The following is a 44451-nucleotide window of genomic DNA, read 5'->3' as shown; positions in this document are numbered from 1 at the left end:
TATTGCTCACTCAACTCGTCGATTAGCGCGAATAATCTTTGGAGTCCAAAAGCAGGAGAGCACTGGCCTTTTTTAGGATTTCGATATCCCGATCCTTTTGCCGCAACTGCGCTTCGAGTTCTTGAATTCGCTGTTGGTCCGGCGTAATCGCCTTGGCACCGACCGGAGTCTGACCTTCGCGCTCTTTTCGGACTTGATCAATCCACCGACGCAGCGCAGTAGGGCCTACGTCTTGTTGCTTACAGACGTCCGGAACGGACATCCCGCCATCAAGCACCATCTCGGCAGTCTTGATTTTGAATTCATTTGAATAGGACTTTCGCACTATTTTCGCCTCCAGTTGGGCGCCATGATAGCGCCCGATGAAGGTGTCCAAGATCATTAGGCCAGCTCAGCCCTGCGCGCGATCGCGGGTAGGGCCCGCTCCTACAGCGTGCAGGACGTTTCGGCGGCTCAGTCGACGCGCTGGAACTTCAGGTCCCAGACGCCGTGGCCGAGGCGTTCGCCGCGACGCTCGAACTTGGTCACCGGGCGCTCTTCCGGGCGCGGCACGTAGGTGTTGTCCGGGGACAGGTTGCGGTAGCCGGGCGCGGCGTTCATCACTTCCAGCATGTGCTCGGCGTACTGTTCCCAGTCGGTGGCCATGTGCAGGATGCCGCCGACCTTCAGCTTGCTGCGCACCAGCTCCGCCCAGGCCGGCTGGACGATGCGGCGCTTGTGGTGGCGCGCCTTGTGCCAGGGGTCGGGGAAGAACAGCAGCACGCGGTCGAGGCTGGCGTCGGCCACGCAGTCGCGCAGCACTTCCAGGGCGTCGCAGCTGTAGACGCGGATGTTGCTCAGGTCCTGCGTCAGCATGCCGTTGAGCAGCGCGCCCACGCCCGGGCGGTGCACTTCGACGCCGATGAAGTCCTGGTCCGGCGCCGCGGCGGCCATCTCCAGGGTGGCGTGGCCCATGCCGAAGCCGATCTCGAAGGTGCGCGGGGCCTTGCGCCCGAACACCTGGTCGAAGTCGCGCAGGCCGTCGGCCAGCTCCAGGCCGAAGCGCGGCCAGCCCTGGTCGAGGCCGCGCTGCTGGCCTTCGGTCATGCGCCCGGCGCGCATCACGAAGCTCTTGATGGTGCGCATCGGCCGGTCGGTGGCCTGCTCGGCCTGGGGCTGCTGGGTATCGCTCATGTTCGGACCTTGGAAAAAACGGGGCAGTGAAAGTGACGACGGGCCGGCCCGCGCCTGGCGAGCCGGCCCGCTCGGGGCGCCGCGCCGGGATCAGCCGATCAGGCCGCTCATCGGCGAGGAGGCGCTGGCGTACAGTTTGCGCGGCATGCGCCCGGCCAGGTAGGCCAGGCGACCGGCGACGATGGCGTGCTTCATGGCCTCGGCCATCATCACCGGGTTCTGCGCGTGGGCGATGGCGGTGTTCATCAGCACCGCCTCGCAGCCCAGCTCCATGGCGATGGTGGCGTCGGAGGCGGTGCCCACGCCGGCGTCCACCAGCACGGGGACGCTGGCTTCCTCGAGGATGATGCGCAGGTTGTAGGGGTTGCAGATGCCCAGGCCGGAGCCGATCAGGCCGGCCAGCGGCATCACCGCGATGCAGCCGATCTCGGCCAGTTGGCGGGCGATGATGGGGTCGTCGCTGGTGTACACCATCACGTCGAAGCCGTCCTTGACCAGCACTTCGGCGGCCTTGAGGGTTTCCACGACGTTGGGGAACAGGGTCTTCTGGTCGGCCAGCACTTCCAGCTTCACCAGGTTGTGGCCGTCCAGCAGCTCGCGGGCCAGGCGGCAGGTGCGCACCGCTTCCACGGCGTCGTAGCAGCCGGCGGTGTTCGGCAGGATGGTGTAGCGGTCCGGCGGGATCACGTCGAGCAGGTTCGGCTCGCCGGGGTTCTGGCCGATGTTGGTGCGGCGCACCGCCACGGTGACGATCTGCGCGCCGGAGGCCTCGATGGCGCGGCGCGTCTCGTCGAGATCCTTGTACTTGCCGGTGCCCACCAGCAGGCGCGACTCATAGGTACGCCCGGCGAGGGTGAAAGGCTTGTCGACCGGCAGGGTGGAAGAGGCTTGGCTCATCGGATCTTTCCTCAGCAAAAGCGGGTGGGGCGGGGCCTGAATTCGGTGGACGGCGGCCTAGCCGCCGCCGATGGCCTGCACCACTTCCACCTGGTCACCCTCGCGGAGGGCGGTGGCGGCGTGCTGGCTGCGCGGCACTATGTCCAGGTTCAGTTCGACCGCGACGCGGCGCCCGCCCAGTTCCAGGCGCTCGAGCAGGTGGGCCACGCTCTGGCCGTCGGGCAGCTCGTAGGGTTCGCCGTTCAACTGGATATGCATGGGCAGCACCGTCGCGATTGGAGGGGTGGGCATTCTAGCCCGAGAGCCGGCGATGACCAAGGCGCAAGCGGGCCATCGGCCGGCGATTCTGACGTCCGGGTCAGCCCGTCAGCCTCCAGGCCGCCAGGCCCAGGCACAGCCAGCCGGCGAGGAAGCAGACGCCGCCGATGGGGGTGATGGCGCCGAGCACCGGGGTGGCGGTCAGGGTCAGCAGGTAGAGGCTGCCGGAGAAGATCAGGATGCCGGCGACGAAGAACCCGCCGGCGAAGCCCACCAGGCGCCCGCCCAGGTGCGCCGAGAGCAGCGCCACGCCGAACAGGGCCAGGGCGTGGAGCATCTGGTAGTGCACGCCGGTCTGGAAGATCGCCAGGTAGTCGGCGCTCAGCCGGCTCTTCAGGCCATGGGCGGCAAAGGCGCCGAGGGCCACGCCGGTGAAGCCGAAGAAGGCGGCGAACAGCAGGAAGGTACGCAGCATGGGAAAACTCCCTGGAAGGTCAAGCCCGTTATAATGACGCGCACTATCGCCCGGGAAAACCCATGCGCACATTGTTACGCCGCCTGTTCAAGTTCCTCCTCTGGTTCGCCCTGGGCAGCGTGGCCGTGGTCATCGTCCTGCGCTGGGTGCCGCCGCCGGGCAGCATGCTGATGGTCGAGCGCAAGGTGCAGTCCTGGTTCAATGGCCAGCCCATCGACCTGCAGCGCGACTGGCGCAGCTGGGACGAGATTTCCGGCAACCTCAAGGTGGCGGTCATCGCCGGCGAGGACCAGAAGTTCGCCGAGCACCACGGCTTCGACCTGCCGGCCATCGAGCAGGCCCTGGCCCACAACGGCCGCGGCAAGAGCATTCGCGGGGCCAGCACCATCAGCCAGCAGACCGCCAAGAACCTGTTCCTCTGGCCCGGCCGCAGCTGGCTGCGCAAGGGCCTGGAAGCCTGGTTCACGCTGCTGCTGGAGACCTTCTGGCCGAAGCAGCGCATCCTCGAGGTCTACCTGAACAGCGCCGAGTGGGACGACGGCGTGTTCGGCGCCCAGGCCGCCGCGCGCCACCACTTCGGCGTCGACGCCAGCCGCCTGTCGGCGCAGCAGGCCGCGCAGCTCGCCGCAGTGCTGCCCAACCCGCGCCAGTGGAGCGCCGCGCGCCCCAGCGGCTACGTCCGCCAGCGCGCCGCCTGGATCCGCCAGCAGATGTGGCAGCTCGGCGGCCCCGATTACCTGGAGCGCCTGCGCTGAGCCGCGCTCAGTGCGCCAGGCTCTCCCGTGGCACCACCTGCAGCCAGACCAGCTCGCCATTGCGGTGCAGCAGCGTCAGGCCGCGCTCGGGGTAGATCCAGGCCTCGCCGCGGTCGGTCTGCAGGCGCAGGCGCGGCGGGCCGAAGCTGGCCACCAGGCGGCCGACGCTCAGCGCCTGGCTGGGCGCCAGCAGCACCGAGGCCACCGCTTGCCGGCGCAGTTGCTCCAGCATGCCGTCGCTGAGCGGCTGGTCGGGCGCCCCCGGCGCTATGCCGGTAGCCTTCTGCAGGCTGCCGCGTTCCTCGTCGCTCAGCACCAGCTCGGCCTCCACCCGCCAGGGACCGTCGGGCGTACCCAGGGTGCCGCGGTAGCTCAGCTGGGCGCCCTGCCCGTCACGGGTCAGCCACAGCGCGCCGTCCTGCCAACTGTGCAACTGGCCGAGGTCGAGGGTGCCGTCGGCCAGGGGCCCGAACACCTCGCGCTGCCAGTCCTCCAGCCAGGCCGGCGGCGGCAGCGGCGTCGTGGAGCGCGCCACCCAGAGCCCGGCGGCGAAGGCCAGCAAGGCAAAGGCGAGGATCAGCAGGCCATGGGCCGGGCGTAGTCGGGGCATCGGGTCTCCGGGCATGCGCGGGCAGAAAAAAACCGCACCCCGAGGGGTGCGGTCTTCAGTCTAGCGGTGCAGCGGGCGCTTATGCCTCGATGCGCCCCTTGAGCTTGTTCATCGCGTTCTTTTCCAGCTGACGGATGCGCTCGGCGGACACGTTGTACTTGGCCGCCAGGTCGTGCAGCGTCGCCTTCTCCTCGGCCAGCCAGCGCTGGTGGAGGATGTCGCGGCTGCGCTCGTCCAGGCCTTCCAGCGCCTCGTGCAGGCTGGCGGTGGAGCTGTCGCTCCAGTCCGCTTCCTCCAACTGGCGCGCCGGGTCGTAGCGATGGTCTTCCAGGTAGTGCGCCGGGGACTGGTAGGCGCTTTCGTCGTCGGCGTCGGCCGCCGGGTCGAAGGCCATGTCCTGGCCGCTCAGGCGGCTTTCCATCTCGCGCACTTCCCGGGCTTCCACGCCCAGGCTCTCGGCCACGCGCTCGACTTCGTCGTTGCTCAGCCAGGCCAGACGCTTCTTCTGGCTGCGCAGGTTGAAGAACAGCTTGCGCTGCGCCTTGGTGGTGGCGACCTTGACGATCCGCCAGTTGCGCAGGATGAACTCGTGGATTTCCGCCTTGATCCAATGCACGGCGAAGGACACCAGACGCACACCCATTTCCGGGTTGAAGCGCTTCACGGCCTTCATCAGGCCGACGTTGCCCTCCTGGATCAGATCGGCCTGGGCCAGGCCGTACCCGGAATAACTCCGGGCGATGTGCACGACGAAGCGCAGGTGCGCCAGCACCATTTGCCGTGCCGCTTCCAGATCTTGCTCATAGAAGAGGCGTTCGGCCAGCTCGCGCTCCTGCTCCGGCGACAACAGCGGGATGCTGTTCACCGAGTGCACGTAGGCTTCCAGGTTTGCACCGGGAACCAGGGCATAGACAGGTTGCAGGGAAGTGGTCATGCGAATCCTCCGATTCACGAAACTCGCGCAGTGTAGCACTGGGCGATCTGACTGCAAGCGGGTGTAAAAGTTCCTTTACAGCCAAAAAGAAAACAGGGGAAATCAGTCGGTTGTCAGCGCGGCGCCAGCTCCCGCAGGTGCCGCGCCACGGCCAGCCAGGCGCCGATCCAGCCCAGCAGCACCGCGCCTATGGTCAGCGACAGGCCGTCGTTCAAGGGCACCCCGGCCAGGGCGAAATCGCTGCCGTAGAGGCCGGCGAGGTTGACCACCGAGGCGTTCAGCCAGTTCAGGCCGAACTCCAGCAGGGCCCAGGACAGGATGCCGGCGCCCAGGCCGTAGAGCGCGCCCATATAAAGGAAGGGCCGGCGCACGTAGCCGTCGGTCCCGCCGACCAGCTTGATCACTTCGATTTCGTTACGACGGTTTTCGATGTGCAGACGAATGGTATTGCCGATCACCAGCAGCAGGGTCAGCACCAGTACCACGGTCAGGCCGAAGACGAAGCGGTCGCCCAGCTTGAGGATCGCCGACAGGCGCTCGACCCACACCAGGTCGAGCTGCGCCTGTTGTACCCCGGGCAGCTCGGCCAGGCGTTGACGCAGGGCATCGAGCTGGTTGCGGTCGACCTGCTTGGGCGTCACCGAGATCACTGCCGGCAGCGGGTTCTCCGGCAGCTCCTTGAGCGCCTCGCCCAGGCCGGACTGTTCCTGCAGCTCTTTCAGCGCATCCTCGCGGCTGATCAGCTGCGCCTCGATCACGTCGGGCATGCGCTCGATCTGTTCGCGCAGGTCCTGGCCCTGGCTTTCGCTGGTCTTCAGGTCCAGGTACAGGGAAATCTGCGCCGCGCGCTGCCAGGAGCCGCCCAGGCGCTCGACGTTGCCCAGCAGCAGCGACAGGCCCATGGGCAGGCTCAGGGTGATGCCCATCACCAGGCAGGTGAAGAAGCTGCCGAAGGGGTGGCCGAACATCCGCTTGAGGCTGTCCACCAGGCTGGCGCGGTGGCTTTCGCCATAGGCACTGAACAGCTGGCCCCAGTCGGTGGATTCCTTCTCCACGCGCTCGCGGCTCTTCTTCGGCTGCGTGCCCTCTTCCGGAGCGTGTGGCAGTTGCTGATCGTTCATCAGGCCTCCTCCTCGCGGTCCGCGATGATCCGCCCGCGCTGCAGGGTGATCATGCGATGGCGCATGCGCGCGATCAGCGCCAGGTCGTGGCTGGCGATCAGCACGGTGGTGCCGAGGCGGTTGATGTCCTCGAACACGCCCATGATCTCCGAGGCCAGGCGCGGGTCGAGGTTGCCGGTGGGTTCGTCGGCGAGCAGCAGCGCCGGGCGGTGCACCACCGCGCGGGCGATGCCGACGCGCTGCTGCTGGCCGGTGGAGAGGTCGGACGGCAGGTCCTCGGCCTTCTCCTTGAGGCTCACGCGGTCGAGCGCCGCCTCCACCCGCTGGGCGATCTCCACCTTGGGCAGACCGAGGATCTGCAGCGGCAGGGCGACGTTGTCGAACACCGTGCGGTCGTTGAGCAACTGGTGGTTCTGGAACACCACGCCGATCTGCCGGCGCAGGAAGGGAATCTGCGCGGTGGTGATGCGCGCCAGGTCCTGGCCGCCGAGCAGCAGCTTGCCGGAAGTCGGCCGCTCCATCGCCAGGATCAGCCGCAGCAGGGTGCTCTTGCCGGCGCCGGAGTGGCCGGTGACGAAGAGGATCTCGCCGCGGTGGATGCGGAACGAGGCGTCATGCAGGCCGACGTGGCCGTTGGGATAGCGTTTGCCGACCTGCTCGAAGCGGATCATGCGGTCTCCCGGGTCTCGAACAATGCACGGACGAAAGCGTCGGCCTCGAAGGTGCGCAGATCGTCGATCCCTTCGCCGACGCCGATGTAGCGGATCGGCAGGCCGAACTGCTTGGCCAGGGCGAAGATCACCCCGCCCTTGGCGGTGCCGTCCAGTTTGGTCAGGGCCAGGCCGGTGAGTTCCACGGCGTTGTTGAACTGCTTGGCCTGGTTGATGGCGTTCTGCCCGGTGCCGGCGTCGAGCACCAGCAGCACCTCGTGGGGAGCCGTGTCGTCCAGCTTGCCGATGACCCGGCGCACCTTCTTCAGCTCTTCCATCAGGTTGTCCTTGGTGTGCAGGCGCCCGGCGGTGTCGGCGATCAGCACGTCGACGCCACGGGCCTTGGCGGCCTGCACGGCGTCGAAGATCACCGAGGCCGAGTCGGCGCCGGTGTGCTGGGCGATCACCGCGATGTTGTTGCGCTCGCCCCACACCTGCAACTGCTCCACGGCGGCGGCGCGGAAGGTGTCGCCGGCGGCCAGCATGACCTTCTTGCCGTCCATCTGCAGCTTCTTCGCCAGCTTGCCGATGGTGGTGGTCTTGCCCACGCCGTTCACCCCGACCACGAGGATCACGTAGGGCTGTTTTTCAGCGGTGATGGCCAGCGGCTGCTCGACCGGGCGCAGCAGCCCTGCCAGCTCTTCCTGCAGGGCCTTGTACAGCGCCTCGCTGTCGGCCAGCTCCTTGCGCGCCACGCGCTTGGTCAGGTTCTGCACGATGGCGGTGGTGGCCTCGACGCCGACGTCGGCGGTCAGCAGGCGCGTCTCGATCTCGTCGAGCAGGTCGTCGTCGATGGCCTTCTTGCCGAGGAACAGGCTGGCCATGCCCTCGCCGAGGCTGGCGCTGGTCTTCGACAGGCCCTGCTTGAGGCGGGCGAAGAAGCCGGGCTTGGCCGGTTCGGCCGGGGCGGGCTTCTCGACGGCGGCGGGCGCGAGGGCTGCGACCGGCGGCTGTTCCGCGACCGGAGCCGGAGCCGGAGCCGGAGCCGGAGCCGGAGCCGGAGCCGGAGCCGGAGCCGGAGCCGGAGCCGGAGCCGGGACAGGCTCGACCACGGGCGCGGCGGGGGCAACGGGCGCTACCGCCTCGACCGGGGGCTGCGGTTCGCCGGCGACCTGAGGCTCGGCCGGGCGGATCGGCTCCAGCGGCTCGGCGGGCAGGCTTTCGGCCGGCGGGGCTGGCGCCAGCGGTTCGGCGGGGGCCACGGGCAGCGGCGTGCGCAGCTCATCGACGGGCGCCGGCCGGGGCGCTTCGGCTGCCGGGGCCGGTGCGGCCGGCTCAGGCTGCGCCGCCGGGCTTTCCGCCGGCTGCGCGGGGGCCGCCTCGGCTTCGGAGGCTGGCGCTACGGTCTCTTCGGCCTGGGGTTTCTTGCGGAACCAGCTGAACAGGCCTTTCTTGTCCCCGCCCTGCGGGGCCTTCTTGTCGTCGTTGGAACCAAACATGAATGGCTTGCATCTCAAGGGAGCGGCACGGGACGTGGCCGCCCGGAAAACGGATGGGTATCCTAGCATCTCCTCGCCTGCCGGGGTTAGGCGGCTGCCCGACAGTCATCCCGCCACCCAACGGGCCATCAGCAAGGATCCGTTCGACCATGAAAAACCCTCCACGCCGCACGCTCGGCCTGCTCTGGGGCGTGCTCTGCCTGCCGCTGTTCGCCCTCGCCGCCGAACCCCAGCCGACCCACGAATACGTACTGGACAACGGGCTCAAGCTGGTAGTTCGCGAAGACCACCGCGCCCCCGTGGTGGTCTCCCAGCTCTGGTACAGGATCGGCTCCAGCTACGAGACGCCCGGCCTCACCGGCCTGTCCCACGCCCTGGAGCACATGATGTTCAAGGGCAGCAGCAAGATGGGCCCGGGCGAGGCCTCGCGCATCCTGCGCGACCTCGGCGCCGAGGAGAACGCCTTCACCACCGACGACTACACCGCCTACTACCAGGTGCTGGCCAAGGACCGCCTGCCGGTGGCCTTCGAGCTGGAGGCCGACCGCATGGCGCACCTGACGCTGCCGGCCGACCAGTTCAAGAGCGAGATCGAGGTGATCAAGGAAGAACGCCGCCTGCGCACCGAGGACAAGCCCTACGCCCTGGCCTACGAGCGCTTCAAGGCGGCGGCCTACCTGTCCAGCGGCTACCACTCGCCGACCATCGGCTGGATGGCCGACCTGCAGCGCATGACCATCGACGACCTGCGCGCCTGGTACAAGGCCTGGTACGCGCCGAACAACGCCACCCTGGTGGTGGTCGGCGACGTCCAGCCCGAGGAGGTCAGGGCCCTGGCCCAGCGCTGGTTCGGCGACATCCCGCGGCGCGAACTGCCGCCGGCGCGCAAGCCGCTGGAAGTGCCCGACCCGGGCGAGCGCCGGCTGACCCTCCAGGTGCGCACCCAGCTGCCCAGCCTGATCATGGGCTTCAACGTGCCCAGCCTGGGCAGCAGCGAGAACCCGCGCGAGGCGCACGCCCTGCGGCTGGTCTCCGCGCTGCTCGACGGCGGCTACAGCGCCCGCCTGTCCGCGCGCCTGGAGCGCGGCCAGGAACTGGTGGCCGGCGCCTCCGCCTCCTACGACGCCTTCGCCCGCGGCGACACCCTGTTCACCCTGAGCGCCACCCCCAACGTGCAGAAGGGCAAGACCCTGGAGCAGGTGGAGAAGGCCCTCTGGCAGCAGCTCGACGAGCTCAAGACCACCCCGCCCAGCCAGGAAGAACTGGAGCGCGTGCGCGCCCAGCTGATCGCCGGGCTGGTCTTCGAGCGCGACTCCATCGCCGCCCAGGCCAGCAGCATCGGCCAGCTGGAGAGCGTCGGCCTGTCCTGGCGCCTCGCCGACCAGGACCTGGAAGCCATCCGCCAGGTCACCGCCGAAGACATCCAGAAGGCCGCCCGCACCTATTTCGTCCGTTCGCGCCTGACCCTCGCCCAGGTGCTGCCGCAAGCCGATACCGACAAGGAGCCGACCCATGACTGAACGAAACGGCCTGCGCTACGGCCTGCTCGGCCTGGTCGTCCTGCTGCTGGTCGCCGGCCTGGCGTTCTGCGTCAGCCGCCCCGCCGGCGGCAGCAACCCCACCCCGCAGGCGCCGGCCACGGCAACACCCAGCGGCCTGCAGTCGCTGGCCGAGGCCGCCGGCAAGAAACCCGGCCACCGCCAGCTGGACATCCAGCGCTGGACCACCGCCGAAGGCGCCCGCGTGCTCTTCGTCGAGGCCCACGAGCTGCCGATGTTCGACCTGCGCCTGACCTTCGCCGCCGGCAGCAGCCAGGACGGCGACGCCCCCGGCCTGGCCATGCTGACCAACGCCATGCTCAACGAAGGCGTGCCGGGCAAGGACACCAGCGCCATCGCCGCCGGTTTCGAGGACCTGGGCGCCGACTTCATGAACGGCTCCTACCGCGACATGGCGGTGGCCGGCCTGCGCAGCCTGAGCGAGAAGGACAAGCGCGACGCCGCCGTGGCCCTGTTCGACCAGGTGGTGGGCCAGCCGACCTTCCCCGAGGAAGCCCTGGCGCGCATCAAGAACCAGGTGCTGGCCGGCTTCGAGTACCAGAAGCAGAACCCCGGCAAGCTGGCCGGACTGGAACTGTTCAAGCGCCTCTACGGCGACCACCCCTACGCCCATTCCAGCGACGGCAACGAGCAGTCGGTGCCGAAGATCGGCACCGCCCAGCTGCGCGCCTTCCACCAGAAGGGCTACGCCGCCGGCAACACGGTGATCGCGCTGGTCGGCGACCTCAGCCGCGCCGAGGCCGAGGCCATCGCCGCCAAGGTCTCCGCCTCGCTGCCCAAGGGCCCGGCGCTGCCGCCGGTGGCCATGGCGCAGGTGCCCAAGCCCGGCGCCAGCCACATCGAGTTCCCCTCCAAGCAGACCCACCTGCTGCTGGCCCAGCTCGGCATCACCCGCAACGACCCGGACTACCCGGCGCTCTACCTGGGCAACCAGATCCTCGGCGGCGGCGGCTTCGGCACCCGCCTGATGGACCAGGTGCGCGAGAAGCGCGGGCTGACCTATGGCGTGTCCTCCGGCTTCACCGGCATGCAGGCGCGCGGCCCCTTCACCATCGGCCTGCAGACCCGCGCCGAGCTGAGCGAGGGCACCCTCAGGCTGGTCCAGGACATAGTCCGCGACTACGTGAAGAACGGCCCGACGCAGAAGGAACTGGACGACGCCAAGCGCGAGCTGGCCGGCAGCTTCCCGCTGTCCACCGCGAGCAACGCCGACATCGTCGGCCAGCTCGGCGCCATCGGCTTCTACGGCCTGTCCTCGGACTACCTGGAGACCTTCCTGGCCCAGGTCCAGGCGCTGGACGTGGACAAGGTCAAGGCGGCCATGCAGCGCCACGTCGACCCGGACGCCTTCGTCGTCGTCACCGCCGGCCCGACCGTGCCGCAGAAACCGCTGCCGCCGCCCACCGACAAACCGGCCGAACAGCCCCTCGGCGTTCCGGAGCATTGATGAACAGACGACCCAAGGCCCCCGCCCAGGCCGCCCGCCAGCACGGCGGGCAGGGCCAGCTGCGCATCATCGGCGGGGAATGGCGCAGCCGCCGCTTCGCCTTCCCCGAGGGCCCGGGCCTGCGCCCGACCCCCGACCGGGTGCGCGAAACCCTGTTCAACTGGCTGGCCGCCTACGTGCCCGGCGCCCGCGTGCTCGACCCCTTCGCCGGCAGCGGCGCGCTCTTCCTCGAAGCCCTGTCCCGCGGCGCCAGCCGCGGCACCGCCCTGGACCTGAACCGCGAAGCCGTGGCCGCCCTGCGCGGCCACCTGGCCACGCTGAAATGCGAGAACGGCGAAGTGCAGTTGCAGGACGCCCTCGCCTACCTGGCCAAGCCGGCCCCCGAGACGGTGGACCTGGTATTCCTCGACCCGCCCTTCCACCAGGACCTGCTGCAGAACGCCTGCCGCCTGCTGGAGGAAAACGGCTGGCTGGCCCCCGACGCCTGGGTCTACACCGAGAGCGAAAGCGTCCCCTCCAGCCTCGGCCTGCCGGCCAACTGGCGGCTGCATAGGGAGAAGCAGGCGGGGAATGTGCATTACGCGCTGTGGCGGCGCAGCAGCCAATAAGCCAAACCACCTGGCGCAAGGAGCAGCCAATGGACGAACCGACGCAGAGCCCCATCGCCATTTATCAGGCGGATGACAGCGGCCAGACCACCGAAGTTCGTCTGGAAGGCGAAAGCGCCTGGCTGACTCAGAGGCAGATGGCAGAGCTGTTCGCCACGACGCCGGAAAACGTGCTGATGCACCTGAGGAACATCTACCGGGAAGGCGAGTTGCAGGAAGAGACAACTACTAAGGATTTCTTAGTAGTTCGCGAGGAAGGCCGGCGAAAGGTGCAGCGCCGGCTCAAGCATTACCACCTCGACGCCATCATCTCCGTCGGCTACCGCGTCAACTCCCGGCAAGGCACACGCTTCCGCATCTGGGCCAACCAGGTGCTCAAGGACTATCTGGTTCAGGGTTACGCACTCAACGAGCAACGCCTGAAAGCCCAGCAGGCACGGGTTCGCGAACTGGAACGGACGCTGTTCCACGACCAGGCCAGCCTGCCCGAGGCGCGGGGCCTGGTGAGCGTCATCGCCGGCTATGCGCGCACCTTGGTAGCCACTTCAAACACGACGACGAACCGAAGATCAACCACAATGCCCTGGCTGCCATCGCACTGCTCGTGGCGCAGAGCATGAACCTCATCCGCAACTGACCCGTGCCCACATGACGACCGCCTTCCAATCCGCCTGGTGGCTCCCCGGCCCGCATCTGCAGACGCTCTACGGCTCGCTGCTGCGCAAGGCGCCGGTGCTGCAGCGCGAGCGCGAGCGGCTGTGGCTGGAGGATGGCGACTTCCTCGACCTCGACTGGCATGGCCCGCACAACGCCCGCACGCCGCTGGTGCTGGCCGTCCACGGGCTGACCGGTTCTTCCGACTCGCACTACATCCGCGGCCTGCAGTTCGCCCTGCAGGCCCGCGGCTGGGCCAGCGTGGCGCTGAACTGGCGCGGTTGCTCGGGCGAGCCCAACCTGCTGCCGCGCGGCTACCACTCGGGCATCAGCGAGGACCTGGCGGCGGTCATCGAGCACCTGCGGCGCATGCGCCCGCTGGCGCCGCTGTACGCGGTGGGCTATTCGCTGGGCGGCAACGTGCTGCTCAAGTACCTTGGCGAGCGCGGTGGCGACAGCCCGCTGCGCGGCGCCGTGGCGGTGTCGGTGCCGTTCCGCCTGGACCGCTGCGCCGACCGCATCGGTATCGGTTTCTCGCGCATCTACCAGGCGCACTTCATGCGCGAACTGGTGGCCTACGTGCGCAACAAGCAGCAGAGCTTCGCCGAGCGCGGCGCCCAGGAGCACCTGGCGGCCCTGGAGCGCCTGGGCCCGCTGGACGGCATGCGCACCTTCTGGGATTTCGACGGCCGCGTCACCGCGCCGCTGCACGGCTTCGCCGACGCCCACGACTACTACAAGCGCGCCTCCAGCCGCTTCTACCTGGGCGGCATCCATACCCCGACGCTGATCATCCACTCCAGCGACGACCCCTTCATCGACGCCGGCAGCATCCCGCCGGCGGACGAACTCTCGGCCAGCACCCAGTTGGAGCTGCACGAGCACGGCGGCCATGTGGGCTTCATCGGCGGCACGCCGGGACGACCGGACTACTATCTGGAAAGGCGCATCCCCGACTGGCTGCTGGCCCTGCACGGCAGCGCCGGCTGACGCGGGCTTGACCGGGATCAGCATCGGCCGGCCAGCGATGGTCCAGGCTGGAGGCGCCAAAGGGCAAGGAGGGGAAGCCATGAGCGAAGCGACCATCCGGATTCACCGCGTCACCTCACTGGACGACGCCCAGTGCGTTGGCATAGCGGCGCTCTACCGCACCGTCGGCTGGGGCCACCCGAACGACGCGGACGAATTGCGCGATCTCTGCGAATCTTCCGGCTACGTGCTGCTGGCCAGCGAGGGCGAGCAGGTGGTCGGCCTGCTCCGCGCCGAGCCGGAGAACGCCCAGACCACCTGGCTGGCCGAGCTGGCGGTGCTGCCCGCTCACCAGGGCCGTGGCATCGGCACTTCGCTGATGCAGCGCTTCATCGCCGACCATCCCGGCGCGCGCCTTTATACCGACGCGACCGATGGCGTCGAGGATTTCTTCCTCCGCCATGGCCTGGAACTGCGCCAGCCGCTGGTGCCTGGGCCGCGCAAAGATTGATACCGGCGGGGCCGATTTGGCTTTTCGTAGGAGCGAGCTTGCTCGCGAACGGGCGTATGCCGGTGAGTGTTTGGTGTTCGCCCAAGAGCGCCCTCTCCCTAACCCTCTCCCTGAAGGGAGAGGGGACCGTTGGGCAGGGTTGGAGGTCCCGCAGTCAGCCGGCAACACCGAAGGCTTCCGGCTGAAACCTTGCCTTGTCTCGGCACGGACAAGCCCCCTCTCCCTTCAGGGAGAGGGCTGGGGAGAGGGAAAGGAACTCAGCTTCGCACCGAGGCAACCGGCAGACGCCCGTTCGCGAGCAAGCTCGCTCCTACGAAAAGCCAAACGTAGGACGCAGTCCGCGATCATCCCTGTGGATAACTCACGCGCCCTGCGAAGGACTTTCCGTCAAGGGCACGTACAGCCTGTCGGCAATCCGCTCCACCGCCGCCTGCGAATCCTCGGCGATGTGCCCGCTCTCCAGCGCCAGCACCTGGTAGATGCCGCGCCGCAGCAGCTCCTCGCTGAGGTCGCCGATGACCTGGTGGGTGGTGCAGAGGAAGCGCACCCAGGAGGTGAGGATGATCCAGGCATTGAGGGTCAGGGCCTCCAGCTGGATCTCGTCCATCCGCAGGATGCCGGCCTCGACGAAGCCGCGGTAGATGGCCTTGGCGTTCACCAGCGCGCGCCGGGCGAAGGCGCGGTAGGCCGCGGCCAGCTCCGCGTCGCTTTCCAGCAGGTGCTCCAGGTCCCGGTGCAGGAAGCGGTAGCGCCACATGGCCGCCAGCAGCGCCTCCAGGTAGAAGGTCTTGTCCTCGATGGTCAGCGCGCGGCCGTCGGGCAGGCGCAGGAAGTCGTCCACCCGCGCCTCGTACTCGGCGAACAGCTCGGCGATGATCGCCTGCTTGTTGCGGAAGTGGTAGTACAGGTTGCCCGGGGAAATCCCCAGGTGCGCGGCGATGTGGTTGGTGGTGACGCTGCGCTCGCCCTGGGCGTTGAACAGCGCCAGGCTCTCCTGGACGATGCGGTCGCGGGTCTTGATGCGTGGGGCCATGCGCGGGCTCGGAATCACTTTTCTACGGCAAGGGGCAAAGGTACACGGATTGCTACGTACGGTGCAGCCGGCGTAACACTCCGGGCGCTCGCCCAGCTTTTCGTTGGGTGGGCCGCGCGGCGTTGGCGCGGCATGCTATTTGACACTTTAGAGTAATTGCTCTAAAAATCCAGCGACAAGCACAACGCGAAGCGTCCCCCCACCCGGAGCGCTTCCCCCAGCCGGTCCGCCGAGGAGCCCGCCATGGTCGCCGACATCGCCTACCTGCAGCAGACGCAGCAGGACATCAACCAGCTTCAGAGCCTGTTCGAGCGCCAGCGCCAGGCCTACCGCGCCAACCCGCTGCCCAGCGCCGGCCAGCGCCAGCAATGGCTCAGGAGCCTGGCCGACCTGCTGGTGCGCGAGCAGCAGCCGATCATCGACGCCATTTCCCGCGACTTCAGCAACCGCTCCGCCGACGAGACCCGCCTGGCCGAGATCATGCCCAGCCTGCACGGCGTGCACTACGCGCGCAAACGCGTGGCGCGCTGGATGAAGCCCTCGCGGCGCAGCGTCGGCATGCAGTTCATGCCGGCCTCGGCCCGCGTGGAATACCAGCCGCTGGGCGTGGCCGGTGTGATAGTGCCGTGGAACTACCCGCTGTTCCTCGCCATCGGCCCGCTGACCGCGGCCCTGGCCGCCGGCAACCGGGTGATGATCAAGATGAGCGAGTCCACCCCGGCCACCGCCCAGGTGCTCAAGGAGCTGCTGGCCAAGGTCTTCCCCGAGGACCTGGTGGCCGTGGTCCAGGGCGAGGTGGACGTCGGCGTGGCCTTCTCCAAGCTGCCCTTCGACCACCTGCTGTTCACCGGCGCCACCAGCGTCGGCAAGCACGTGATGCGCGCCGCGGCGGAGAACCTCACCCCGGTCACCCTGGAGCTGGGCGGCAAGTCGCCGGCGCTGGTCTCGGAGAACGTGCCGATCAAGGACGCCGCCGAACGCATCGCCTTCGGCAAGTCGCTCAACGCCGGGCAGACCTGCGTGGCGCCGGACTACGTGCTGGTGCCGCAACAACGCGTCGAGGAGTTCGTCAGCGCCTACCGCGAGGTGGTGCAGGGCTTCTTCCCCAGTGTGGAGAACAACCCGGACTACACTGCCATCATCAACGAACGCCAACTGGCCCGTCTCAACGGCTACCTGAGCGACGCCGAGGCCAAGGGCGCGCAGGTCATCCGCCTGCTGCCGGAAGCCAGCGGGCGGCGCCTGCCCCAGGCGCTGCTGCTGAACGTCGACGACGACATGAAGGTGATGCAGGACGAAATCTTCGGCCCGCTGCTGCCGATCATCCCCTACCAGCGCCTGGACGAGGCCCTGGCCTACATCAACGACCGGCCGCGGCCGCTGGCGCTGTACTACTTTGGTTACGACAAGCGCGAGCAGGACCACGTGCTGGCGCAGACCCACTCCGGCGGCGTATGCCTGAACGACACCCTGCTGCACGTCGCCCAGGACGACATGCCCTTCGGCGGCGTCGGCCCCTCGGGCATGGGCCACTACCACGGCCACGAAGGCTTCCTCACCTTCAGCAAGGCCAAGGCGGTGTTCAGCAAGCCGCGCTTCAACGCCGCCCGGGTGATCTACCCGCCCTACGGCAAGTCGCTGCAGAAACTGGTCTACAAGCTGTTCATCCGCTGAGACCGCGTACTCCACCCAGGTGAAACAACAAGAATGACAGACACCTCCCTGAGCGCGCCGGGACTCTCCCGGCGCGGCGTGCTCAAGATCGGCCTGCTCGGCGGCGCCTTCCTGGCCACGGCCGGCGTCACCGCCACCCTCAGCGGCTGCTCGGCCAGCACCCCGGCCAGCGGCATGAAGGTCATCCGCGAATCCGACCTGCCCTTCCTGCGCGCCCTGATCCCGGTGATGCTGGCTGGCGCCGTGCCGGCCGAGCGCATGGCCGAGGCGGTGCAGGGCACCCTCGCGGGCCTGGACCACACCCTCGACCACCTCTCGCAGGAGATGCTCAAGCTCACCGTGCAGCTGTTCGACGTGCTGGCTCTGCCGGTCACCCGCGGCCCGCTCACCGGCGTCTGGGGCAGCTGGGAGAAGGCCAGCGCGGACGACGTGCGGCATTTCCTGGAGCGCTGGCAGAACAGCGCCATCGGCCTGCTGAAGATGGGCCACAGCTCGCTGCTGCAGCTGGTGATGATGGCCTGGTACGGGCGCCCGGAATCCTGGGCGCACTGCGGCTACCCCGGGCCGCCGAAGGTCTGAGCCCCGCCACTCCCATAACAAGAATTCCCGAGAGTACCCCTGATGCCCGTACCCGATCTGTTCGCCGAAGGCCTGGCCCGCGGCTGGAAAGTCCACGACGGCTCGCGCCTGGACAACGACCTGACACTGGAAACCGACGTGGTCGTCATCGGCTCCGGCGCTGGCGGCGGCACCACCGCGGAAATCCTCAGCGGCGCCGGCTACAAGGTGCTGCTGGTGGAGGAAGGCCCGCTCAAGACCAGCTCCGACTTCAAGCTGCAGGAGCCGGAGGCCTACTCCAGCCTGTACCAGGAAGGCGTCGGGCGGATGAGCAAGGACGGGGCCATCACCATCCTCCAGGGCCGCGCCGTGGGCGGCACCACCCTGGTCAACTGGACCTCCAGCTTCCGCACCCCGGACGCTACCCTGGAACACTGGGCCAAGGAGCATGGCGTCAAGGGCCACAGCCCGGCGGAGATGGCGCCCTGGTTCGCCAGGATGGAAGAGCGCCTGGGCGTGGCGCCCTGGATCATGCCGCCGAACTTCAACAACGATGTGATCCGCCTGGGCTGCGAGAAGCTCGGCTATCACTGGAAGGTCATCCCGCGCAACGTGCGCGGCTGCTGGAACCTCGGCTACTGCGGGATGGGCTGCCCGACCAACGCCAAGCAGTCGATGCTGGTCACCACCATCCCGGCCACCCTCGACAGGGGCGGCGAACTGCTGTTCCTGGCCCGCGCCAACCGCCTGCTGCTGGACGGCGACAAGGTCGGCGGCCTGGAATGCCTGGCCATGGACGCCCGCTGCGTGGCGCCCACCGGCCGCAAGGTCACCGTCAAGGCGCGCCACTACGTGCTCGCCGGCGGCGGCATCAACAGCCCGGCGGTGTTGCTGCGCTCCAAGGCCCCGGACCCCAACGGCCGCGTCGGCCAGCGCACCTTCCTGCACGTGGTGAACTTCAGCGCCGCGCTGTTCGAGCAGGTGGTCAACCCCTTCTACGGCGCGCCGCAGTCGATCTACTCCGACCACTTCCAGTGGGACGACGGCGCCACCGGGCGCATGTCCTACAAGCTCGAAGTGCCGCCGCTGCAACCGGCGCTGGCCGCCACCCTGCTGGGCAGCTTCGGCGTGGAGAACGCCCTGCGCATGGAGCAGCTGCCGCACACCAACATGATCCTCGCCCTGATGCGCGACGGCTTCCACCCGGACAGCGCAGTGGGCAGCGTGAGCCTGCGCGGCGACGACACCCCGGTGCTCGACTACCACATGACCGACTACACCTGGGACGGCATCCGCCGCGCCTTCCACACCATGGCCGAGGTGCAGTTCGCCGCCGGCGCCCGCGAAGTGCTGCCGCTGCACACCGACGCCGGCTACGTGAAGACCCCGGCCGAGGCCCGCGCGCTGATCGACGGCCTGAGCCTGGAGCTGTACCGCACCCGCCTGGGCAGCGCCCACGTGATGGGCGGCTGCGCCATGGGCGAGGACCCGAAGCAGTCGGTGTGCGACAGCCTCGGCCGCCACCACCAGCTGGAGAACCTGTCGATCCACGACGGCTCGCTGTTCCCCACCAGCATCGGCGCCAACCCGCAGCTGTCGGTCTACGGCCTCACCGCGCAACTGGCCAGCGGCCTCGCCGAACGCCTCGGCAAGGCCTGAGCCCCGCTCCCGGCGCGAAGGCTCTGCCACGGGCCTTGCGCGCCGGCCGGCGGCATTCGCCGGGAAAAATCAGGTAGTCCGCGCCGGCGGGCACTACCAAGGTCGCTTGGCCCATCCGGGCTGCTGCGTTACCATCCAGCCCCGCCAATGCCCACGCCTGCCCCTTGAACCACCAGGACGCTGCGATGAACCGAGTGCTGTACCCGGGTACCTTCGACCCCATCACCAAAGGCCATGCCGACCTGGTCGAGCGGGCCTCGCGCCTGTTCGACCAGGTGATCATCGCCGTCGCCGCCAGCCCCAAGAAGAACCCCCTGTTCCCCCTGGAACAACGGGTCGAACTGGCGCGCCAGGTCACCTCGCACCTGCCCAACGTCGAAGTCGTCGGCTTCTCCACCCTGCTCGCGCACTTCGTCAAGGAGCAGAACGCCAACATCCTGCTGCGCGGCCTGCGCGCGGTATCGGACTTCGAGTACGAGTTCCAGCTGGCCAACATGAACCGCCAGCTCGCCCCGGACGTGGAGAGCATGTTCCTCACCCCCTCGGAGAAGTACTCGTACATCTCCTCGACCCTGGTCCGCGAAATAGCCGCCCTGGGCGGCGACATCACCAAATTCGTGCACCCGGCGGTATCCGCCGCCCTGGCCGAGCGCTTCAAGCGCTGATCCAGCGCCTGCGCGCCGCCAGGGAAGGCGGCAATTGATCCGGCCGGCGTGCAACGCGCACGCCAATGCGGCAAAATTGCAGCAATTCCCTTGCTGACAGCCTGGCCACGCGCCAAGGCCGGAGTTTTTCGATGTCCCTGAAAATCACCGACGACTGCATCAACTGCGACGTCTGCGAACCCGAGTGCCCGAACGGCGCCATCTCCCAGGGCGAGGAGATCTACGTGATCGACCCCAACCTGTGCACCGAGTGCGTCGGCCACTACGACGAGCCGCAGTGCCAGCAGGTCTGCCCGGTGGACTGCATCCCCCTCGACGACGCCCATGTCGAGAGCAAGGACGAACTGATGCAGAAGTACCTCAAGCTCACCGGCAAGGCCTGACCCCGGCGGCTTGACAGGCCGATCGCCGGCTTCCCACAGCGCACTCGGCAACCGCGAAGCAGCGGGATTGTCTATCCTCCCAATTCGCTCCCGTGGTTTTTCCCGGACGCCGGTCCGGGGCCGCCCGACGATTCGTGAGATGCCATGTCCCTGCTGAACCGCTGTTTCCATTCCCTCGCCCTCTCCTGCGGCCTGCTGCTGCTCGGCGCCGCCAGCGTCCACGCCGCCAGCCAGCCGGTGGCCCAGGCCACCGTGGCCAGCGCCCACCCGGCGGCCACCGTGGCCGGCCTGGAAACCCTCGCCGGCGGCGGCAACGCCTTCGACGCCGCGGTGGCCATCGCCGCCGCGCTGGCGGTGGCGGAGCCCTACAGTTCGGGCCTGGGCGGTGGCGGCTTCTTCCTCCTGCGCCAGGCCGGACCGACGCCCAGCTACCGCTTCATCGACGCCCGCGAGCGCGCGCCGCTGGCCGCCAGCGCGCAGATGTACGTGCGCAACGGCAAGGTGCAACCGGAACTGTCGCTGAACGGCCCCCTGGCCGCCGCCATCCCCGGCCTGCCCGCGGCCCTGGTGGAAATCACCAGCCGCTTCGGCCGCAAGCCGCTGGCCGACAACCTGGTGCCGGCGATCCGCCTGGCCACCGACGGCGTCTCCGTCGACCGCATCTACATCACCCGCGCCGCCGGCCGCCTGGAGGCCATGCGCAAGGACCGCGAGACCTCGCGCATCTTCCTGCAGCAGGGCAACCTGCCCGAGGAATGGGACCTGCTGCGCCAGCCGGAGCTGGCCGACACCCTGTCGCGCCTGGCGCGCTACGGCCGCAGCGGCTTCTACGAAGGCGAGACGGCGGACAAGCTGGTGCAGGGCGTGCGCGCCGCCGGCGGCATCTGGAGCCTGGAAGACCTGCGCAGCTACCAGGTGGTGGAGCGCCAGCCGCTGCGCTACCCGCTGGGCGAAGGCCGCGAGCTGGTCAGCGCGCCGCCGCCCTCGGCCGGCGGCGTGGCCATCGCCCAGAGCCTGGGCATGCTGGCCCAGCTGCCCTGGCAGAAGGCCGAGCCGATCCAGCGCGTGCACTACGTGGCCGAAGTCCTGCGCCGCGCCTACCACGACCGCAGCATGCTCGGCGACCCCGACCGCATCGCCAACCCGGTGCAGCAACTGCTGGCCCCCGACTACCTCAAGCGCCTGGCCGCCGGCATCGACCCGCGCCGCGCCACCCCCAGCGCCACCCTGCCGCCGGCGCCGAGCTGGCGCGAAGGCGACCACACCACGCACTTCGTGGTGATCGACGAACAGGGCAACGCGGTGGCCGCCACCCTCTCGGTCAACCTGCCGTTCGGCGCCGCCTTCACCGCGCCCGGCACCGGCGTGCTGCTCAATGACGAAATGGACGACTTCGCCGCCGACATCCAGGGCAGCAACGCCTATGGCCTGGCCGGCAGCGCGGCCAATGCCATCGCCCCCGGCAAGCGCCCGCTGTCGAGCATGAGCCCGAGCTTCATCGAGAGCCCCGGGGAACTGGCGGCCTTCGGCACCCCGGGCGGCAGCCGCATCCCCAGCATGGTGCTGCTGGCCATGCTGCAGTACCTGGACGGCCGCTCGGTGCAGAACTGGGTGGGCGCGCCGCGCTACCACAACCAGTACCTGCCCGACGTGCTGGAGCACGAGCCGCGCACCTTCACCGATGCGCAGAAGGCCGAGCTGGCCGGCCGTGGCTACAGCCTCAAGGAAGTCGCGCCATCCTACGGCAACCAGCAGGTGCTGCTGTGGCGCAAGAAGACCGGGAACGTGGACGCCGCCAGCGACCCGCGCGGCATCGGCCTGGCCGCCGGGACCACGGTACACTACTGAGTCAGGGCACCAGCAGCGGCGACGCCTCGTCGGCGGCGCGCTCGGGCAGGGCGCCGTCCAGGCCCTGCTCGACGCGCAGCTGCAGCACGTTGCGCAGGCTCTGCACGATACGGCTGGCGTAACCCAGGTCGTTCATCAGCGAGCTGGTCTGGGCGCCGTCCAGTTCATGGCGGCGCACCGCGGCGAACAGGTGGTTGCGGAAGGCGCCGTCGAACTGCGCGGCCTGCTCGTCGAACAGCGCCAGGCGCGCGGCCCAGGCGCCTTCCGGTAGCTGGCGGGGGTCCAGGGCGCCGATGGCGCGTACCTCGCGCAGCGCGCCCAGCAGGTGGCGGCGCAGTTCCAGGTAGCAGTCCCGCGCCACCGAAGGCTCGCCCTGCAGGGCCACGCCCAGGTTCTTCTGCAGGTGCTTGGCGTCCTTCACCGCGTCCACCAGTTGCAGCGCCGCCACCTGGCAGGCCATCCAGAAATGCTGGTGGGCCTCGTCCAGCGGCGTCTCCAGGCGCCCCATGAAGCTCAGCAGGTCGCCGTACACGCCCTTGATGTGCTGCTGGTAGAGCGCCTGGGCGTCCATGGCGAAGCGCTCCGGCCCCGCCTGCAGGGCGGCCTCGTCCACCTTCGGCTGGTTGAGCAGGTCCACCGGCAGGTAGAGCGCGTGGCAGATCACCTCGATGCTCAGGCGCCCCAGGTGCTGCAGCTCCTGGGTCACCGCGCTGGCGGCGGCGTCCGCCGAGTCCAGGGCGCGCTCGCTGAGGTAGCGCGCATGGGTGCGCTCCGGCAGTGGCGCCGCCGTCGCCGGGGCCAGGTCGGTGATCAGCACCGAAGGCTCCTCCACGTCCGGCAGCCAGCGGATCAGCCACTGCGCCAGGCACGTCTGCAGCGGCCAGAACAGCAACACTCCCATGCCGTTGAACAGGGTATGGAACAGCGCCAGCTGGATCAGCAGGTTGTCGCCCAGGCCGACCTGGGCGGTCAGCCAGCGCACCAGCCAGGTCAACGGCGCCAGCAGGGCGAAGGCGAGTACCCCGCTGACCAGGTTGAACAGCACGTGGGCCAGGGCCAGGCGCTGGCCGTTGCGGTTGCCGCCCAGGGAGCCGACGAAGGCGGTGGTGACGCTGCTGCCGACGTTGGAGCCGATGGCGATGGCCAGGCTCTGGCCCAGCTCCAGCTGGCCGCCGGCCAGGGCCGCCAGGGTCAGCATCAGGGTGGCATGGCTGGACTGCAGCACCACGGTGATCAGCGTGCCGATGCCGACGAACAGCAAGGCCCCCAGCACGCCTTCGGCCTGCAGGCCGGTCATGTCCAGGGCGTCGCCGAAGCTGGAGAAGCCGTCCTTGATCTGGTCGATGCCCAGGAAGATGAAGGCGATGCCCATGAGGATGCGCCCGGCGGCCTTGCTCTTCGGCCCGTTGAAGCCGGCCAGCACGCCGAACACCAGCAGCGGCAGGGCCAGGGGGCTGAGGCTCAGGTTCTGCCCGGCCAGGGCCAGCAGCCAGATGCCGCTGGTGGCGCCGAGGTTGGCGCCGAAGAGGATGGCGATGCCGCTGGCCAGCTGGATCAGCCCGGTGCTGATGAAGGCGATGGTGAGCAGCGAGACCAGGGTGCTGGACTGCAGCACGAAGGTGCCGCACAGGCCGAACAGCAGGCTCTTGGACGGTGTCGAGGTGCTGCGTTCGAGCCACAGCTCCAACTGGCTGCCGGCCAGGTCGCGCAGGCCCTCCTCCAGGCACTGCATGCCGAACAGGAACAGCGCCAGGCCGGCGCCCAGCTGCAGCAGCCCGGCGCTGGACCAGAAGGCGTAGCCGAGCACGCCCGCCGCCAGCAGCAGGAGCAGCGGGCGCAGGTGCTTCTTCAATTCGCTACGGGCCATGACCCCCTCGGGAAGGGCGCGCCGGCATCACCGGCGCGGCAGGGTCAGTCCTGCTTGTAGCCGCTTTCGGTGCAGCCCAGGCAGCGCACGAAGGTGGCCTTGCCCGGGTCCACCACCAGGGCCTGGCCGGCTTCCTTGACGTTGCCGCCCAGGGCGGTGAACGGCAGGCTGACGATGAAGGCCGCGGTGCCGATCACGGTGGCGCCCAGCAGCAGCGGGCGGGCGATGATCAGGTCGCCGAGCATCTTGTAGAACGGCGGCGAGTTGGTGCTGTAGATCGGGTCCCCGCTGGAGGTGTTGCTGATCGCGTCGGAGGCCTGGGCGGGAACGGCCGACAGGCCGAGGGTCAGGGCCAGAACGACGGCCAGGGCGCGGAACAGGTTCATGGCGTAAATCCTTTTTCATGCTGGGTTGGCAGGCAGACTGCCATTAACTATATCAGCGCGACAGGGCTTGTCAGCGTGATGGCCATCAACCGCCGAGGAAGGCGTATGCCGGCTTGCGCGGTACGAAGGGGCGGTAGAAGGCCAGCATCCGCCCCAGGTCGGCCGCTTCGTCGCCGCTGGGCCAGAACGGCTCGCCGATGACGATGCGCCGGTTGCCGTAGTCCAGCGCGGCCAACACCACCGGAACCCCGGCGCCGCGGGCGATGTGGTAGAAGCCCATCTTCCAGCGCTCGACCTTCTTGCGCGTGCCCTCGGGGGAGATGATCAACATCATCTCGCGGCTGTCGCGGAAGGCCTGCACCGCCTGGTCCACGGTGTTCAGCTTGAGGTGGCGCCGGATCGGGATGCCGCCCCAGCGCCGCAACAGGCCGCCGAACGGCCGGCGGAACAGGGTGTGCTTGGCGAACCAGCGGGCGTTCAGGCGCAGCACGAACTTGGCCGCCAGGAACAGCATGAAATCCCAGTTGGAGGTGTGGTGCGCGCCTATCACCACGAACTTGTCCAGGGCCGGCAGCGCGCCTTCGATGCGCCAGCCGGCGGCTTTCAGCATGCTGCGGCCGAGCCACTCGGCGAAAGGGTTGGGGGGCAGGTAGTTGCCGGACATCGATGGACCTTCTTGTTGTTATGGGTGCAGGACATGGTTCGCGAGCAAGCTCGCTCCTACAGACGGCCGCTCTTCGCGAACCGCCCAATAGCAATAGCGGAAAAGCGCCCGCTCAGCGTTGGCAGCGCGGACAGTAGACGCTGGCGCGCTGGCCCAGGCGCACCTCGCGCAGGGTGCCGCCGCAGACCTTGCAGAACTCCCCGCCGCGGCCGTAGACGAACAGCTCCTGCTGGAAGTAGCCCGGCTGGCCGTCGCCGCCGACGAAGTCGCGCAGGGTGGTGCCGCCGCGCTCGATGGCGATGGCCAGGATGCGCTTGATCTCCTCGGCCAGCTTCAGGTAGCGCGCCCGCGAGATGCTCCCGGCCTCGCGGCGCGGGTCGATGCCGGCGGCGAACAGCGCCTCGGTGGCGTAGATGTTGCCCACCCCGACCACCACGGCGTTGTCCATGATGAACGGCTTGACCGCCATGCTGCGGCCGCGGGACAGCTGGAACAGGCGCTCGCCCTCGAAGGCGTCGGTCAGCGGCTCCGGGCCCAGGTGGCGCAGCAACTCGTGCTCCAGCGGCGCCTGGCTCCAGAGCAGCGCGCCGAAGCGCCGCGGGTCGGTGTAGCGCAGCGCCAGGCCCGACTCCAGCTCGATGTCCACGTGCTCGTGCTTGGCCGCCGCCAGCCCGCATTCCACCAGGCGCAGGCTGCCGGACATGCCCAGGTGGCTGATCAGCGTGCCCGCCTCGGCCTCCAGCAGCAGGTACTTGGCCCGCCGCCCCACGCTCAGGATGCGCTGCCCGGACAGGCGCACGTCCAGGTCCTCGGGCACCGGCCAGCGCAGGCGCCGGTCGCGGACGACCACACGGCTGACGCGCTGGCCTTCGAGATAGGGCGCGATGCCCCGGCGGGTGGTTTCGACTTCGGGTAATTCAGGCATGGAAAGTCACGGCGATGATGATCGGTCTGTAGGCGCAAGCTTGCTCGCGAACCGCTTCGCTTGCCAGTAGGAGCTGGCCCTGCCCGCGAAATCGCGCGCAGGGCGCGCTCCTACAGGGGAATGGCGCGGAGGCGTGGCGTAGGAGCGGATCTTATCCGCGAATCGCGCCGGTGTGTCCGGCTATCGCGGACAAGGTCCGCTCCTACGGGAAGCGATTTCGCGCGCAGGGCGCGTGAAATCAATCCAGCGCGCGGGCCAGCTGGATCAGCTCGTCGCGCCAGGCGGCCGCCTTCGGCAGGGCCAGGAAGGAGCCGTTCAGGTAATCCTCGCGGGCCTCGTAGGTGAAGGCCTCGCCGCGCAGGTCCAGCACTTCGCCGCCGGCGCCTTCCAGTACGCCCTGGGCCGCGGCGGTGTCCCACTGCGAGGTGGGCGCCAGGCGCGGGTAGCAGTCGGCCGCGCCCTCGGCGAGCAGGCAGAACTTCAACGAGCTGCCGATGTTGGCCAGCGTCAGGTCGCCGAAGCGCTCGCCCAGGCCGGCCAGCAGGCGCTCCTGGGCCGGGCTGGAGTGGCGCTTGCTGGCCACCACGGTGAAGGCTTCGGCGGGCGCGTTGCGCACGCTGATCGGTTCCGGCGCGCCGCCCGCGTCCTGGCGCCAGGCGCCCAGACTGGCGCCGCCGTGGTAGCAGCGGCCGGTGGCCGGCACGCCCACCACGCCGAACAGCACCTTGCCGTGCTCGATGAGGGCGACGTTGACGGTGAATTCCTCGCTGCCGGCGATGAACTCCTTGGTGCCGTCCAGCGGATCGACCAGCCACCAGCGCGACCACTGGCGGCGCTCGGCCAGGGCGATGGCGCAGTCCTCCTCGGACAGCACCGGCACTTCCGGCGCCAGCGCCCGCAGGCCCTCTTCCAGCACACGGTGGGCGGCCAGGTCGGCGGCGGTCACCGGCGAGGCATCGGCCTTCACGTCGACTTTCAGTTCGCTGCGCCAGAACGGCAGGATGACGTCGCCGGCGCGCTGTACCAGCGCCACGACGGATGGAATCAGGTCTTGCATCAGAGCTGCAGCTCCCCACGCTGGGTCAGGATATCGCGCACCAGGTAGAGCGCGGCCAGGGCGCGGCCTTCGCTGAAGGCGGCGTTCTGCGCCAGGCTCGACAGCTCGCGCAGGTTGATGCGGTCCACCCGCAGCGGCTCAGGCTCGTCGCCCGGCAGGCTTTCGGGGTAGAGGTCGCGGGCCAGCACCACCTGGATGCGCTGGCTCATGTAGCCCGGCGACAGCGACAGCTCGGTGATGTGCTCCAGCCGCCCGGCGCCGTAGCCGGCTTCTTCCTTCAGCTCGCGGTTGGCCGCGGCCAGCACGTCCTCGCCCGGCTCCACCAGCCCCTTGGGCAGCGACAGCTGGTACTCGTCGACGCCGGCGCAGTATTCCTCCACCAGCACCGCGTGCTCGGCGTCCAGCAGCGCCACCACCATCACCGCGCCGTAGCCCTGGCCCTTGCCCACCAGGCGCTCGTAGGTCCGCTCGACGCCGTTGGCGAAGCGCAATTGCAGCTCTTCGACTGCGAACAGGCGGCTCTTGGCGACGATCTCGCGGGCGAGCACCTCGGGTTTCTGACGCATGGGACGACTCCTGGGGCGGGTCCGGGTGGGCTATGATACCCGCCTTTTCCGATAATCCGTGCCGAACCTTGCGCCCCGGCGGCGACAGGGCGGCACTTCGCGACAGGGCAGAGCATGCCACGCCTGGACTGGGCCGGGATCGACAGCGTATTGCTGGACATGGACGGCACCCTTCTCGACCTGCACTTCGACAACCATTTCTGGCTGCAGCACCTGCCGCAGCGCTACGCCGAGCACCACGGCATCAGCCGCGAGCAGGCCGACGCCGAGCTGCTGCCGCTGTTCCGCGACAACGCCGGGCAGCTCAACTGGTATTGCCTGGACTTCTGGAGCCGCGAACTGAGGCTGTCGGTCCGCGACCTCAAGCGCGAGGTGGCGCACCTGATCGCCCTGCGCCCGGACGCCGACACCTTCCTCGCCGCATTGCGCGGCGCCGGCAAGCGCGTGGCGCTGATCACCAACGCGCACCGCGATTCGCTGTCGCTGAAGCTGGAACGGGTGGAGCTGGCGCCCTGGTTCGACCGCCTGATCAGCTCCCACGACTACGGCTTCCCCAAGGAAGACCAGCAGTTCTGGCAGGCCCTGCACGCCGACTTCGGCTTCGAGCCGGCGCGCAGCCTGTTCATCGACGACAGCCTGCCGATCCTGCGCAGCGCCCGCACCTTCGGCATCGCCCACCTGCTGGCGGTACGCCAGCCGGACAGCCGCCAGGGCGCAAAGGACACCGCGGAATTCGCGGCGGTGGACGACTATCGCAACCTGATCGAGGGGCTTTAAGAGCGGCTACAGGCTACAGGCCGCAGGCTGCAGGCTGCAGGCAAAAGCCCAGCCCGCTCTCGCCTGCAGCCTGCCGCCTGAAGCCTGCCGCCGCTTTTATTCCGGAATCCGCAGCACCTGCCCCGGGTAGATCTTGTCCGGGTGGCTGAGCATCGGTTTGTTGGCCTCGAAGATCTTCATGTAGGCGTTGGCGTTGCCGTACTCGGCCTTGGCGATGGCGCTCAGGGTGTCGCCCTTCTTCACCGTCACGAAGCGCGCCTCCGGCGCCGCCTGGGCCACGGTGATGCTGTCCTCCACGCCGGCCACGCCCTCGACGTTGCCCAGCGCCAGGAGGATCTTCTCCTTCTCTTCCTGGCTGGCCGCCTCGCCGCTGACGATCACCTTGTCGCCCTCGACGCTGACCTGGATGTTCGGGTTGCCCAGGCCGACCTTGGCCACGTGCTCCTTCAGCGACTCGGCGGCCTGCGCCTTGTCGCCCAGCAGGCCGCCCAGCAGCTTCTCGCCGGCTTCCTTAACGAATGACAGAATGCCCATGTCCTTTCTCCTTGCGATTAGAGTTCCTGCGGCCGGCTCAGGGCTGACCGCGCCGCCAGGAAGTCTAGACGCCAGCGCCGGGGGCAACGATAGGAGCCGTCCGAAAGCCGCCGGCCGCCGACGAAAAGCCCGCGACGGACACCGCGGCGCCGTGATAGATGGCGTCGATCAAGGCATTGGCACTACCGATTAGACGCTCCCGCGGCGGGGCCCTAGGCTGGCGTCACTATTCCAATACAGGGCCCCAGCCCATGCCTTGCCAGCCCCAATGCCCGGCGCCCGCGGATGCCACGGCCCGCGGCGCCTATGCCTACGCCGAACTGGGCGCCGAGCCCGCTTCCGACCGCGCCGAGCTGGCCGAGGAGGTGGCCCTGGCGATCGCCTACAACGGCCTGAGCCAGGCCGTGATGATGACCTCCCCCGAGGACATCGAGGACTTCATCCGCGGCTTCAGCCTGAGCGCCGGCCTGGTCGAGTCCATCGACGACATCTATGACATCCGCCTGAACCGCTTCGCCGAGGCCGTCAGCGCCGAGGTGCAGATATCGAGCCGGGCCTTCTGGGCGCTCAAGCAGCAACGCCGGCGCCAGGCCGGCACCAGCGGCTGCGGCCTGTGCGGCGTGGAGGCGCTCGAGCAGGCACTGCCCGAACTGCGTCCGCTGGAGCCGGCGCCGCTGCCGCCGGCGGCCCACCTGCTGGGCCTGCGCCAGCGCATCGACCAGGTGCAGAAGCTGGCGCGGCGCAGCGGCGCGCTGCATGCGGCGCTCCATGTCGACGGCGCCGGCCAGGTCGCCCTCTGCCGCGAGGACATCGGCCGGCACAACGCCCTCGACAAGCTGATCGGCGCGCTCAAGCGGCGGCGCCTGGACTGCCGCGACGGCTTCGCCGTGGTCACCAGCCGCTGCAGCCTGGAGCTTATCCACAAGGCCGTGCGCGCCGGCATAGCCACCCTGGTCAGCCTGTCCGCGCCCACCGCGCTCACCGTCGAGTGGGCGCGCCGGCACCGGCTGAACCTGATCCACCTCCCCCATCACAACGCGCCGCGGGTCTACAGCCCGGCGCCGGCCCCCCACTGACGCCCGACATCCCGATGAGCCTGCAACCGATCAACCCCCGTTACCAACCCTACAAGGGCCCGGCCGCCGGCTGGGGCGCGCTGATCAGCGTCACGCGCTTCTGGCTGGACAGCAAGCAGCCGTTCAAGAACCTGCGCGCGCTGCTCAAGACCAACCAGAACGGCGGCTTCGACTGCCCCGGCTGCGCCTGGGGCGACTCCCCCGAGGACGGCCGGGTGAAGTTCTGCGAGAACGGCGCCAAGGCAGTGAACTGGGAAGCCACCAAGCGCCGCGTGGACGCCGCCTTCTTCGCCCGCCACAGCGTCAGCGCGCTGCGCCAGCAGAGCGACTACTGGCTGGAGTACCAGGGCCGGCTGACCGAGCCGATGCGCTACGACCGCGCCAGCGACCGCTACGTGCCGGTCGGCTGGGACGAGGCCTTCGCCCTGGTGGCGAAACACCTGCACAGCCTGGAAAGCCCCGACCAGGCCGAGTTCTATACCTCCGGCCGGGCCAGCAACGAGGCGGCCTTCCTCTACCAGCTGTTCGTCCGCGCCTTCGGCACCAACAACTTCCCGGACTGCTCGAACATGTGCCACGAGGCCAGCGGCGTGGCCCTGGGGCAGAGCGTCGGGGTCGGCAAGGGCACCGTCACCTTCGACGATTTCGAGCACGCCGACGCCATCTTCGTGTTCGGCCAGAACCCCGGCACCAACCACCCGCGCATGCTCGAACCACTGCGCGAGGCGGTGAAGCGCGGCGCCCAGGTGGTGGCCTTCAACCCGCTCAAGGAGCGCGGCCTGGAACGCTTCCAGCATCCGCAACACGCCCTGGAGATGCTGACCAACGGTTCCGAACCGCTGAACACCGCGTTCTTCCGCCCCGCCCTGGGCGGCGACATGGCCGCCGTGCGCGGCATGGCCAAGTTCCTCCTGCAGTGGGAGCGCGAGGCCCAGGCCAAGGGCGAGCCGGCGGTGTTCGACCACGCCTTCATCGCCGAACACACCCACGGCGTCGAGGCCTACCTGGCCGAACTGGATGCCACCGCCTGGGACGCCATCGAGCGCCAGTCGGGCCTGAGCCTGGCCGAGATCGAGGCGGCGGCGGCCATGTACCGCCGCGCCGAGCGCGTCATCATGTGCTGGGCCATGGGCCTGACACAGCACCGCCATTCGGTGCCGACCCTCCAGGAAGTGGTCAACCTGCAACTGCTACGCGGCAACATCGGCCGGCCCGGCGCCGGCCTGTGCCCGGTGCGCGGCCACAGCAACGTGCAGGGCGACCGCACCATGGGCATCAACGACCGGCCGCCGGCGGCGCTGCTCGACGCCCTGGAGAAGCGCTTCGCCTTCAAGGTGCCGCGGCACAATGGCCACAACACCGTAGAGGCCATCAACGCCATGCTCGAAGGCCAGGCCAGGGTCTTCATCGGCCTGGGCGGCAACTTCGCCCAGGCCACGCCGGACAGCCCGCGCACCCACAGCGCCCTGCAGCGCTGCGCGCTGACCGTGCACATCAGCACCAAGCTCAACCGCAGCCACCTGACCTGCGGCGAGGACGCGCTGATCCTGCCCTGCCTGGGCCGCACCGACATCGACCGCCAGGCCGGCGGCCCGCAGGCGGTGACCGTGGAAGACTCCTTCAGCATGCTCCACGCCTCCTACGGCCAGCTGGAGCCTCTGTCGGCGCAGATGCGCTCGGAACCGGCGATCATCGCCGGCATGGCCAAGGCCACCCTGGGCGACCACCCGGTGGACTGGGACGCGCTGATCGCCGACTACGACCGCATCCGCGAGCTGATCGCCGACACCATCCCCGGCTTCGCCGACTTCAACCAGCGGCTGAAGCACCCCGGCGGCTTCTACCTGGGCAACGCGGCCAGGGAGCGGCGCTGGAACACCGCCAGCGGCCTGGCCAACTTCAGTGCCGCGCCGCTACCCGAGGACCTGCTGCCGGAACAGGTGCGCCGCACCGGCGAGCGCCCCCACCTGATCCTCCAGACACTGCGCTCCCACGACCAGTACAACACCACCATCTACGGCCTGGACGACCGCTACCGCGGCGTGCGCGGCCAGCGCGAGGTGGTCTTCGCCAACGAGGCGGACATCCGCCGGCTGGGCTTCGAGCCCGGGCAGAAGGTGGACATGGTTTCGCTGTGGGACGATGGCGTGGAACGGCGGGTCAGCGGCTTCACCCTGCTGGCCTTCGACATCCCCGCGGGCCAGGCGGCCGCCTACTACCCGGAGACCAACCCGCTGGTGCCGCTGCAGAGCCACGGCGAGGGCAGCTTCACCCCGACCTCGAAGTTCGTCGCGGTACGCCTGGAAAACGCCCGGGACGACGGCCGCATCCTCTGAGGCGGGGGCAAGCCATGGGCGGATGGCCACGAAGGCTCATCCGCCCTGCGCGTTCGTCCGGAAAATTCGATGGGAAGGTCCGAGGCCGGCCTGAGGTTTTCGAGTGCGCCCTCATCGCGTGAAATGCCATCATTGCAACAGCACTTTGTGTGAATAACACGCGAAATTCGTACCCTCGGAATGTCATTCAGACAGCCCGAAATAGAAAAAGTTCTGTCCTTAAATCAAATACTTGCATTTTTTGATGAAAGTCGCGTCACTCGTCGGCAGAGGCTTGTAAGCCTTGTCACGCAACAGCAGCATCGGCGCCAACATCCACACAGAGAACCTCTCTATGAAGTACTCCTCGATGCTCCTGTTGTCTCTTGCGCTGGTCGGTGGTTCCGCCTTCGCGGACGGCGACACCCGTGCCGGCGTCGGTGGCGCCCTGGGCGGGGTATTGGGTACCGTCGTCGGCCAGGCGGTCGGCGGCAGCACCGGCGCAGCCATTGGCGCCGGTGTCGGTGGCGCGGCCGGCGGTGCGGTCGGCGCCCGCCATGGCAACAAGACCGAAGCGGCCATCGGCGGTGGCCTCGGAGCAGCCGGCGGCCAGGTCATCGGCAACAAGATCGGCGGCAGCACCGGCGGCCTGATCGGCGCGGCCCTGGGCGGCGGCGGCGGTGGCGCGCTGGGCAACCACTATGCCGACAGCAACCGCCACGACGATGACGACGACTACCGCGGCTACCGCCGCGCCCGCTACGACGACCGTCGCCACTGGCATGACAATGGCCGTCATCGCGGCTGGTACAAGCACCATCGTCGCCACAAGCACTGGGATTGACCCAGGGCAGGCGCCCCGCGATAAACCCTGCAGCTCAGCCGGACACCCTTGTCCGGCTGTTTTGCGTTCGGAACAATGCTTCCGACGCTCCCCCTCTGAAAGGTTAGAACATGCGCAAGACTCTCTCGGCCCTGGCCCTCGGCCTGGTCGCCAGCCAGTACGCCCTGGCCGGCGACAACACCAACGCGGCGGTCGGTAGCGGCCTGGGCGGTGCCCTGGGCAATGTCGTCGGCGGCGCCCTGGGCGGCAGCACCGGCGCGGCCATCGGCGCCGGCGTCGGCGGTGCGGCTGGCGGCGCCGTGGGCGCCAAGGACGGCAAGAAGACCGAGGCCGCCATCGGCGGCGGCCTGGGCGCGGCCGGCGGCTCGGTGCTGGGCAACAAGGTCGGCGGCTCCACCGGCGCAGCCATCGGCGCCGGCCTGGGCGGCGCAGCCGGCGGCGCGGTGGGCAGCTCGCTGGCCGATGACGACGACCACCACGACGGCGGCCACAAGCACAAACACAAGCGCAAGCATAAGCACCGCGACTGAGCCAGCGGTCGCTCGGGCAAGACAAAAACGCCGTTTCCTCCCTGAGAGGAAACGGCGTTTTTCATGGTGCCCGGCGTCCCTGACCGTAGCGGATCTGTGCCGGCTGCGCCGCCCAGGCCGGCACCGATGGCCGCGCCAGGCTGCTCTTCGTAGGAGCGAGCTTGCTCGCGAACAGGTTCCGCAGCGGGGACTCATTCGCGAGCAAGCTCGCTCCTACGAGAGGCCGTGCCTGCCGCTGCGCGCTCCTGCAGGAATATGACGAGACCTGGCCTCAGCCGACCAGCAGCACCTGCATGGCCTCGCGCAGGCCGGCGGGAATCGGCACCGGGCGGTTGCTCGCGCGTTCGACGAAGACGTGCACGAAGCGCCCGGCGGCGCAGGCCAGTTCCTCGCCCTCGCGGAACACCGCCAGCTCGTACTGCACCGAACTGCTGCCCAGCTTGCCGACGCGCAGGCCGACCTCGATGCGTTCGGGGAAGGCCACCGGGGCGAAGTAGTCGCAGCTGGAGCTGACCACGAAGCCGACCACCTCGCCGTCGTGGATGTCCAGCCCGCCCCGTTCGATCAGGTAGGTGTTCACCGCGGTGTCGAAGAAGCCGTAGTAGGTCACGTTGTTCACATGGCCATAGACGTCGTTGTCGTGCCAGCGCGTGGTGATCGGCTGGAAGTGCCGGTAGTCGGCGCGGCTGGGGTGTTCGCTCATGTCGTCCTCAGTAGGCGGCGCGGTAGATCGCCAGGGCATCGGCCTCGCCGACCTCGCGCGGGTTGTTGACCAGCAGGCGCTGCTGCTGCATGGCGTCGCTGGCCAGCACGACCAGCGCGTGCTCCGGCACGCCGGCATCGCGCAGCCGCGAAGGCAGGCCGCAGCGCGGGCTGAGGGCCGCCAGTTCGTCGATGAACTGCTCGACCAGGCCGTCGCGGTCGCCGGCGCGCAGACGCTCGCCAAGCAGCAACGGCGCCAGCTCCGCATACAGCGCAGCGGCGGCCGGCGCATTGAAGCGCATCACCTCCGGCAGCACCAGGGCATTGGACAGGCCGTGGGGAATGTGGAAGTGCCCGCCCAGCGGGTAGGCCAGGGCGTGCACCGCCGCCACCGGCGCGTTGGCGAAGGCCTGGCCGGCCAGGCAGGCGCCCAGCAGCATGGCCTGGCGCGCCTCGCGGTTGGCGCCGTGGTGCACCACCGCATCGAGGTTCTGCGCCAGCAGGCGCAGGGCCTCGCGGGCCAGCAGGTCGGACAGCGGGTTCTTCTTCAGCTTGCTGGTATAGGCCTCGATGGCGTGGACCATGGCGTCGATGCCGGTGGCGGCGGTCACCGCCGGCGGCAGGCCGAGGGTCAGGTCGGCGTCGAGCAGCGCCAGGTCCGGCAGCAGGTGCGGGCTGACCACGCCGCTCTTGGTAGTGGCGCCAGTGGTGACGATGGCGATGGGGGTGACTTCCGAACCGGTGCCAGCGGTGGTCGGCACCTGGATCAGCGGCAGCCGCGGGCCGCGGGCATTGCCCACGCCGAACAGCTCCGGCAGGGCCTGGGTCGCCTGCGGGTGGGCCAGCAGCGCCACCAGCTTGGCCACGTCCATGGAACTGCCGCCACCGAAGCCGACGACCAGTTGCGCGCCCATCTCCAGCGCCTGCATGGCGGCCTGCAGGACCACAGCCTCCGGCGGGTCCGCCAGCACCTGGTCGAACACCCGCACCGCCACCCCGGCGGCGGCGAAGCCCGGCAGCACCCCGTCGAGCAAGCCCAGGCGGGTGATGCCGGGGTCGCTGACGATGAGCACGCGCGCCGCGCCGCGCTCCCGGCAAAGCGCGCCGAGGCGGGCGGCGGAGCCGCTTTCGCAGAGGATCTGCGCGGTGGTGGCGAAGCTGAAAGGCTGCATGACGTTTCCCCGTTGTTATCGTTGTACAGCGGAAAGGGCATGGCGCGCCGCGACCTTCGCTCAGGGCACGGCACAAGTGCATCGGGGCCGTCCGGACGGCGACGGGCGATCGGGCCAGCATAGCAAGGCGTGGCGATCAGGCGGAACCTTGTATCGCTATGCGGAATGAAGCACTACCAATCGAATGGATAGCGCACCGGCGGGCGGTATCTACGAAGAGCACAGCACCTTGGCGCGATTGAAAACAACGTAGGAGCGGACCTTGTCCGCGATAGCCGGACATCCCGGCGCGGTTCGCGGATGAGATCCGCTCCTACGCTACGCCCCCGCGCCATTCCCATGTAGGAGCGCGCCCTGCGTGCGAAATCGCGGACGGAGTCCGCTCCTGGGGAAGGACGGAACGGGAAGAAGGCCCCCGCCGCATGGGCGGGGGCGGAGAGGCAAGCGATCAGACGGCGACGGGCGCCCTGATGTGCGGATGGGCTTCGTAGCCGACCAGTTCGAAGTCCTCGAAGCGGAAGTCGAACAGGTCCTTCACCGCCGGGTTGAGCTTCATGGTCGGCAGCGCCAGCGGCTCGCGGGTCAGCTGCAGGTCGGCCTGCTCCAGGTGGTTGGCGTACAGGTGGCAGTCGCCGCCGGTCCAGATGAAGTCGCCCGGCTGCAGGCCGGCGACCTGCGCCACCATCAGCGTCAGCAGGGCGTAGCTGGCGATGTTGAAGGGCACGCCGAGGAAGATGTCCGCCGAGCGCTGGTACAGCTGGCAGCTGAGCTTGCCGTCGGCGACGTAGAACTGGAACAGCGCGTGGCACGGCGGCAGGGCCATCTCGTCGATCAGCGCCGGGTTCCAGGCCGAGACGATCAGCCGGCGCGAGTCCGGGTTGTTCTTCAGCATCGTCATCAGGTTGGCGATCTGGTCGATGTGGCGGCCGTCCGGCGCCGGCCAGGAGCGCCACTGGTAGCCGTAGACCGGGCCCAGCTCGCCGTTCTCGTCGGCCCATTCGTCCCAGATGGAGACGCCGTTTTCCTTCAGGTAGGCGATGTTGGTCGAACCCTTGAGGAACCACAGCAGCTCGTGGACGATCGATTTCAGGTGGCACTTCTTGGTGGTCACCAGGGGGAAGCCTTCGCCCAGGTCGAAGCGCATCTGATGGCCGAACACGCTGTAGGTGCCGGTGCCGGTACGGTCGCTCTTGAAGGTGCCGTGCTCGCGCACGTGGCGCATCAGGTCGAGGTACTGTTTCATGGAAAACCCGTGTCGTAGAGAGGTCCGCGATGCACGCCGAAGGTTCGGCGCGGGCGCATTCGCCCTGCAGAATCGCGAGATGCCGCAATACTAAGGGGCAGGCCCGCGTATCGCCACCCTTGGTTGGCGCGCGCCGACGATAAGCCAGAAGGCCGGGCACGACCCGGCCCGCGACACCGTGATCCCTCCGCGGCCCCGGGCCGCCGCTGCCTGTTGAACGAGAGGTCCGCATGCCAGACCAGCCACGCTTTTCCCTGTCCCGCCGGCGCCTGCTGGCCATGGCCTGCGGCGGCGCCGTGGCCGGTGGCCTGCTGCTGGGCCCGGCGGCCATGGCCTGGGCCGCGCTGACGCCCCAGGCCGAGGCGGAGCTGGCGATCTTCATGACGCTGTCGCAGCGCCTGACCGGCCGCAGCAACCTCGACCCACGCATCGGCCAGCGCCTGTACCTGGCCCTGGCGCAGCGCGACACCGCCCTCGCCCAGAGCCTGGGCGAGCTGCAGGCGCGCCTGGGCGACGGCCCGCAGCGCTGGGGCGAGCGCCAGCAGTGGCTGGCCCGGCAGATCCTCGCCGCCTGGTACCTGGGCTACGTCGGCGAGGACGAGCGCCCCAGCCTGGTCACCTACGAGGGCGCCCTGATGTTCCGCGCCGTGGACGACGTGCTGCTGCCGCGCAGCTACTGCAGCAACCAGCCGGGCTTCTGGGCCGCGCAACCGGTCGAGCGGGGGGCCTGAGCATGGCCGACACGCAAAGCGCCGACTACGTGGTGGTCGGCTCCGGCGTCGCCGGCGCCTTGGTCGCCCACCAGTTGGCCCTGGCCGGCAAGGACGTGCTGATCCTCGAGGCCGGCCCGCGGCTGTCGCGCTGGGAGATCGTCGAGCGCTTCCGCAACCAGGCCGACAAGTCCGACAACCAGGCGCCCTACCCGTCCATGGCCCACGCGCCGCACCCGCAGTACCACCCGGACAACCACTACCTGGTGCAAAAAGGCGAGCACCCCTACGACGTGCAGTACCTGCGCGTGGTCGGCGGCACCACCTGGCACTGGGCGGCCTCGGCCTGGCGCTTCCTGCCGGCCGACTTCAGGCTGCGCAGCCTGTACGGCGTGGGCCGCGACTGGCCTATCGAATATGCCGAGCTGGAGCCCTGGTACCAGCGCGCCGAACAGGCCCTCGGCGTCTGGGGCCCGGCCGACGAGGACCTGGGCTCGCCGCGCAGCCAGCCCTACCCCATGGCGCCGCTGCCGCTGTCGTGGAACGAGCAGCGGGTGAAGGACGTGCTCAACGCCAACGGCTACCGCGTGGTCACCGAACCGGTGGCGCGCAACAGCCGCCCCTACGACCAGCGGCCGACCTGCTGCGGCAACAACAACTGCATGCCGATCTGCCCGATCGGCGCCATGTACAACGGCATCGTCCACGTCGAGAAGGCCGAGGCCGCCGGCGCCCGGCTGATGGACAACAGCGTGGTGTTCCAGCTGGAAAAGGGCGATGGCGGGCGCCTGGTCGCGGCCCTCTGCAAGGACCCGCAGGGCAACGAGACGCGGGTGGAGGGCAAGGTCTTCGTGCTCGCCGCCAACGGCGTGGAGACGCCCAAGCTGATGCTGATGTCCGAGGCCGGCAACGCTTCGGGCATGGTCGGCCGCAACCTCATGGACCACCCCGGCACCGCGGTGCGCTTCTACGCCAGCGAGAAGCTCTGGCCCGGACGCGGGCCGCAGGAGATGACCTCGATGGTCGGCTTCCGCGACGGCGCCTTCCGCAGCCAGTACGCGGCGAAGAAGATCCACCTGTCCAACCTCTCGCGGGTCGACCAGGTGACCGCCGAGCTGATCCGCCAGGGCCCGCTGCTGCCGGGCCGCGAGCTGGAGGCGCAGATCCGCGAGCGCGCCGCGCGCTTCGTGCGCTTCGACAGCTTCCACGAGATCCTGCCGCGCCCGGAGAACCGCATCCTGCCCAGCGCCAGCGAGCGCGACGCCCTGGGCATCCCCAAGCCGGAGTTCACCTACGCCATGGACGACTACGTGCGCCGCAGCGCGGCGCACACCCGCGAGGTCTACGCCCATGCCGCCAGGCTGCTCGGCGGCAGCGAGGTGCAGTTCGAAGACAGCTTCGCCAACAACAACCACATCGCCGGCACCGCGCTGATGGGCGACGACCCCGGCGACTCGGTGGTGGACCGCGACTGCCGCAGCCACGACCACCCCAACCTGTTCCTCGCCGGCAGCGCGGTGATGCCCACGGTGGGCTCGGTGAACTGCACACTGACCCTCGCCGCCCTCGCCCTGCGCCTGGCCGAGCGCCTGAAAGGGGAGGCCTGAGCATGTCCGCCCGCCTGCTGGCCGCCCTGCTCCTGCTGCCCTGCCTGGCCCGGGCCGCCCCGGCCCTGGACCCGGCGCCGGCCGAGTTGCTGCAGCGCGGCGAATACCTGGCCCGCGCCGGCGACTGCGCGGCCTGCCACACCGCCCCCGGCGGCCAGCCCTTTGCCGGCGGCCTGCCGCTGACCACCCCGCTGGGCGCGGTGCATTCCACCAACATCACCCCCGACCCGCGTACCGGCATCGGCGCCTACAGCTACGAGGATTTCGCCCGCGCCCTGCGCGAAGGCGTGGCCAAGGGCGGCCTGCACCTCTACCCGGCGATGCCCTACACCGCCTACGCCAAGATCGACGATACGGACATGCAGGCCCTCTACGCCTACTTCCTGCGCGGCGGCGTCGAGGCCGTGGCCCAGGCCAACCGCGACAGCGACATCCCCTGGCCGCTGAACATGCGCTGGCCGCTGGCCCTCTGGAACGCGCTGTTCCACGACGACCGCCCCTTCCAGCCCAACCCGAAGCAGAGCGAGGCCTGGAACCGCGGCGCCTACCTGGTGCAGGGCCTGGCCCACTGCGGCACCTGCCACACCCCGCGCGGCCTGGCCTTCCAGGAGAAGGCGCTGGACGAAAAGGCCGCCGGCTACCTCTCCGGCGCCGCCCTGGGCGGCTGGTACGCCTACAACATCACCAGCGACACCCACAGCGGCATCGGCGGCTGGAGCGATGCCGAGCTGGCGCAGTACCTGCGCAGCGGCCGCCTGCCCGGCAAGGCCCAGGCCGCCGGGCCCATGGCCGAGGCCGTGGAACACAGTTTCCAGTACCTGCGGCCTGCCGACCTGCAGGCGATCGCCGGCTACCTGCGCAGCGTCAGGGCGGTCGGCGACGGCGAGCGCAAGCCGCGCTTCGCCTGGGGCGAGCCCGCCGACGACCTGGTGGCGCTGCGCGGCGAGGACTTCGACGCCCAGGCCCGCGACGACGGCGCCCGGCTGTTCCTCGGCAACTGCGCCAGTTGCCACGGCTGGAGCGGCCAGGGCACGAAGGACGCCTACTACCCCATGCTCAGCCGCAATACCACGGTGGGCGCACGGCAGCCGGACAACCTGGTGCAGGTCGTGCTCACCGGCGTACACCGCGAAAGCGCCGGGCAGGAGGTGTTCATGCCCGGCTTCGCCGGCGCCCTCGACGACCAGCAGATCGCCACCCTGGTCAACTACCTCACGGCGCAGTTCGGCAATCCGGCGGTGAAGGTGGACAGCGCCCGGGTCGCTGCCATCCGCCAGCCCTGAACCTGGCCTCACACTCAAGGGTGAAGCCGGCCACCCCCCGGCCGGGGGTTTGACATCCCCCCGGCTGTCACTGAAGCTGCTGCCACCGTGATACATGCCTGCCCGAACAACGGACGTCCGCATGCAGAAGCCTGCCAAGAAGAAAGACCGGAAAGGGGCCGCACCGGCCCACACCCCCTCCACCCCGCGCCTGGCGCGGAACCTGGCCACCGCGCTGGTCGCCGTGCTGTTGCTGGCCAGCGCCGCCGCCTGGTGGTACGTGGAATACAGCGCCCCGTCGCTGCCCATCGCGGCCCCGCCCGTGCCCCCGGCGAAGCCCGTGGTGGCCGAGGCACCGAAGGCCGGCTTCGTCGACGAGCAGCAATGCCAGGGCTGCCACCAGGGTCAGTTCCAGGACTGGCAGGGTTCGCACCACCACAAGGCGATGCAGGTGGCCAGCGAGGCCAACGTGCTGGGCGACTTCGCCGACGTGAAGTTCAAGGGCGAGGCCGAAAACACCCGCTTCTTCCGCAAGGGCGGGGAATTCTGGGTCAACACGCCCGGCGCCGACGGCAAGCCGGCGGACTTCAAGGTGGCCTACACCTTCGGCGTGGCCCCGCTGCAGCAGTACCTGCTGGAATACCCCGGCGGCCGCCTGCAGGCCCTGGGCGTGGCCTGGGATACCCAGAAGCACCGCTGGTTCGAGCTCAACCCCGGGCAGCACGTCGACTTCAAGGACGAACTGCACTGGACGCGCCCGACGCAGAACGCCAACTTCATGTGCATCGAGTGCCACACCACCGACTTCAAGCGCAACTTCGACGCCGACAAGAACGCCTTCGCCAGCCACTGGCAGAGCCTGGGCGTCGGCTGCCAGGCCTGCCACGGCCCGACCTCGCGCCACCTGGAATGGGCGAAGAAGCCCGACGGCGACGCCAGCCGCGGCTTCGACAAGCCACTGGGCGCCAGCACCGCCGCCAGCGAGCTGGTGGAGAACTGCGCACGCTGCCACGCCCGCCGCGCGCCGCTGGGCGACGGCTTCCAGCACCGCCACCGGTTCATGGACGACTACCTGCCCAGCCTGCTGACCCGCGAGCTGTACCAGATCGACGGCAAGATCAAGGACGAGGTCTTCGAGTGGGGCTCCTTCACCCAGAGCAAGATGTTCGAGAAGGGCGTGAAGTGCACCGACTGCCACAACCCCCACAGCGGCCAGGTGAAGATCGCCGGCAACGGCCTCTGCCTGCAGTGCCACAACAAGGCCGGCAAGCCGGTGCGCCCGGGCATCGACGGCAAGGGCCTGCTGGCGAAGGACTACGACTCGCCCGAGCACCATCACCACGAACCCGGCACCCCGGGCGCGCAGTGCACCGCCTGCCACATGCCGGGCAAGTACTACATGGTCAACCACTACCGGCATGACCACAGCTTCAGCATCCCCGACCCGCAGCACGCGCAGAAGATAGGCGCGCCGGACGCCTGCATGGGCTGCCACCGCGACAGCGCCTCGAAGGTCGCCGAGCAGTTCCGCCTGTGGTACGCCAGCGACGCGAAGCAGCCCGGCAGCGTGCCGCGCTACGACGACACCCTGTGGAAGGCCCGCAACGGCCAGCCCGGCGCCTCGCGGGCGCTACACCTGCTGCTGGCCAGCAACGAACTGCCGGCGATCCGCCGCGCCACCCTGCTCGCCGAACTGCCCGCCTACCCCAGCTCGCGCTCCCTGGAGCTGGCCAGCCAGGGCCTGCGGGACGCCGACCCACAGGTGCGCAACGCCGCCATAGGCGCGGTCGCCGCCCTGGCCGGCCCGCCGCGCCAGGCGCTGCTGCTGGCGCCCCTGCTGGACGACCCGCTGCGCGCCGTGCGCCTCTCCGCCACCTGGCAGCTGGCGCAGTTGCCGCCGGAAGTGCGAGCCGGAGCCGGGCTGCAGGCGCCGCTGGCCAAAGGCCTGAAGGAGTACGAGGAAGTCCAGTTGAGCCTGGCCGAGCGCGCCGAGTCCAACCTCAACCGCGCCATGCTCTACCAGGCCACCGGCCGCGACGCCGAAGTGGAGCCGGCGCTGCGCGCGGCCCTGGTGCGCGACCCCGACTTCCTGCCGGCGCTGGTCAGCCTCTACCAGTGGCTGGAAGCCCGCCAGCGCCCCGACGAAGCCCGCCAGTTGCTGGACGGCGCGCTCAAGCGCCACTCGCAGTCGGGCCTGCTGCACCACGCCCTGGGCCTGGCGCTGATCCGCCAGGGCCAGCGCGACGCAGCGCTCAAGGAACTGCAGGAGGCGGTGCGCCTGGCCCCGGACAGCGCGCAGTTCCGCTACATCCTGGCCATCGGCCTGCACGACAGCGGCCAGGCCGACGCTGCCTGCCGCCAGTTGGAGCAACTGCTGCAGCGCCAGCCGGCGAACCGCGACGCACGCCTGGCGCTGATCGCCTACCTGCGCGAGATCGGCCAGCTGGAGAAGGTGCAGATGCAACTGGCCGAGCTGGAGCAGCAGAACCCCGACGACCCGGCGCTCAAGGGCGAATGACGGCGCGGTTCGGAAGCGCCCGATTCCACCGGGCGCTCCGGAACTCGCGGGCGGGCAGGCACTCTGAGGGGACGCGAACGCAGTCACCCAAGGAGCACCCATGCGTATCCCCGGAGCGGCCCTGGCCGTCGCCCTGTCCACCCTTCCCTTCGCCGCCGCCCAGGCCGAAGACGCCGGCTTCTGGCGCGGCGTGCTGTCCACCGGCGCCACCACCGCCTCCAGCTACCTGACCAGCCGCGACGACCACAAGCTGGTCGGCCCGCTGGCCGACGACGCCGGCAGCTTCGTCGCCAGCGCCGGCGCCATCCGCGGCCCCTGGCTGGAAGCCGAACTGCAGCGCCTGCGCAGCGACTACCCGCAGTTGCAGCAGCGCAGCGACCTGGAGCTGGCCAGCGCGCTGCTGGCCGGCGAACGCTGAACGGCAATCCCCCGACACGCAAAAGAAAAGCCCGCGCCCCTCACGGGGCAGCGGGCTTCCCGATGCACTGGCTTCAGGCGTATTCGGCGATCAGGCTCTCGGCGGGTATCCCCAGGTTGCGGTGCAGCTTGCGGATCATCGGCAGCGTCAGGCTGCGCTTGCCGGACAGCACCTCGTAGACGCGGTTGGGCTGGCCGATGGAAGGGACCAGGTCCTTGACGGTCAGGCCACCCTGCTCCATGCGGAACTTGATGGCCTCGATGGGATGCGGCGCCTCGATGGGGTAATGCCTGGTCTCATAGGCCTCGACCAGCGTCAGCAGCACTTCGAAACGATCCCCCTCGGGCGTACCGGGTTCCGGCTCATTGTCGAAATACGCGGACAGCTCCTTCAGGCTGGCCTTGTAGTCTTCATGGGTGTGGATGGGTCGGATGTTCATGCCATCACTCCGGCAGGGAAACTCATTCAAACGCAATCCTCGCGCATCGCTCACCCATTTTGTCGAAAACCGTGGCAACACGGGCCTGGGAATGGCCATCGGGAAGTTTCCCTGAACTAGCCGGCGCATATCCGGCTCATAAGGTCATGCGGACCTACGGAGGAGAAACTCCCATGCGCATGCTCAAACTGACCGGCATCCTCGCCCTCTTCAGCCTGCTGCCCCTGGCCCCGGCCATGGCCGACGGCTTCTGGCGCGACATCATCTCCTCCGGGGCCACCACCGCCTCGACCTACCTGACCTTCAAGCACGACCACAAGCTGATCCTCGCCGCCCGCGACGACGCCGGCAGCTACGTGGCCAGCGACGGCGCCATCCGCGGCCCCTACCTGGAAGCCGCGCTGCAGCGCCTGCGCAACGACCATCCGGAGCTGCAGCAACGCAGCGACATGGAGCTGGCCAATGCCATCCTGATGAGCCAGGAGGATGTGGCGCAGTAACGGCTCTTCGTAGGATGGGTTGGGCGAAACCCATGCGGTCGTGGCGATGGGTATCGCTGCGCTCAACGCCATCCCACGGATTGCCTCCACACCGTGCCCTTGTAGGAGCGCGCCCTGCGCGCGAATCGCGGGCAGGGCCCGCTCCTACAGGGAGGCTCGGCATTTCGAGCGGATTTCATCCAGACCGTAGGATGGGTCGAGCTTGCGAAACCCATGTGGTCGTGGCGATGGGTATCGCTGCGCTCAACGCCATCCCACGGATTGCCTCCACACCGTGTGCCCTTGTAGGAGCGCGCCCTGCGCGCGATTCGCGGGCAGGGCCCGCTCCTATGTATGGACTCACCCCCACCGTCAACCCGCTTTTGAACAGAGGAACCCGATTGCATCTATGTATTAGGC

General features: G+C 69.1%; 46 protein-coding genes. 24 read left to right on the top strand and 22 right to left on the bottom strand.

Annotated elements, in window-relative coordinates; all coding sequences use genetic code 11:
- Nucleotides 1-22: 22 nt before the first annotated feature.
- The 5 genes from VV867_RS26570 to VV867_RS26550 all read right to left on the bottom strand — a co-directional run bounded on the left by VV867_RS26570 (nt 23) and on the right by VV867_RS26550 (nt 2803).
- Nucleotides 23-382, bottom strand: coding sequence for a transposase (locus VV867_RS26570; RefSeq protein ID WP_256595865.1), 360 nt, complete (start codon nt 380-382; stop codon nt 23-25).
- 71 nt (nt 383-453) lie between these two features.
- Entirely contained in the window at nt 454-1125 is a 672-nt protein-coding gene (gene trmB / locus VV867_RS26565) for a tRNA (guanosine(46)-N7)-methyltransferase TrmB (RefSeq protein WP_275630541.1), read from the bottom strand.
- Between the two features lie 138 nt (nt 1126-1263).
- Entirely contained in the window at nt 1264-2070 is an 807-nt protein-coding gene (locus VV867_RS26560) for a thiazole synthase (RefSeq protein WP_275627914.1), read from the bottom strand.
- A gap of 57 nt (nt 2071-2127) precedes the next feature.
- Entirely contained in the window at nt 2128-2328 is a 201-nt protein-coding gene (gene thiS, locus VV867_RS26555; protein WP_089390964.1) for a sulfur carrier protein ThiS, read from the bottom strand.
- Between the two features lie 100 nt (nt 2329-2428).
- The gene (locus VV867_RS26550) at nt 2429-2803 is read right to left on the bottom strand and encodes a DUF423 domain-containing protein (RefSeq protein ID WP_089390965.1); all 375 of its coding nucleotides are present in this window, start codon (nt 2801-2803) and stop codon (nt 2429-2431) included.
- Nucleotides 2804-2865: 62 nt separating this feature from the next.
- On the opposite strand from VV867_RS26550, the gene mtgA reads away from it, so the two are divergent.
- Nucleotides 2866-3558: a monofunctional biosynthetic peptidoglycan transglycosylase gene (gene mtgA / locus VV867_RS26545; RefSeq protein ID WP_328567995.1), complete on the top strand. Its 693-nt coding sequence runs from the start codon at nt 2866-2868 to the stop codon at nt 3556-3558.
- A 7-nt stretch (nt 3559-3565) separates the two neighbouring features.
- Here mtgA and VV867_RS26540 read toward each other — a convergent pair whose 3' ends face one another.
- From VV867_RS26540 to ftsY, 5 genes are all read right to left on the bottom strand, one after another.
- Nucleotides 3566-4168: a hypothetical protein gene (locus VV867_RS26540; protein WP_109934087.1), complete on the bottom strand. Its 603-nt coding sequence runs from the start codon at nt 4166-4168 to the stop codon at nt 3566-3568.
- A 79-nt stretch (nt 4169-4247) separates the two neighbouring features.
- Nucleotides 4248-5102 (bottom strand): RNA polymerase sigma factor RpoH, encoded by an 855-nt coding sequence (gene rpoH, locus VV867_RS26535; RefSeq protein ID WP_328567994.1) that lies wholly within the window; start codon nt 5100-5102, stop codon nt 4248-4250.
- Nucleotides 5103-5215: 113 nt separating this feature from the next.
- Nucleotides 5216-6223, bottom strand: a complete 1008-nt coding sequence (gene ftsX, locus VV867_RS26530) for a permease-like cell division protein FtsX (protein WP_109934085.1) — start codon at nt 6221-6223, stop codon at nt 5216-5218.
- Nucleotides 6223-6894: a cell division ATP-binding protein FtsE gene (gene ftsE, locus VV867_RS26525; protein WP_328567993.1), complete on the bottom strand. Its 672-nt coding sequence runs from the start codon at nt 6892-6894 to the stop codon at nt 6223-6225. Before ftsE ends, ftsX begins: the two co-directional genes overlap by 1 nt.
- Nucleotides 6891-8372: a signal recognition particle-docking protein FtsY gene (ftsY, locus tag VV867_RS26520; RefSeq protein WP_328567992.1), complete on the bottom strand. Its 1482-nt coding sequence runs from the start codon at nt 8370-8372 to the stop codon at nt 6891-6893. The genes ftsE and ftsY overlap by 4 nt, the downstream gene beginning before the upstream one ends.
- Before the next feature lie 149 nt (nt 8373-8521).
- On the opposite strand from ftsY, the gene VV867_RS26515 reads away from it, so the two are divergent.
- The 6 genes from VV867_RS26515 to VV867_RS26490 all read left to right on the top strand — a co-directional run bounded on the left by VV867_RS26515 (nt 8522) and on the right by VV867_RS26490 (nt 14120).
- On the top strand, nt 8522-9892 hold the full coding sequence (locus VV867_RS26515; RefSeq protein WP_328567991.1) for a M16 family metallopeptidase: 1371 nt from the start codon (nt 8522-8524) through the stop codon (nt 9890-9892).
- Nucleotides 9885-11378, top strand: coding sequence for a M16 family metallopeptidase (locus VV867_RS26510; RefSeq protein ID WP_328567990.1), 1494 nt, complete (start codon nt 9885-9887; stop codon nt 11376-11378). Before VV867_RS26515 ends, VV867_RS26510 begins: the two co-directional genes overlap by 8 nt.
- Nucleotides 11378-11986 (top strand): 16S rRNA (guanine(966)-N(2))-methyltransferase RsmD, encoded by a 609-nt coding sequence (gene rsmD, locus VV867_RS26505; protein WP_328567989.1) that lies wholly within the window; start codon nt 11378-11380, stop codon nt 11984-11986. The genes VV867_RS26510 and rsmD overlap by 1 nt, the downstream gene beginning before the upstream one ends.
- A gap of 29 nt (nt 11987-12015) precedes the next feature.
- Nucleotides 12016-12606 (top strand): virulence RhuM family protein, encoded by a 591-nt coding sequence (locus VV867_RS26500; protein WP_275627919.1) that lies wholly within the window; start codon nt 12016-12018, stop codon nt 12604-12606.
- Nucleotides 12607-12634: 28 nt separating this feature from the next.
- The gene (locus tag VV867_RS26495; RefSeq protein WP_328567988.1) at nt 12635-13630 is read left to right on the top strand and encodes a hydrolase; all 996 of its coding nucleotides are present in this window, start codon (nt 12635-12637) and stop codon (nt 13628-13630) included.
- 79 nt (nt 13631-13709) lie between these two features.
- Nucleotides 13710-14120, top strand: a complete 411-nt coding sequence (locus VV867_RS26490; RefSeq protein ID WP_275627921.1) for a GNAT family N-acetyltransferase — start codon at nt 13710-13712, stop codon at nt 14118-14120.
- A gap of 361 nt (nt 14121-14481) precedes the next feature.
- Here VV867_RS26490 and VV867_RS26485 read toward each other — a convergent pair whose 3' ends face one another.
- Nucleotides 14482-15153, bottom strand: coding sequence for a TetR/AcrR family transcriptional regulator (locus VV867_RS26485; RefSeq protein ID WP_328567987.1), 672 nt, complete (start codon nt 15151-15153; stop codon nt 14482-14484).
- A gap of 243 nt (nt 15154-15396) precedes the next feature.
- On the opposite strand from VV867_RS26485, the gene VV867_RS26480 reads away from it, so the two are divergent.
- From VV867_RS26480 to ggt, 6 genes are all read left to right on the top strand, one after another.
- Nucleotides 15397-16827: a coniferyl aldehyde dehydrogenase gene (locus VV867_RS26480; protein ID WP_109935092.1), complete on the top strand. Its 1431-nt coding sequence runs from the start codon at nt 15397-15399 to the stop codon at nt 16825-16827.
- Between the two features lie 33 nt (nt 16828-16860).
- Nucleotides 16861-17406, top strand: a complete 546-nt coding sequence (locus VV867_RS26475) for a twin-arginine translocation pathway signal protein (RefSeq protein WP_275627923.1) — start codon at nt 16861-16863, stop codon at nt 17404-17406.
- A 42-nt stretch (nt 17407-17448) separates the two neighbouring features.
- Entirely contained in the window at nt 17449-19044 is a 1596-nt protein-coding gene (locus tag VV867_RS26470; RefSeq protein WP_275627924.1) for a GMC family oxidoreductase, read from the top strand.
- A 185-nt stretch (nt 19045-19229) separates the two neighbouring features.
- Nucleotides 19230-19709: a pantetheine-phosphate adenylyltransferase gene (gene coaD, locus VV867_RS26465; protein ID WP_109935089.1), complete on the top strand. Its 480-nt coding sequence runs from the start codon at nt 19230-19232 to the stop codon at nt 19707-19709.
- A 131-nt stretch (nt 19710-19840) separates the two neighbouring features.
- Nucleotides 19841-20092 carry a YfhL family 4Fe-4S dicluster ferredoxin gene (locus VV867_RS26460; RefSeq protein ID WP_089390982.1) on the top strand — a complete coding sequence of 84 codons (252 nt, stop codon included), beginning with the start codon at nt 19841-19843 and terminating at the stop codon, nt 20090-20092.
- Between the two features lie 144 nt (nt 20093-20236).
- Entirely contained in the window at nt 20237-21940 is a 1704-nt protein-coding gene (gene ggt, locus VV867_RS26455; RefSeq protein WP_275627925.1) for a gamma-glutamyltransferase, read from the top strand.
- Between the two features lies 1 nt (nt 21941).
- Here the strand turns inward: ggt and VV867_RS26450 are convergent, their stop codons facing one another.
- The 6 genes from VV867_RS26450 to nudE all read right to left on the bottom strand — a co-directional run bounded on the left by VV867_RS26450 (nt 21942) and on the right by nudE (nt 27405).
- Entirely contained in the window at nt 21942-23807 is a 1866-nt protein-coding gene (locus tag VV867_RS26450) for a Na/Pi cotransporter family protein (RefSeq protein WP_328567986.1), read from the bottom strand.
- Nucleotides 23808-23851: 44 nt separating this feature from the next.
- Entirely contained in the window at nt 23852-24193 is a 342-nt protein-coding gene (locus tag VV867_RS26445) for a multidrug transporter (protein ID WP_089390985.1), read from the bottom strand.
- An 85-nt stretch (nt 24194-24278) separates the two neighbouring features.
- On the bottom strand, nt 24279-24857 hold the full coding sequence (locus VV867_RS26440) for a lysophospholipid acyltransferase family protein (RefSeq protein WP_109935086.1): 579 nt from the start codon (nt 24855-24857) through the stop codon (nt 24279-24281).
- Nucleotides 24858-24969: 112 nt separating this feature from the next.
- Nucleotides 24970-25782: a bifunctional DNA-formamidopyrimidine glycosylase/DNA-(apurinic or apyrimidinic site) lyase gene (mutM, locus tag VV867_RS26435; protein WP_109935085.1), complete on the bottom strand. Its 813-nt coding sequence runs from the start codon at nt 25780-25782 to the stop codon at nt 24970-24972.
- A gap of 238 nt (nt 25783-26020) precedes the next feature.
- Nucleotides 26021-26839 carry a 3'(2'),5'-bisphosphate nucleotidase CysQ gene (gene cysQ, locus VV867_RS26430; protein ID WP_109935084.1) on the bottom strand — a complete coding sequence of 273 codons (819 nt, stop codon included), beginning with the start codon at nt 26837-26839 and terminating at the stop codon, nt 26021-26023.
- Nucleotides 26839-27405, bottom strand: a complete 567-nt coding sequence (gene nudE / locus VV867_RS26425) for an ADP compounds hydrolase NudE (protein ID WP_089390989.1) — start codon at nt 27403-27405, stop codon at nt 26839-26841. The genes cysQ and nudE overlap by 1 nt, the downstream gene beginning before the upstream one ends.
- Before the next feature lie 114 nt (nt 27406-27519).
- On the opposite strand from nudE, the gene yrfG reads away from it, so the two are divergent.
- On the top strand, nt 27520-28182 hold the full coding sequence (gene yrfG / locus VV867_RS26420) for a GMP/IMP nucleotidase (protein ID WP_109935083.1): 663 nt from the start codon (nt 27520-27522) through the stop codon (nt 28180-28182).
- Nucleotides 28183-28278: 96 nt separating this feature from the next.
- Here the strand turns inward: yrfG and lysM are convergent, their stop codons facing one another.
- Nucleotides 28279-28716, bottom strand: coding sequence for a peptidoglycan-binding protein LysM (lysM, locus tag VV867_RS26415; protein ID WP_109935082.1), 438 nt, complete (start codon nt 28714-28716; stop codon nt 28279-28281).
- A gap of 251 nt (nt 28717-28967) precedes the next feature.
- On the opposite strand from lysM, the gene fdhD reads away from it, so the two are divergent.
- From fdhD to VV867_RS26395, 4 genes are all read left to right on the top strand, one after another.
- Nucleotides 28968-29792 carry a formate dehydrogenase accessory sulfurtransferase FdhD gene (gene fdhD / locus VV867_RS26410; protein ID WP_328567985.1) on the top strand — a complete coding sequence of 275 codons (825 nt, stop codon included), beginning with the start codon at nt 28968-28970 and terminating at the stop codon, nt 29790-29792.
- A gap of 14 nt (nt 29793-29806) precedes the next feature.
- Nucleotides 29807-32128 (top strand): FdhF/YdeP family oxidoreductase, encoded by a 2322-nt coding sequence (locus VV867_RS26405; protein ID WP_109935080.1) that lies wholly within the window; start codon nt 29807-29809, stop codon nt 32126-32128.
- A 334-nt stretch (nt 32129-32462) separates the two neighbouring features.
- Nucleotides 32463-32951: a hypothetical protein gene (locus VV867_RS26400; RefSeq protein ID WP_109935079.1), complete on the top strand. Its 489-nt coding sequence runs from the start codon at nt 32463-32465 to the stop codon at nt 32949-32951.
- Between the two features lie 110 nt (nt 32952-33061).
- Nucleotides 33062-33481, top strand: coding sequence for a glycine zipper domain-containing protein (locus VV867_RS26395; protein WP_109935078.1), 420 nt, complete (start codon nt 33062-33064; stop codon nt 33479-33481).
- A 271-nt stretch (nt 33482-33752) separates the two neighbouring features.
- Here VV867_RS26395 and VV867_RS26390 read toward each other — a convergent pair whose 3' ends face one another.
- From VV867_RS26390 to VV867_RS26380, 3 genes are all read right to left on the bottom strand, one after another.
- Nucleotides 33753-34184, bottom strand: coding sequence for an acyl-CoA thioesterase (locus VV867_RS26390; RefSeq protein ID WP_328567984.1), 432 nt, complete (start codon nt 34182-34184; stop codon nt 33753-33755).
- A gap of 7 nt (nt 34185-34191) precedes the next feature.
- Nucleotides 34192-35355: an iron-containing alcohol dehydrogenase gene (locus tag VV867_RS26385; RefSeq protein WP_328567983.1), complete on the bottom strand. Its 1164-nt coding sequence runs from the start codon at nt 35353-35355 to the stop codon at nt 34192-34194.
- 448 nt (nt 35356-35803) lie between these two features.
- The gene (locus VV867_RS26380) at nt 35804-36598 is read right to left on the bottom strand and encodes a thymidylate synthase (RefSeq protein ID WP_328567982.1); all 795 of its coding nucleotides are present in this window, start codon (nt 36596-36598) and stop codon (nt 35804-35806) included.
- A gap of 230 nt (nt 36599-36828) precedes the next feature.
- Here VV867_RS26380 and VV867_RS26375 point away from each other — a divergent pair, with 230 nt between their 5' ends.
- The 5 genes from VV867_RS26375 to VV867_RS26355 all read left to right on the top strand — a co-directional run bounded on the left by VV867_RS26375 (nt 36829) and on the right by VV867_RS26355 (nt 43113).
- Entirely contained in the window at nt 36829-37329 is a 501-nt protein-coding gene (locus VV867_RS26375) for a sugar dehydrogenase complex small subunit (protein ID WP_328567981.1), read from the top strand.
- 2 nt (nt 37330-37331) lie between these two features.
- Entirely contained in the window at nt 37332-38915 is a 1584-nt protein-coding gene (locus tag VV867_RS26370; RefSeq protein WP_328567980.1) for a GMC family oxidoreductase, read from the top strand.
- A 2-nt stretch (nt 38916-38917) separates the two neighbouring features.
- Complete coding sequence (locus VV867_RS26365; protein WP_328567979.1) at nt 38918-40198, top strand: cytochrome c; 1281 nt, start codon at nt 38918-38920, stop codon at nt 40196-40198.
- Nucleotides 40199-40319: 121 nt separating this feature from the next.
- Complete coding sequence (locus VV867_RS26360; RefSeq protein ID WP_328567978.1) at nt 40320-42695, top strand: tetratricopeptide repeat protein; 2376 nt, start codon at nt 40320-40322, stop codon at nt 42693-42695.
- Between the two features lie 100 nt (nt 42696-42795).
- Nucleotides 42796-43113: a DUF2388 domain-containing protein gene (locus VV867_RS26355; protein WP_275627935.1), complete on the top strand. Its 318-nt coding sequence runs from the start codon at nt 42796-42798 to the stop codon at nt 43111-43113.
- A gap of 73 nt (nt 43114-43186) precedes the next feature.
- Here VV867_RS26355 and VV867_RS26350 read toward each other — a convergent pair whose 3' ends face one another.
- Nucleotides 43187-43552 (bottom strand): helix-turn-helix domain-containing protein, encoded by a 366-nt coding sequence (locus VV867_RS26350; protein WP_328567977.1) that lies wholly within the window; start codon nt 43550-43552, stop codon nt 43187-43189.
- Between the two features lie 173 nt (nt 43553-43725).
- Here VV867_RS26350 and VV867_RS26345 point away from each other — a divergent pair, with 173 nt between their 5' ends.
- Nucleotides 43726-44052, top strand: a complete 327-nt coding sequence (locus VV867_RS26345) for a DUF2388 domain-containing protein (RefSeq protein WP_328567976.1) — start codon at nt 43726-43728, stop codon at nt 44050-44052.
- Nucleotides 44053-44451: the final 399 nt, after the last annotated feature.

The organism is Pseudomonas sp. JH-2, from assembly GCF_036231725.1.
In the GTDB taxonomy this organism is placed as follows: domain Bacteria; phylum Pseudomonadota; class Gammaproteobacteria; order Pseudomonadales; family Pseudomonadaceae; genus Pseudomonas; species Pseudomonas delhiensis.
The sequence above is the reverse complement of the archived record's forward strand: the minus strand, read 5'-3'. Positions and strand labels throughout refer to the sequence as shown.

Excerpts from the sequence above, each read along its gene's own strand:
- VV867_RS26570 (WP_256595865.1), bottom strand. The coding sequence starts at position 382 with ATGATCTTGGACACCTTCATCGGGCGCTATCATGGCGCCCAACTGGAG.
- trmB (WP_275630541.1), bottom strand. The coding sequence starts at position 1,125 with ATGCGCACCATCAAGAGCTTCGTGATGCGCGCCGGGCGCATGACCGAA.
- VV867_RS26560 (WP_275627914.1), bottom strand. The coding sequence starts at position 2,070 with ATGAGCCAAGCCTCTTCCACCCTGCCGGTCGACAAGCCTTTCACCCTC.
- thiS (WP_089390964.1), bottom strand. The coding sequence starts at position 2,328 with ATGCATATCCAGTTGAACGGCGAACCCTACGAGCTGCCCGACGGCCAG.
- VV867_RS26550 (WP_089390965.1), bottom strand. The coding sequence starts at position 2,803 with ATGCTGCGTACCTTCCTGCTGTTCGCCGCCTTCTTCGGCTTCACCGGC.
- mtgA (WP_328567995.1), top strand. The coding sequence starts at position 2,866 with ATGCGCACATTGTTACGCCGCCTGTTCAAGTTCCTCCTCTGGTTCGCC.
- VV867_RS26540 (WP_109934087.1), bottom strand. The coding sequence starts at position 4,168 with ATGCCCCGACTACGCCCGGCCCATGGCCTGCTGATCCTCGCCTTTGCC.
- rpoH (WP_328567994.1), bottom strand. The coding sequence starts at position 5,102 with ATGACCACTTCCCTGCAACCTGTCTATGCCCTGGTTCCCGGTGCAAAC.
- ftsX (WP_109934085.1), bottom strand. The coding sequence starts at position 6,223 with ATGAACGATCAGCAACTGCCACACGCTCCGGAAGAGGGCACGCAGCCG.
- ftsE (WP_328567993.1), bottom strand. The coding sequence starts at position 6,894 with ATGATCCGCTTCGAGCAGGTCGGCAAACGCTATCCCAACGGCCACGTC.
- ftsY (WP_328567992.1), bottom strand. The coding sequence starts at position 8,372 with ATGTTTGGTTCCAACGACGACAAGAAGGCCCCGCAGGGCGGGGACAAG.
- VV867_RS26515 (WP_328567991.1), top strand. The coding sequence starts at position 8,522 with ATGAAAAACCCTCCACGCCGCACGCTCGGCCTGCTCTGGGGCGTGCTC.
- VV867_RS26510 (WP_328567990.1), top strand. The coding sequence starts at position 9,885 with ATGACTGAACGAAACGGCCTGCGCTACGGCCTGCTCGGCCTGGTCGTC.
- rsmD (WP_328567989.1), top strand. The coding sequence starts at position 11,378 with ATGAACAGACGACCCAAGGCCCCCGCCCAGGCCGCCCGCCAGCACGGC.
- VV867_RS26500 (WP_275627919.1), top strand. The coding sequence starts at position 12,016 with ATGGACGAACCGACGCAGAGCCCCATCGCCATTTATCAGGCGGATGAC.
- VV867_RS26495 (WP_328567988.1), top strand. The coding sequence starts at position 12,635 with ATGACGACCGCCTTCCAATCCGCCTGGTGGCTCCCCGGCCCGCATCTG.
- VV867_RS26490 (WP_275627921.1), top strand. The coding sequence starts at position 13,710 with ATGAGCGAAGCGACCATCCGGATTCACCGCGTCACCTCACTGGACGAC.
- VV867_RS26485 (WP_328567987.1), bottom strand. The coding sequence starts at position 15,153 with ATGGCCCCACGCATCAAGACCCGCGACCGCATCGTCCAGGAGAGCCTG.
- VV867_RS26480 (WP_109935092.1), top strand. The coding sequence starts at position 15,397 with ATGGTCGCCGACATCGCCTACCTGCAGCAGACGCAGCAGGACATCAAC.
- VV867_RS26475 (WP_275627923.1), top strand. The coding sequence starts at position 16,861 with ATGACAGACACCTCCCTGAGCGCGCCGGGACTCTCCCGGCGCGGCGTG.
- VV867_RS26470 (WP_275627924.1), top strand. The coding sequence starts at position 17,449 with ATGCCCGTACCCGATCTGTTCGCCGAAGGCCTGGCCCGCGGCTGGAAA.
- coaD (WP_109935089.1), top strand. The coding sequence starts at position 19,230 with ATGAACCGAGTGCTGTACCCGGGTACCTTCGACCCCATCACCAAAGGC.
- VV867_RS26460 (WP_089390982.1), top strand. The coding sequence starts at position 19,841 with ATGTCCCTGAAAATCACCGACGACTGCATCAACTGCGACGTCTGCGAA.
- ggt (WP_275627925.1), top strand. The coding sequence starts at position 20,237 with ATGTCCCTGCTGAACCGCTGTTTCCATTCCCTCGCCCTCTCCTGCGGC.
- VV867_RS26450 (WP_328567986.1), bottom strand. The coding sequence starts at position 23,807 with ATGGCCCGTAGCGAATTGAAGAAGCACCTGCGCCCGCTGCTCCTGCTG.
- VV867_RS26445 (WP_089390985.1), bottom strand. The coding sequence starts at position 24,193 with ATGAACCTGTTCCGCGCCCTGGCCGTCGTTCTGGCCCTGACCCTCGGC.
- VV867_RS26440 (WP_109935086.1), bottom strand. The coding sequence starts at position 24,857 with ATGTCCGGCAACTACCTGCCCCCCAACCCTTTCGCCGAGTGGCTCGGC.
- mutM (WP_109935085.1), bottom strand. The coding sequence starts at position 25,782 with ATGCCTGAATTACCCGAAGTCGAAACCACCCGCCGGGGCATCGCGCCC.
- cysQ (WP_109935084.1), bottom strand. The coding sequence starts at position 26,839 with ATGCAAGACCTGATTCCATCCGTCGTGGCGCTGGTACAGCGCGCCGGC.
- nudE (WP_089390989.1), bottom strand. The coding sequence starts at position 27,405 with ATGCGTCAGAAACCCGAGGTGCTCGCCCGCGAGATCGTCGCCAAGAGC.
- yrfG (WP_109935083.1), top strand. The coding sequence starts at position 27,520 with ATGCCACGCCTGGACTGGGCCGGGATCGACAGCGTATTGCTGGACATG.
- lysM (WP_109935082.1), bottom strand. The coding sequence starts at position 28,716 with ATGGGCATTCTGTCATTCGTTAAGGAAGCCGGCGAGAAGCTGCTGGGC.
- fdhD (WP_328567985.1), top strand. The coding sequence starts at position 28,968 with ATGCCTTGCCAGCCCCAATGCCCGGCGCCCGCGGATGCCACGGCCCGC.
- VV867_RS26405 (WP_109935080.1), top strand. The coding sequence starts at position 29,807 with ATGAGCCTGCAACCGATCAACCCCCGTTACCAACCCTACAAGGGCCCG.
- VV867_RS26400 (WP_109935079.1), top strand. The coding sequence starts at position 32,463 with ATGAAGTACTCCTCGATGCTCCTGTTGTCTCTTGCGCTGGTCGGTGGT.
- VV867_RS26395 (WP_109935078.1), top strand. The coding sequence starts at position 33,062 with ATGCGCAAGACTCTCTCGGCCCTGGCCCTCGGCCTGGTCGCCAGCCAG.
- VV867_RS26390 (WP_328567984.1), bottom strand. The coding sequence starts at position 34,184 with ATGAGCGAACACCCCAGCCGCGCCGACTACCGGCACTTCCAGCCGATC.
- VV867_RS26385 (WP_328567983.1), bottom strand. The coding sequence starts at position 35,355 with ATGCAGCCTTTCAGCTTCGCCACCACCGCGCAGATCCTCTGCGAAAGC.
- VV867_RS26380 (WP_328567982.1), bottom strand. The coding sequence starts at position 36,598 with ATGAAACAGTACCTCGACCTGATGCGCCACGTGCGCGAGCACGGCACC.
- VV867_RS26375 (WP_328567981.1), top strand. The coding sequence starts at position 36,829 with ATGCCAGACCAGCCACGCTTTTCCCTGTCCCGCCGGCGCCTGCTGGCC.
- VV867_RS26370 (WP_328567980.1), top strand. The coding sequence starts at position 37,332 with ATGGCCGACACGCAAAGCGCCGACTACGTGGTGGTCGGCTCCGGCGTC.
- VV867_RS26365 (WP_328567979.1), top strand. The coding sequence starts at position 38,918 with ATGTCCGCCCGCCTGCTGGCCGCCCTGCTCCTGCTGCCCTGCCTGGCC.
- VV867_RS26360 (WP_328567978.1), top strand. The coding sequence starts at position 40,320 with ATGCAGAAGCCTGCCAAGAAGAAAGACCGGAAAGGGGCCGCACCGGCC.
- VV867_RS26355 (WP_275627935.1), top strand. The coding sequence starts at position 42,796 with ATGCGTATCCCCGGAGCGGCCCTGGCCGTCGCCCTGTCCACCCTTCCC.
- VV867_RS26350 (WP_328567977.1), bottom strand. The coding sequence starts at position 43,552 with ATGAACATCCGACCCATCCACACCCATGAAGACTACAAGGCCAGCCTG.
- VV867_RS26345 (WP_328567976.1), top strand. The coding sequence starts at position 43,726 with ATGCGCATGCTCAAACTGACCGGCATCCTCGCCCTCTTCAGCCTGCTG.